Origin of the sequence: Mammaliicoccus sp. B-M6 (assembly GCF_022386965.1) — a bacterium.
GTDB lineage: Bacteria > Bacillota > Bacilli > Staphylococcales > Staphylococcaceae > Mammaliicoccus > Mammaliicoccus sciuri_A.
Genome location: NZ_JAJNHJ010000012.1, coordinates 1 through 57,671, shown reverse-complemented (window position 1 = coordinate 57,671; position 57,671 = coordinate 1). Strand labels below are relative to the sequence as shown.

The window sequence follows — 57,671 nt, the reverse complement described above, 5'->3', positions numbered from 1 at the left end:
CCTGTGAATGCATATTTATAAAAATGATTTTCTATTGTTTGATGAACATGAACATTTGATATTTTAGTAGCAAAGAATAAAGAACTAAATATGACGCCGACAATAACGCCTATAGCTAAGTTATGTGTAAACAACACGATGACCACTGTCAAAATCATAACGACAGCATCTGTTCTTGGCGCTTGCTTAACGTACTTAAATGATTTCCAATCAAATGTACTAATAGATACCATAACCATAATACCCGCTAAAATCGGCATAGGAATTTGTACAACTACATCTCCTAATAATAGGATGAGAATGATTAAGAAAACACCCGCTGTAAATGTTGATAATCTACTTGTTGCACCTGATTTTACATTGATGACAGATTGACCAATCATAGCACAGCCTCCCATTCCTCCAAATAGACCTGTGATGATATTGGCAATACCTTGACCTCTGGATTCTTTATTTTTATTACTATGAGAATCTGTTGCTTCATCGACAATTTTAGCAGTTAATAAACTTTCTACTAATCCTACAATTGCCATTGATAAAGAATACGGCAAAATGATGGCTAATGTTTCTAAGTTAAAAGGAACTTGTGGTATTAAGAAATTCGGAAATGCTCTTGTTATCGTACCTAAATCGCCAACTGTTCTTACATTAGAACCTGTTACCATATATAGCGTTGTTAATAAAATAATTGCGATGAGCGGTGCAGGAATGGCTTTGAAATATTTTGGTACAATATAAACAATGAGTAATGTAATAGCTATATAAATATATGTACTTATTGAAATACCGAATATATGCTCAAGTTGAGACATAAAAATCATAATCGCTAAAGCATTTACAAATCCAATCATGACTGACCTTGGTATAAACTTCATGAGTCTACCAATTTTGAGAATTCCTAATAATAACTGTATAATACCCATGAGTATCGTTGCTGCAAATAAATAATCGACACCGTGTTCTCTTACTAAAGGTGTTACAATAAGCGCAACAGCTCCTGCAGCTCCAGATATCATAGCAGGTCTACCGCCTACTATTGAAGTTGTCGTAGCAATAATAAAAGCAGCGTACAATCCTACCATTGGATCTACTCCTGCAATTATAGAAAATGCAATGGCTTCAGGAATAAGTGTTAGCGTTACAACAATACCAGCTAGTAAATTTTTCCCTGGATTAGAAAGCCATTCTTCTATATAAGTTTTAAACATTATACATACTCCTATTTTATATATTTTCAATAGTGCTATTATAAACAAAAGAGTTTCATATGTATACATTTATGAAACTATTGAGGTGAAATTTATGAATTATGGCTATATTAGACCAATCGAATTATATGATACAGTCGCTGAACAACATTCAAAGTTAAGCAAATTTTCGTTAACAATTATTGAAGAATCTCATGTACAAACTGAAATTAGAAAAGAATTAAATACATTATTTTATAGTAAATTACAAAGCGGGGATAAATTATACATAACTGATTTATGTATTCTTGCAGATACTTCATACCAATTAGAAGAACTCATTACAATTGCCCAGGAAATCAATGTGGACATTCATATTGTTAATGCTCAAATAACAATTAGTCAGCATGAGCAAATGAATTTTAACAAATTTTTAAGTCTACTTAATCAGTTTCAAAGCGATATGATTAAATTCAGAACTAAGTCAGGTATCGCAAAAGCCAAAACAGCAGGTAAGACTATCGGAAGACCAAAACGAAACGATCTTAATTTAAAAAATGCCATCGAAATGTACCATTCTAAGAAATATACTTTAGAAGAAATTAAAGAAGCGACCAACATTAGCAGAGCAACATTATATAGACACTTAAATAAATAACAATTAGAGACAGAATTCTGGGAAATGTCCCTTAGACATGCTGTTAGAGACACAATTCAGAATAATGTCCCTTAGAAAACCCCTCTCTTATTACCATTATTCAGAATTATGGTAGTTACAGCGTTCTTATTACCACTTTTCAGAATTATGGTAGTTAGCGCGTACCCATATAACAACTAAAGGCTGAGACAATTTCTGTCTCAGCCTTCTTACTTCTCCTATTATTTCACAACGCCTGCGTCTTTAGGGTGGACGCCGTGTTTATAGTAATCTATTTCTTCTGGTTCTAATGGTTTTTTACCACGAATGATGTCTGCTGCTTTTTCCGCTAACATCAACACCGGTGCGTGGATATTACCATTTGTTGTGCGTGGCATTGCTGATGCATCGACTACTCTCAAGTTCTCCATACCGTGTACTTTCATTGTTAATGGGTCAACTACAGCCATAGGATCTGATGCTGGTCCCATTTTTGCACTACATGATGGGTGAAGTGCTGTTTCTGCATCTTTTTTAACCCACTCTAAAATTTCTTCATCTGTTTGTACTGAAGGTCCTGGAGATATTTCTCCATCGTTATATGGTGCTAAAGCTGGTTGTTTCAAGATGTTTCTTGCAACTCTAATTGCTTCTATCCATTCTTGTTCGTCTTCTTTTGTAGATAAGTAATTAAAGACAAATTTAGGTTTTTCAAATGGATCTTTAGATTTAATCTTCAAGCTACCTCTAGAGTTAGAATACATTGGTCCGATATGTACTTGGAAACCATGTTTTGTATCTGCTTTTTGTCCATCATAACGTACTGCTAATGGTAAGAAGTGGAACATTAAGTTTGGATAATCAACTTTATCATTAGATCTTACAAATCCGCCACCTTCAAAGTGGTTACTTGCTGCTGGTCCTTTTCTACCGAAGATCCATTGTAATCCGATAAAAGGCATTTTAAATTTATTTAAACTTGGTTGCTCAGATACTGGTTTAGAAGATGCATGTTGTACATATACTTCTAAGTGGTCTTCAAAGTTTTCACCTACACCTGGCAAGTGTACACGTGTCTCTATACCTAATGAATTTAAATGTTCAGAGTCACCAATTCCAGAAAGTTGAAGTAATTGTGGAGTATTGAACGCACCACCTGATAGAATAACTTCTCCTGCAGCAACTGTATGTGTCTTACCATTTTTCTTGAATGTTACACCCGTTGCTCGTCTACCTTCATAATTGATTTCTGTAACAAAAGCTCTTGTTTGAACAGTTAAATTCTTACGTTTCATAGCTGGTCTTAAATAAGCAATTGATGCTGAAACACGTCGACCATTATGAATTTGGCTATCAAATGGTCCAAACCCTTCTTGTCTAAATCCATTTACATCAGGTGTCTTATTGTATCCAGCTTGAACGCCCGCTTCAAAGAAAGCTTGGAATAATGGATTTGTTGCTGGTCCTCTTCTTAATTTAATCGGACCATTATGACCACGATATTGATCTGATTTATCTGCTCCAAAAGTTTTTTCTAATCGTTTAAAGTATGGTAAACAATTCGCAAACTTCCATGTTTCCATGCCTTCAGGTTCTCCCCAACCTTCATAGTCCATTGGGTTTCCTCGTTGATAAATCATACCATTGATTGAACTTGAACCACCAAGTACTTTACCTCTTGTATGTGCTACTTTTCTACCGCCCATATGAGGTTCGCCATCTGTTTCATATTTCCAGTCATAGAAACGATTACCCGATGGATACATTAGTGCTGCTGGCATTTGAATTAATAAATCCCATGGATAGTCACTTCTACCCGCTTCTAATACTAATACGGTCTTATCTTTATCTTCACTTAAACGATTACCTAATACAGATCCGGCACTTCCGCCTCCAATAATTATATAATCATAAGATTGCTTCATCTCAAAATCCTCCTATATACTCGTTCTTCTTTGTTGTATTTATTTACTAAACCAATTCACTGGCTCAGGTTGAATATTTGTATAAATATGTTTAGAAATTAAATATTCTTCTAATCCTTCTTTACCTAACTCTCTACCAATACCAGATTGTTTATATCCACCCCATGGTGCTTGTGCAAAATATGGATGGAAGTCATTAATCCAAACTGTACCCATTTTCAATTTATTAGCCACACGATTAGCTTTAGCGATATCTTGTGTAAATACGCCGCCTGCGAGTCCATAAATAGAATCATTCGCTAATTCAATCGCTTCTTGTTCATTAGAGAATCCTTCAATTGTTACGACAGGTCCAAATACTTCTTCTTGTACAATTCTCATAGATGTATCACAGTTTGTAATGACAGTTGGTTCAAAGAAGAAACCATCTTGTAAGTCTGCTCTGTCTGGTCGTTTACCACCAGCAGCAATTGTCGTACCTTCTTCTTTCGCAACTTCTATATATTTTTCAACTTTATCGCGATGTTCTCCAGAAATTAATGGTCCCATCTCAGTAGTTTCATCAAAACCATTACCGATTTTAATTTTATTAACACGTTCAACTAAAGCTTTTTCAAATTTATCTTTAATATCGTTATGGACGATAATTCGTGATCCAGCTGAACAAACTTGACCGGCATGGAAATAGCCACCATTTAATGCTTGATCAATCGCTAAATCAAAATCTGCGTCATCGAAAATAATATTCGGATTCTTGCCACCTAGTTCTAATGCAATATTCGTTACATTGTCTGCTGCACGTTTCATAATATGCTTACCTGTTTGAATACCACCTGTAAATGAAACGAGATCGACTTCTTTATGAGATGCTAATACTTCACCAACTTCAGAACCTTTACCTAGTACGAGGTTGATGACACCTTTAGGAAATCCAACTTGTTCCATTAATTCAAATACACGAATTGTTGTTAATGGCGTAATTTCACTTGGTTTCATAACTAACGAACAACCTGTTACAAGAGCAGGCGCTATTTTCCATGAAGCTTGAAGTAGCGGATAATTCCACGGCGTAATTTGAGTCACAACGCCTACAGGTTCTTTTACTAATTTACTTTCTGAATGAGGTATTGGGGAATCAATAATTTCACCACCATCATGTCCTGCTAAACCTGCAAAATACATAAATACATTATGAATATCATCCATATCTGCATATGATTCTTCTAATGTCTTACCAGTATCTAATGTTTCAAGTTCCGCTAGTTCTTCTTTATGTTCTTTAATTAAATCTGCAATGGCTCTAACTTTACGACTTCTATTCTCAGTCGTTTCACCTGACCATTCACCAGCTTCAAATGACTGTCTAGCTGCTAAAATTGCTTTTTCAGCATCTTCTTCTGTACCTTCAGCTACTGAAATCACAACTTCTTGATTATATGGATTCACAATGTCGCGAGTCGCTTTATTAGAAGCTTCTACCCACTCACCATTTATAAATTGACGTCTAGATAAATGCTCTATATATCCCATTCAAAATACCTCCGTTAACTTTGTTAAATTTTTATTTAACGAACTTTACAAATTTTATGTTAGCATAGAATTATGAAAGGCGTCAAATTTCCAAAGTTCATTTATGATTTGTTTTTAATAGGTATTTCAAATAGACAAGTAATGGAAAAGCAACTACAATGTAAAAGGATTCATGGTACAATTAAGGTAACTATTGGAGGTGTATGTAGTGGTACGTTCAGATAACTACAAAAAACAACTAGACCAAGCTAAAGACATCGTGATTAACGGTATTGGAGAAACGATGGATTTATATGGTATTAATAGAAGTGTCGGAAATTTATACGGGACGATGGTATTTGAAGGTAGTATGACACTAGATGAAATGCGTGAACAACTTCAAATGAGCAAACCAAGCATGAGTGCTGGTGTTAAGAAACTACAAGAATTTGATATCGTCAAACAACAATTTACAAGAGGAAGTAGAAAACAACATTTCATCGCTGAAAAAGACTTCTTTATCTTCTTTAATAACTTTTTCTCAAGAAAATGGGATCGAGAAATTTCTATTAATATGGATTCTGTTAAAGACGCAGAAATCTTGCTACAAAAAATCATAGATGCAGATGATGTCGATGAAGAAACTAAAGAAGAAGCAATCACCATTCATACACAATTAGAAGAATCAAAAGTATATTATGAATGGTTAGCAAATATCAGTAACGCTATTAAAACTGGAGAGATATATAAATATTTCCCAATACCAAGTCAAGAAGACAAATAAGTAAAAGCGCGAGGTAGCAATGCATACCCCGCGCTTTTGTTATTTTTAGTTGGTACCAGTATTTGCACTTTTGACCAGAACTGCTAATAACGGGAGTCATATTTACAAAACTCGTAAAAATTGTAAATACTGACGCTCTTATGAACACTTCTCATCAAACTTGTTCGTAACGACATCCTTAAGAACACTTCTCACCAAACTTGTTCATAACCACAATACCACAATACAAAAAGCTCACAACACTAGCTAGCGTTGTGAGCTTATTCATTATAAATATTGATTTTCTTTTAAGTATGCAACGATTTTCTCTACAGATTCTTCTACACTTTCGTTTTCTGTATCGATGACTATTTCAGGGTTTGATGGTTCTTCATATGGTGCATTAATGCCAGTGAATTCTTTGATTTCACCGCTTCTTGCTTTCTTATACAGTCCTTTTGGATCTCTTGATTCACACTCGTCTAAACTACATTTAGTGAAAACTTCGATGAATTCACCGTCTTCAAGTATATCTCTAACCGTATTACGGTCTTCTTCATATGGTGAGATGAATGCTGTCATTGTGACTACACCAGCATCTACCATTAATTTACCGACTTCACCGATACGACGGATATTTTCTTTTCGGTCTTCTGGACTGAATCCAAGGTTTTGGTTTAATCCATGACGAATGTTATCTCCATCTAAACGATATGAAGTGATATTTTGTTCAAATAATGCTTTTTCTAATGCTACAGATATTGTTGATTTACCTGATCCTGATAAACCAGTAAACCAAATCACAACACTTTTATGACCGTTACGTTCTTGTCTTTGTGCTTTTGTTACTTCAGAATCATGCCATGTAATATTTGTTGACGCGCTCATTATTCCACTCCTAAAGAAATTAATTTTGTCTTAAACCTTTAATTAATACATCTGCTACTTCTGGTCTTGAGAATTCTTTTGGTAATTGTTCACCGTTACGAAGTTTCTCTCTCACCTTTGTTCCACTTAAATGAACATGATTTGATTTGTCATGGGGACATGTCTTAGCTGTTGTCATGTTGTCACAAACTGTACAGAAGAATGCATGTTCAAATTTAAAGATTTGAATGCCAATTTCATCTTCATATTGTGAAATTAATTCTTGTGCGTCATATGTACCATAGTAGTCACCTACACCTGCATGGTCACGACCGACGATAAAGTGTGTACAGCCATAATTTTTACGTACTAATGCATGTAAAATGGCTTCACGTGGGCCAGCATATCTCATTGCTGCTGGATAAATCACAAGACGTGTTCTTTCTTCAGGGTAATAATGTTTCAATATAACTTGATAACTTTCCATTCTTATTTCAGCTGAAATATCATCAGACTTCGTTTCACCAACTAAAGGATTTAATAATAATCCATCCACTGATTCAAGTGCTATTTTTTGAATATATTCATGCGCACGATGAACTGGGTTTCTCGTTTGGAAACCTACAACTGTTTTCCATCCTAATTCTTTAAATAATTCACGTGTTTCACTTGGATCTAAATGGAAATCACTAAATTCATCATGTTTTGGTCGATCAACTAATTGAATTGGACCAGCTAAATAAACGTTGCCTTTTTCATATACACGTTTCACACCTGGGTGATCCACATCTGTTGTTCCGTACACATTTTGAGCTTCTTTAGCTTTATCATACGTATATTTCTCTTCAAGTTTTAACACACCATATAAATGATTATCTTCTCCATATAAAGCGATGTCTGAACCTATTTCATAGTTGTTTGCTTCTTCTTCAGTAACCGGTAATGTAATTGGAATACTCCATACAAGTCCGTTTTCTAGACGTAGATTTTCAACGACACTGATATAATCTTTCTCACCTAAAAATCCTGTCAGTGGACTGAAACCACCAATTGCGATTAATTCTAAATCTGATAGACTCCAAGGATTTAATGTTAATTTAGGATATGATTGTGCCGCTTCAATAAGTTCTGCTCTTTCTTGACCTGTTACTTGGCGATTAATTAATTCTCCACCATGAGCTTCGATTGTTTCTTTAGTCTTTTGAGTTGCTGATACCATCAATATTCACTCCTATTAATTAATTTGATCTACTTCTTTTGATTTTTGATTTTGAATATTAAAAGGAAATTTATTATGTTGGTAAAGTGTGAATAGTACTAAACCTAACCAAGCAAGGATAATAACACCTTTTATAATATTGACTGTTGCTTCACTGCTAATTAAAGTACCTAATAACACGCTACTATTTGTAAATATGATCAGACCGCCGACAAGTACCGCTAAAACATACACTGGTAAAGTCTTCACTAACCATGCTGAGAACGGTGCTGCTACGACGCCACCAAATGCTAACGCAACGACAAGTAAAATGTTTATTTGACTCCAACCTAAGAAGATAATAAATCCTAATGAAGTTGAAATTGTCACAAAGAACTCACTCGCTGAAACTGTTCCGATAACATATCTTGGTTCAATTTTATTTCTTGATAGTAATAATGGCGTGTTAACTGGACCCCAGCCACCACCACCAATTGCATCTAAGAATCCTGCAATTGCACCTTGTGGAACAAGTAATAAAGCTGAAAATCTTCCATCTTTCACTTGTTGGTTTTGCTGTTTTTTAAATACAAATTGATAAATAATATATATCCCCATCGACAATAAGAATAATGCGATGAATGGTTTAATAAAATCACTGTGCAAGTTACTCAATACACCTGCACCGATAAATCCAGTTATCGCGCCTGGTAAAGCAAGCTTTAGAATGATGGACTTATCAACATTTTTAAACTTTAAATGTGAAAGTCCTGATGCTGCTGTTGTTGCCACTTCTGAAAAATGAATGGTTGCAGATGCGATTGCTGGTGCCACTCCAAAAGTTAATAGTAATGATGAAGAGGTTGCACCAAATCCCATCCCAAGAGAACCGTCTATAAGTTGTGCTAAAAAACCTACTAATGCAAATATCGTTAACTTTCGCATACGCTACTCCTCTCTGGCTTTCTATTTAAGTTGTCGTTTCAACCAATTGATGAATTTATTTTGCTCAATCGTATCGAAATATTGATGAGACAAAATATTCTCTAATAATTGGTTTTTTTCTGTTTGATCTATTTCTAGTGATTTAATGATTGTGCGACATTCATATAAAAAATCTACATATTCTGTATAATCTACTGAATATTGTTGATCTAAATCTTTCAAAATATTACGCACTAACTTTGGGCTTGCACCATTTGATGTGACGCTTATCTGCAACTTACCTCTATTTAATGTCCCAGGAAATATCACATTGCCATCTTGTGCATCACCGACCATGTTGATTAGACAATGTTTAGGGGCATTATCTTTAATGACATCGGTTATTTCTGGTGAGTTCGTGGCATTTATAATAAAATCAACATGTTCTATATCAGATATTTCAAAGTCCTTTTTGTGCCATTTCAATTTCCTTTCAATTTCATACTGCTTTAAATTGTCTGTAAGTTCTGGTGAAATAACATGAATTAACGCTTCACTATTTATCAGTGCGTTCACTCTACGTTCAGCAATTTTACCGCCACCAATAACTTTGACGATTTTATCTTGTAAATCTAAATTGATTGGAATGTATGCCACAATAAATCATCCTTTAATCTGATATTTAAACTGTTTGAGTCGTTAGTGTTTCTAACACGCGATCTTTCAATGCTTCTTGTATGGATGGATGATGACCTAAATGTTCGCATACGATGATGTCGCTTTTCGTATTATGCTCCGCTGCTGTTTGCTCTATATGACGCTCCAAGACACCTGTAAACCAAAGATATGGCGCAATGAATACTTGTGAATATTCTTCATGTAATGCATCTTGTAAAGCTTCTTCAAATGATGGCTCACAGGCAGCTAAGTAACACACTTCTACATTTTTAAATGCTGTCGTTTCGTATAAGGAATGACCTATAGCTGTTATATCTATCTTCGTTTGCGGATTGTAACTGCCTCTTCCAACAACAAGTAATTTAGCATCTTCTTGAATCGCAACTTTCGTTTCTTCAATACGTTCTTTAAGAATGGCTGTTAATCTTGGTTGAACACCTAAAGGCTCTCCATAAGTAAATGTTATTTCTGGATATTGTGTCTTAATTTCATCTATCTCTTTCGGTATATCTTTAAAATAGTGACCTGCACTTAGTAACAATACGGGTATAACGGATATCTCGGTTGCACCTTTTGCTATAAGCTTTTCGACGCCTTGCTGAATATCTGGTTGTGCTAATTCTAAGAAACAAATTTCTTGTAACGGTATATCAATAGACTGTTTCACTGATTCTATAAAAGAAATTGCCTCATCTGTCGCTTCTTTAATTCTGCTACCGTGACTGACATATAACACGGCTATCATTGTATCCCTCCAGTATTATTAAATAAGTTGTGGAACGTTCTGTTCTGATGCCACTTCTTCAAACCAGCTCATGCGTTCTCTTAGTTTGACGACTTCTCCAATAACAATCATTGCAGGGTTTGTAATTTGATGTGATTTCTCTACGATGTCTTCTAAAGTCCCTGTCACTGTGACTTGTTTCTGTGAAGTTCCACAATGAATTAATGCTACTGGTGTTTGAATATCTTTACCGTGTTTCACTAATAATTTTTGAATGTCAGGCAACTTCTTTACACCCATATAAATACAAAGTGTTTCTGGTCCTAGTGCTAAGTGTTTCCAATATTCATCTTCATCAACACTGTCTTTCATAACACCTGTTATAAAGGCAACAGATGAACTATAATCTCTATGTGTCACTGGAATACCAGCATAAGCTGGTGCTGCAACACCAGCTGTAATACCTGGAACTACTTCGAACGGAATATCATAGTTCTTTAATGTTTCTGCTTCCTCGCCACCACGACCAAAGATAAATGGATCGCCACCTTTAAGTCTTGTTACGGTGTAACCTTCTAGAGAAAGTTTTACGAGCAATTCATTAATTTCATCTTGAGTCAAAGAATGTTTATTCGGACTTTTACCGCAATAAATCATTCTCGTGTCTTCAGTTGCATAATCTAATAATGCTTTATTGACGAGTCGATCATATAATATGACATTAGACTGTTTAATGGCTTTAATACCTTTAACCGTTATTAAATCTGGATCGCCCGGTCCAGCACCAACCAAGAATACTTTCCCCATTCTTACACCCCATTTTCTGATTAACTATGGAAGTCTTGCCCTGATTGCACTTCTTTAATTATGCCTTTACGGATAACAAAGTCTCCAAAGTGTTCTCCATCATTTTTTTCTTTACCGTATTGAATCAGAATTGGTTTTAAGCTTTCTAAAATCTCATCTTCACCAATATTTTCTTTAAATAATTTATTTAAACGATTTCCAGTGAATCCGCCACCAAGGTACATATTATATTTACCTGGCGCTTTACCGATAAATGCAATTTCAGCTAATGCTGGTCTTGCACATCCATTTGGACAACCTGTCATTCGAATCGTAATTTCTTCTTCATTTAAACCTGCTTCATCTAAAAGTCCTTCAATTTTATTGATCAGTGTTGGAAGGTAACGTTCTGATTCAGCCATCGCTAAACCACACGTTGGAAATGCAACACATGCCATTGAATTTCTTCTAAGTCCTGTATAATGTTCACCGTCTGTTATGCCATATTGATCTATAATTTTTTGAATTTGTTGTTTTTTACTTTTGGCAACATTGGCAATAATTAAGTTCTGGTTAGGTGTTAGACGGAAGTCACCTGTATGAATTTCAGCTATTTCTCTCAGTGCTGTCTTCAATTTGTAATCAGAAGTATCTTTGACACGTCCATTTTGAATAAATAATGTGAAGTGCCATTTTCCGCTTCCTTCAGTCCAACCGTATCGGTCACCATTATGTTTAAATTCAAATGGTTTCGCCTCTTCAATTTCCCAACCTAAACGTTTATTCAATTCTTCACGAATAAAATCAACACCAACACGATCAACAGTATATTTAAATCGTGCATTCTTTCTGTTTTCTCTATTACCATAATCACGTTGGATAGTTAAAATCTTCTCACAAACATCTACCGCTTCTTCTTTAGGGAAGTAGCCTAATAGACGTCCTACTTGAGGGTATGTCTTCGTATCACCATGTGTCATACCCATACCGCCACCGACCGTTACATTAAATCCGACTAATTGATCATCTTCAATAACTGCAATCAATCCGATATCTTGTGAATAAACATCAATATCATTTGATGGTGGTACAGCGATACCGATTTTGAATTTTCTTGGTAAGTATGTCTTACCGTACATTGGTTCTACTTCTTCTTTCGTATCGACTATTTTTTCATCGTCTAACCAAATCTCGTGATATGCACCTGTTTGAGGTGATAAGTGATCACTTATTTTTGTAGCAAGTGTATCTACTTCTTTGTGCACGCCTGATTGATATGGATTTGGATTACACATGACGTTTCTGTTAACGTCACCACATGCTGCTAATGAATCCATGACAGCATGGTTGATACTTTGCATTGAACTTTTTAAGTTTCTTTTTAAGATGCCATGGAATTGAAACGCTTGTCTTGTTGTCAGTTTGATTGTGTTGTTAGCGTATTCTGTTGAAATATCATCCATCGCAATCCATTGATCAGCAGTAGCCGTACCACCTGGAACTCTTACTCTAATCATGAAACTATATGCTGGTTCTAACTTTTGTTTACGACGCTCATCACGAATATCCCTATCATCTTGCATATAGCTACCGTGGAATTTAAGTAATTTTGTATCGTCTTCAGCTATTGCACCAGTTATTTCATCTGCTAAACCTTCTTTAATTGTTCCTCTTAAATAATTACTTCTATTCTTAATGTGTTCCATTTCATCTAATTTGTCGGATAAATTAGTTTGAGTGCTCACAATATTGCCCCCTCTTAATAAATATCTCTTTGATATCTTCTCTCTTTTTTCAATTCAGTTAAAAATGCTTCTGCTTCTTCTTCGTTATAATGTCCTTCTTTTTGAATGACATTTAAAATGGATTGATGCACATCTTTAGCCATATGTTTTTCATCTCCACATACATAGATAGCTGCACCTTCTTGAATCCATTGATAAAATTCTTTACTGTTTTCTTCAATTCTGTGTTGTACATATACTTTTTCTTCTGAATCTCTCGAGAACGCGACACTTAATTTATCAAGCACGCCATCTTTCAACCAACCTTGCCATTCTGTTTGGTATAAAAAGTCTGTCGTAAAGTGTTGTTCGCCGAAGAATAACCAAGCTTTATTAGTAAGCTCTAATTCTTCTTTTTCTTGAATATATGATCTAAATGGTGCAACACCTGTACCTGGACCAATCATAATGACTGGCGTTTCACTTGTTTTAGGGAACTTAAAGTTCGGATTCTTCTTCAAGTAAATTGGTACTGTATCACCAGGTTGTAGTCGTTCTGCAAATTGTACTGAGCAAACACCTTTTCTATCTCTATCATGAGAATGGTAACGAACTGCTCCAATCGTTAAATGTACTTCATCAGGTGCTGCTTGATGACTACTTGCGATTGAATATTCACGAGCTGGCAATTTTCTCAATATTTGATGCAAAGCATCTGGTTGTAAATCTTCAGGTGGAAAATCGTTTAATAAATCTATAAAATCACGACCTTCAACGTATCCATAAATCCATCTATCTTTTTTAACTTTTTCAGATAACACGCCATTACCAAAGATATTCGCAGCTTTTGTGACGATTGGTTTAGTTAATTTTGTAATTTCGAAATGATTAGTTAATGCATCGCGTAAAGTTAATGTATCGCCTGAATCATTAATTGGTACGATTTCTTCTGGGTCCCAAACAAGTGTTTCAATTAACTCTGATACAATTTCAGGATCATTTTTCGGGAATATGCCGATACAATCACCTGGTTCAAATGAATCATTGAAACCTTCTAAAGAAAGTTCGATATGTCTAACTTCTTTATTTGAACCTCTACCGTTCAAGTTAATGTTTTCTAAAATTTCTGCTTCGTATGGATTAGAGCGTGAATACGTTTGAGTAGCTGATAAATCTTCAGCATCTAATTTAACGGGTTCTTCTGCTGTTTGACCTGATACTTGGCCGATTGAATTTAAAATGTCTTCCATCCATTTTTCAGCAGGTTCATCAAAGTCTAAATCACAATCTACTCTTGGATGTATTCTCTCTGCACCTAACTCTTCTAATCTCTTATCAAAATCTTTACCAGTCTGACAGAAGAATTCATACGATTCGTCTCCTAGTGCTAACACTGAGAATCTCACATCATTCAACTTAGGTGCCTTACGACTATGTAAAAACTCATGGAACGTAATTGCGTTATCTGGTGGATCTCCTTCTCCATGAGTCGCTGTGATAATAAATAAATCTTCTACTTTCTTTAAATCTTTAGTCTTAAAATCTTCCATACATGCAAGATTGACATTGAATGATTTTTCTTTTAATTTACTTTCTAACGTTTCAGCTAAACCTTGAGCATTACCTGTTTCAGAACCAAACAATACTGTAATATCTCTCTTCTTAAACTTAGGTTCACCGCTCACTGCTGTAGATTGCTCAACTACAGGTGCACTTGCTTGATCACCTTGTACGACTGACGCCGATAAGTAACCACTCAACCAAATCTTTTGTTCATTTGTAAGTGTTGCAAATACTTGATTTAACTTTTCTGACTGCTCTTGATTAAAAGGGCTATTTGTTACTGATAATTCCAAAGATGTCACCTCATCCTGTCCAATTATTTAAGTTTTAAATACTATTCTTATGGGAATAGTCTGATTTATGCTAAAAAAGATTAATAAATCTCTTAATTAGATTACTTAGGTTTATTATTTACTGTATGCAAACCACATTCAGTTTTGTTGAAATTCGTCCATCTTCCTTCACGTGAATCACCTGACGAAGATACTTGAGCTGTACAAGGAATACATCCAATACTTGGATAATTAAAGTCATGAAGTTCATTGTAGGTTAAATCGTGGCGTTCGATATATGCCCATACATCGTCCCAAGTCCAATAAATTAAAGGACAAACTTTTATAGATTTAAATCTTTCATCTTTATTAATAAAATCGGTATTTTGTCTACTTGGAGATTGTTCTCTTCTTAATCCTGAGACCCAAGCAGTAGCGCCCGATAATACTTCTTCTAACGGTTTAATCTTTCTGATATAACAACATTGATTCGGGTCACTTGTCCATAGTGCCGGTTCATATTGATCTGCTTGTTGCTCTAGCGTTAAATCTGGCTTTTTAAGTTCAATATTTAATGTTGGATATCTTTCTTTCACACGGTCAATCAAATCGTAAGTTTCTTGAAAATGTAAGTCAGTATCTAAGAATACAATTTTGGCATCTGGTTTAACTTTTGATATTAAATCTATCAAAATCATACCCTCTGCCCCAAAACTACATGAATATACGATAGAATCTCCATAATGTTCATACGCCCATTTAATTATTTGATATGCACCTTTAGTTTCATCGTCAATATCAATATCTTTAAAAGGATCAGTGTCAAAACGTTCATATGTTAACACTTCGGTCATGATATATAACGTCCTCCTTATGCTTATTTCTACAAGCTTTTTAAGTTTAAAATCAATGTTTTTATTAGAAATTATTTTAAACAGATAAGTTTACTAAGAAATAATAAATTATGTTGATTAGCATACCCGATACAGCATATGATGTCAACTGTTCTTTTTAAATTTTCAGTCAATTTAATGAAGAAATTATTCATTCAAAATGATAGTTGTTGCGAACACTTCAGTGTTAGATTGTTTTAAAAAATTAAGATATAAAAATTTCCAACAAAATCATGAGATTTTGTTGGAATTTTCTTTATAAGTTATCGTCTTCTTTTTCTGCTCGTACTTGAACGATTCTTAATGATCGTCGTTCAACTGCTTTTAATTTTTCAGCTCGTTCTTCTAATTTAATTCGATCTCCGCCTAGTGTCCGGATAAATGAAACCATCATCATCACAAATATAACAGTTAGAGGCACACTCGCTAATATGGATGCCGTCTTCAAGACGTCTAAGGCTCGTTCTCCACCTACTAACATTAATGAAAATGGTAATAAGCATAATGCAAACGCCCAGAATAAACGATTTGCTTTTAATGGTTCGTCTATGACTTCTTGTTGAGTTGCTGCTGCTAATATATATGATCCTGAATCAAATGTTGTTGCTAAGTATAAGAATGCTGAGATTAAGAATAGGACAATCATTACTTTTGGAAATGGTAATTGATGCATCACTTCTATTATAGTGGCTTCAGCGCTATGTTGATTCAAGTATTGAATGACATCAAATTGTCCTGAAATTTGTAAGAACACTGCATAGTTACCAAAGATACCAAAGAATAATACACATCCTAAAGTTCCATAAATAATTGTACCTAATACGACTTCTTTTAACGTACGACCTTTGGAAATTCTGGCAATAAATAAGCCAATAAATGGTGCATATACTAACCACCAAGACCAATAGAATATCGTCCAATCTTGTGGGAAGTTTGTTTCTTTTCTATCACCAATACCTCCAAATGGTTCTAACCATGTTGCCATTCTAAAGAAATTCTTCAACATATTTCCTAATCCTGATACAGTCGTTTCCATAATAAATATCGTTGGTCCAACAATCAGTACGATTCCTAAAATTAAGAATGTTAGCCAAACGTTAATATCGCTTAATTTTTGTATACCTTTTTTCAAGCCTGTATAAGAACTAAATGCAAAGATGACCGTAATGATGAGTAAGATAATACTTCTCATAACCATATTTTCACCGTCAAGTCCTGTGAGTCGCTCTATCCCTGCAGAAATCATTGGCACACCTAGTGCTAATGATGTCGCCGCACCTCCTAACAATCCAAAAATAAATAAAATATCTACAATTTTACCGAGTAATTTATCTGTTTGACCTTTTAAAATTGGTCTACATGCTTGGCTGATTTTATAGATTGGTTTCTTCTTAACAAATACTAAATAACCAATTGGCAAAGCAGGTAACACATAAATCGCCCAAGCTATTGGCCCCCAATGAAACATGCCATACATCGTTGCATATTCGAGTGCCTCATCCGTCATACTACCTGCACCATAAGGCGGCACTTGATAATAGTATGCCCATTCGATGACACCCCAGTATAAAATGTCTGAACCGATCCCCGCACAAAACAGCATCGAAATCCAACTAAAATTATTAAATTCAGGTTTATCACTTGCTTTACCTAAAGTGACATTCCCGTATTTCCCAAACGCTATGTATAATACAAATGCAAAAACAATCAATCCAAGTAATAGATACCATGCACCTAATGAATCCGAAATAATATCATTGATACTTGTGATGACTTCTTGACTAGCTTTAGGGAATACCATCATCGGTATAACAGCGATAAGTAATACTGCAACCGTCCCATAAAATGTCCACCAGTCCATTACTTTATGTTTCTTCACTTCTGAACACTCCTCGTTGTCGATTAATGTACATCGTTAAATAATCATTTTTAATGAACACGATGATTTAAATCACAATGAAGACGATATAGAAGTTTTAATAAAAATGCAAATTACATACAATGAAAAGCATCATTACTTATGAATAAATATATATAAACCTCATTTTATAATCATTATAAATATTGCTATAACGGTTGTGTTAAGTTAAAATTTAACGAACGTAACGAATCTAACGTTCTTTTATTATGTATTTTTATACATGTTTTACGAATATAAATTTATATAAAAAAGAAGGAAATATGACATGAATTTTGCCATATCTCCTTCTATATCTCATTAAATATAAGTGGTCATTAAATAAAGTACTGGTAACATAATCGCACTGAGTACAGCTGTTAAAATCATACCAATTGTGCTAAACGCACCTGCTTCAATATTAGATTCCAAAGCTTTTGCTGTACCAAACGCATGTGAAGCATTACCATACGTTAAACCTTTTGCTAAATCACTTGTAAACTTCGCTTTACTAATATAAAAATTACCTAAAATACTACCAATTAAACCTGTCGCTATAATAAACATAACTGTTATCGTATCTGTTCCACCCATTTGGTGAGACACTTCAATACCTACTGCTGCTGTCATCGATCTAGGTAAAATTGTGACAATCGTTGAACTTGGATATCCCATTAAAAAGAGAACTCCATAAATAAGAACAAAGTTAACCATGATACCAGCTAATACACTTGAAATAATAATTTTGAAGTTCGCGACAATCAACTTTCTATATTTATATAACGGATACGCTAAACTCACAACTGAACAGTCTAAAAATTGATGAATCCATGAACCGCCTACCATGTAGTCTTTGTAATTCATACCTAATACTAATAAAATAGTGACAATCATAATTGAAGCAATCAGTGCAGGGTTGAGTATAGGATGTTTGTATTTAATTTGTAGTTTCTTAGCGATGATAAAACAAGCTAATGTTAAAAGTACCATCAATAAAGATTGTATAATCATGATGCATTCTCCTTATCCGTTTTATTAATATTTAAAAACTTCTCACAAACATAACCAGATGACAGTGCTACCAAACTTGTACTCACTATGAGTAACACGACCATAATGATATAACCTGGTCCAATCTGATCTGCAATATCCATAATGCCTACGATGGAAGGCACGAAAAATAAAATCATAACATTAATTAATTTATTAGCACCGACTTCTATCCATCGTTCAGGTAAAATACCTGTTAGAAGTAATAAAAATAATAATGCTAGTCCAACAATACTACCTGCAATTGGTATATGTAATATTTCTTGAAGCCATTTACCAATTTGAGTAATCATATATATGAGAGATACTTGAAATAGTATCTTTATAAACAATTTAATCATATGCGCTCATCCTTTTAATAAGACGTTATAGACAATATTATAGGACGGTTCAAAGTATTAATAAAATACATATTATCGATTTAACATATTCCACTTCGGAATAGTTTGATTATATTTTATTGTTCAAAGCAAAAAACAGGCTAGAACATTATGTTCCAGCCTGTTTCTTGATTAGTGATTCTTTTAGAAATAATATCCATTCTTTCGTAACTCTGTTAACATAGGCACCCTTTTTCCAAATTAATCCGAGATGCCAATATATCTTTTCACCTTCAAGTTCAATCATTGTCACATCATCACTCATTTGTTCAGCAATACTTTGTGGCACAATAGACAGACCAAGTCCTCTTTCTATCATATTGCTGATAAAGGTAAGCTGTGATATTTTAGCAACTGTCTTTGGATAGAAACCCTCTTTCCTGCAGTTCTCAATAATCATATCTCTTAAATAATAGTCATCGTGAAACAAGACAAATTCTTCATCTTTCAATTCTCTGATTGAAACTTGATGTCTCTTGGCAAGTTTATGTGACTTATTCACTACTAAAAACAATTCCTCTTTATAAAGTGACACGCTGTTATATTTAGATGAGTCTACTGGTAATGTCGTCACACCAATATCTACTTCATCTTTATTAATATAATGTTCTACCGCTTTACCGCCACCTTCAGTAACTTCGTATGTGACGTTAGAATATTTACCATGAAAATTCTCGAGACTATCTGTTATAAGATCCACTTTAATCATAGGCGACAAACCTAATCTAATATGTCCACGTTGCACTTCAAAGATATCATTCAGTTCGAGCGTCAAATGATCAAACAGCGTTAAGAATTCTACCGCTTTATCGTAAAATACTTCGCCAGTATCTGTTAGTTTAATGTGTTTTTGTGAACGATCAAAAAGCGTGACATCAAATTCGTTTTCAAGGTTTTTTACAGCTTTACTAATTGTAGATTGCGCTACAAATAAATGTTCTGCAGCTTGGGTCATACCACCATTTCTAACAATTTCCACAAAATATTTTAACTGTTTAAATTCCATTTGCTATACCTCATTTCATGGATTTCATGACAGACTTAAAGCGAACAAATAAATACGATAAGTATAATAATCGGAATGATATATCTCATTAAGAATTTCCATAATTTAAACCATTTTAAAGACAGTTGATTACCCATTTGGAATTCTCGTTTTACGATAGCTTGATCCATTCTAAACGAAATAAATATTGCGATTAGTAAACAGCCAATTGGTAATAATATGTTGCTCACTAAATAATCTGTTGCATCAAATATAGACTTTCCAAAAATCGAAACATCTGCAAGAACACCATATGATAGTGATGACGGAATACAAGCGATAAATGTCAATAAGCCTAATATCCATACTATTTTTGAACGCGATCTTTTGCCTTCTTTTTCGAAAGCTGAAATGATAATTTCAAATTGACTAAATGAAGAAGTCAATGTCGCAAATAAGAATAACAGTAAAAATAACGTTAAGAATACTGAACCAAATGCCATTTGACCAAATACATTAGGTAATACGATAAATAATAATCCAGGACCTTCAGTAGGTTCTAATGAGAATGCAAATACAACTGGGAATATCGCCATTCCTGCTAATATAGACACGATAATATTCATAATCGATACTGACATAGCTGACGTTGGTAAGCTTTCTTTTTTACTTAAATATGAACTATAAGTAACCATACATGAGAATCCAACAGCTAAAGCGAAGAATGACTGACCTAACGCATATAATACGCCTTCAGCTGAGAAATCTTTAAAGTTGAAACTAAAGAAGAAAGATAAACCTTCAGACGCACCTTCTAAAGTTACTGCTCTCACAACAAGAATAATAAAGAATATAAATAATAAAGGCATTAATACATTATTGGCACGTTCAATACCTTTTTTAATACCAAAGTTTAACACAACAACATTCATCAATATAAAGACAAACACACCGATTAATACAGTAAATGGTTCTCCTATAATTTGTTCAAAGACTTTACCGTAGTTTGTACCATCAGATATAAGATTGCCTGTTAATCCCAATGCTGTATAGATTGTAATCCAACCACCTACAACACTGTAAAAGGATAATAATAAGAAACATCCAATAACACCAAGTCTGCCCGTTATTCTCCATGGTGATTTAGGTGCTAGCGTATCATAGGCCGCAACAGCTTCTTTGTTTGTTGCACGTCCAATGATAAACTCCGAAATCAACATCGGTAATCCGATAAATAATGTAAATATAATAAATAACAATAAGAAGGCGCCACCACCGAATTGACCTGCAACATAAGGAAATTTCCATATTGCGCCAATACCGATTGCAGCACCTGCTGATGCCATAATAAATCCTATCTTAGATGACCATTGATCTCTTTGATTGACCATGTTATCACTCCATTCAGTTCTTCCTTAATTGAAGTATAACGTAAATTAATCATCTACACAGTAAGAATTTTTATGACATTTGTTCTACATCTGTAAATATACTGCCCATTTTTATAGCAGCATTATCCGAAAACATTAAATCTAAATTATCTTGAGATTCTTGCGCGTGTTCTTCAGAAGCTTTGTACATTTCATCTTCGTAAGCTGCTATCACATCTTCTAAATTGTCATGATTTTTAAATGCACGTGCTAATAAATACGCATCATATAATGCTGTATTAACACCTTCGCCAGCGAATGGGCTCATAACGTGAGCGGCATCACCTAACAATGTCACATTCGATTGTCGTTCCCATTTGAAACCAATTGGTAATTTATAAATTCTTCTAAATAAAGGTTGATCATCAGCGTATGAAATGTATTTTAAAAGCTCTTTATCCCAATCTTTAAAATCTTGTAATAAACGTGATTTTAGTTGGTCAGGTGACAAAGCTTTATACGTATCTAAATCTTTATAAGGCATGCGATAAGTGACATAAACTTTAATTGATCCATCACCGTTCAATTGCCCGAGTATAGCTTGATCACCGCCAAGCGCCATGATTTTACCATTCTTATTAAAAGTGACTTTAACTTTATGATTATCTAACGTTTCTATTGCTTTAAATTCATAATGGTAACGGATGTTTTCTGGATTAATTTCGTTAAGAATCATATCGCAAAGTTCACCACGATCAATCTCTGGTCTTCCGCCTTCACCTTCTGCATCATCTTCAAAATACAATGTGCCATCTGGTCCTAGAATTTTTGTATCTTCGCCTTCAAATCTTGCCATACTTTTAAATGTTTCAATAAGACCAGCTTCTTTAATCGGCAATTGTCCGGATTCTTCGTGAATGTCTAACGAACCACCTCTATTGCCATTAATATTGCGCTCACCTTTTTCAAATATCGTAAATGGAATCCCTTGTTTCTGTAATAACAAACCGAGCATTAAGCCACTAGGACCTCCACCTATAATTGCGACTTTATTATTTTTATTGCTTTTCAACATGTTTACCTTCTTTTTAGTTTTTATATAAGTTTTTTGCTTTTTCTTTTGTTTCATTTATAAATGATTCGAATTTCGCTTTTTTCTCATCATCTTCCATTGCTTCTCTTCCCGCTAACATAATTTCTTTAAATAAATCTCTAAGTTGATTTCGTGCATCTTCCATTGCTTTAATATCAACATTTTGGAATCCTTCTAATCGTTTCGTAAATTCATCTTGATCGATGTTTTCATTTAAAAATGTTTCGCCTTCATCTGTAATTGTATAAACTTTTTTATTACCATCTTTAGAAATTGATACAAAGTCTCTATCTTCTAACATTTGTAAAATTGGATAAACTGAACCTGGACTTGGTGCATAGAATCCTTTAAACCTTTCTTCTAAATCTTTAATGACTTGATAACCATGTTTCGGTTCTTCTTTTAACATTTTTAAAATAATCAATTGTAAGTTCCCTTTCTTAAAGAAACGATCTCTTCCCGGATGACCGCCAAAACCTTTACCAAAATCAAAGCCATCACGATTCATCATATGACCTCTGTGATTGTTAAATCTTCCCTCAAAATTTCTTCTAAACATATAATCACCTTTCTTCTTTTCGATATATCGGAATAAATTTTATCGACATCTTTTCACACCATATTTTTTACAATTTTATGTAATTTTCATGGAATTCCCTAATACTGAGAATGTTTCTCATATAATATAATTGAGATATATAGAAGGTAAATATTTTAAAGGAGGTCATTACATGATTACTAAAGAGCGTCATGTTGCTGATGTCGTAACAGATATTCCAAAGTCTGCTGATATTTTTCGTAAATACGGTATCGACTTTTGTTGTGGAGGTGATGTATCCATTGATGAAGCCGTGTCTAATAATAAAAAGGTCGATTTAGAAACATTGTTAAATCAACTCAATAGCATACCTGTCGATCAACAAAATGGTGGAATTGATATTAAATATTTAGATGCTTCATCACTTATTCAGTACATTCAATCTCGATATCACAAAGCTTTGAGAACTGAATTTCAAAACTTAACACCTTATGTTACAAAGTTGGCTAAAGTTCACGGTCCAAGTCATCCATATTTATTAGAACTAAAGGACTTATATACTAAATTGAAGTCTGCATTATTAGAACATATTGACGAAGAAGATCATCAGTCGTTCCCTAAACTTTTAGATGTATCAGCAGGTAAACAAGTTGATCAATTAAACGAAACGATTACATCTTTAGTTGATGAACATGATGAAGCTGGACAATTATTACGAGAAATACGTGCCATCACAAACGATTACCAACCACCTCTAGAAGCATGTGGTACTTGGAGACTTGTCTATCAACGTTTAGAACAATTAGAACGCGACACACATGAACATGTTCATTTAGAAAACCACGTATTATTTAAGAAATACAAACATCTACTTTAAAAACTTTTTAAAGGAATGATTCATTATAAAGAAAGAAGTAGGACATACATTTTTAGCAAAGTTAGGTAAGAAAAGATTAAGACCTTGTGGAAAAATTGCGACAGATTGGCTCATTAAAAAAGGGCATTTCACGAAAGATAAATATGTATTAGAAGTTGGATGCAATATGTGTACAAAAGCTATGCAAATTGCAAAAACTTACGGATGTAGAATTGAAGGTGTCGACTTAAATGCTAAAGCTCTAGAAAAAGGTATTAAAAATGTATCATCTGCAAACTTATCTCATTTAATTAATGTTCAAAAAGCTAATGCGATGAACTTACCATTTGAAGATGAACAATTTGATATAGTATTAAATGAAGCGATGCTTACAATGTTGCCAATTAAAGCGAAAGAACAAGCATTAAAAGAATATTATCGCGTCTTGAAACCAGGTGGCATCGTATTAACACATGATATCGCCATTATTAACGTTAAATCTAAAGATGAAATTATCCATCATTTAAGCGATGCCATTAACGTTAAAGTAACCCCACTACCAACAGCAGAATGGTATAAACTTTATCAAGATGCTGGTTTCAAACAAATAGAATCGCACATTGGTGCGTTAACACTTATGACACCAGCTGGTATGATACGAGACGAAGGTGTATTTGGTACACTTAAAATTAAAAAAAATGCCTTAAAAAAAGAAAATCGCTCTATGTTCTTTAATATGTTTAAGACAATGAAACGATATAAAAAAGATATGAATTATATTGTTCATGCTGTTAGGAAATAACCGTCTCAACAGATATAATAGTTATAATATAACTATTAACTGAATTGGAGATGTAAACATGAAATTAAATAAAATGGACCATGTAGGTATAATCATTGAAGATTTGGAATCTGTTAAAGAATTTTTTAGTACGTTAGGATTGGAACTAATTGGAGAACAAAATATTAACGGTGAATGGATTGGCAATATTTATGGTGTAGATGCTTTAGAAGCAAGCATTGCTATGATGAAAGTTCCTCACGATGAAACAGCTATAGAACTCATACAATTTCGTGACCAATCATCAACGACTAACAAATCTATACATTTCCCAAGAAATATAGGTGCTAGTCATTTTGCATTTTCAGTTCAAAATATTGAACAAGTTGTAGAACAATTGGCCACAACATCTTCTCATGTGATTGGAGAAATTACGCAATTCGAAGACATCTACAAATTGTGTTATATCAAAGGTCCAGAAGGCATTTATATCGAATTAGCAGAAAAACTCAAATAAGTTATGATAAAAACATTTTGGAAATCAAGATAAATGGTTTCTAAAATGTTTTTATTTGTATTTTAGTGGAATATTATATATAATAAATGTAAAAAAATAGGAGGTTGATAGATGGAACTCACACTATATAACAAGGCAATCTTTGGTCGAATAGATGCCAATCAAGACACCCAAGAAATTTATCGACAAATCCAAGGAGAAGAAGGTGAACAAATTGTACAACAAATGTTAGATAAAGAACTTAAGTTAAATTATGTACATAACATTGAATTAAATATAAAGAACCAAATTCAACTCGATTTCCTCATTGTAGATGATGATAAGATGATTAATTTAGAAGTTAAACACTATAAAGGCGACTATTATATCATCGATAATCAAATGAAAAATAGTTACGGAAATATATTCCAAACCCCTTTTTCACAAATGAAAAGAGCTGAATATGAACTCGAACTGATTAAATCACATCTCAATATTAAACGAGATATTATATCTTATCTCGTATTTACAAACCCCACATTTACACTTCACTCTGACATACCTAATCGTAAACAGGTACTGTTACCAACAGAGTTACACAAAATTCCAAGGCTATTTAATAATTTTAAAGTAGACGAAAATAGAGCCATCCTCAATAAAATCAAAACACTTAAGCAAGACTTTTCCAAGACCTATCCTAGACATATGATTCCATTCGAGCAAATCAAACCAGGCTTAAGATGTCCACATTGCCGTAAAATCAACCAAATACAATTAGATAAACGAATGAGATTCGGTCATTGTATGTATTGCTCAAGACAGATACAGAGACAGTTACTTTACTTAGAAAATTTAAAAGAATTATACGTATTAAAAAATGAGCCATTTACATTGAAAGAAGCAGAATTGTGGTTGGGATGCGCATGCTATCAGAAGAGTATGTAAAAGTCATTTTAAAAAGAAAGGAAAACATAAAAGTTATTTTTATTTATAGAATATTACCTTCTTAAGTATGAAATTTGGGCTCTTCTTGGCTTTACTCCTTCTTTAAGCCAAGACTTAGGCAATCTCTTGGCTTTACTACCTCTTTAAGCCAAGATTTGAGCCCAAATTTATAAAATGACTGTATGTTTTTGTATATTTCTAATTTTTAAAAGTGAATCTACAGACCCCATCTCCCTAGATTCACCCCCCTCAAAAATTAAAACCATGGTATCAGCACTCAAGCTGAAACCATGGTTTTATTCATGCCCACCATATATTTCCTAATGATTCGTTTATATTCACTGTTTGTAAATTATGTGCTGCTTTTTGGAATCCTTCTTCTACTGACATGATTGGGTCTTCATGTTCTATACTCACTACATAATCATATCCATTGATTCTCAATGCACTTATAATATCTCCCCATACTTGTGGGCTATGTCCATAACCGACTGTTCTGAATGTCCAAGCTCGTGTTTGAACTGAACTATACGGCTGCATATCTGTTAATCCGTACATATTGACATTTTCTTGGTCGATATAAGTATCTTTTGCATGAAAATGATGAATCGCACCAGCTTTACCTAAAATTTTAATAGCTGCTATCGGATCAATGCCTTGCCACCATAAATGACTCGGATCTAAGTTCGCACCAATCGCATCGTTTGTCGCTTCTCTAAGTTTTAAAAGTGTATGTGGTGTATGTACTGAGAATCCAGCATGTAGTTCAATACCTATTTTAACGTTGTGTTCTTTAGCAAACTGCGCCGCTTCTTTCCAATAAGGTATCAACTTCTTCTCCCATTGCCACTCTAATATTTCTGAGTAAGCTGTTGGCCACGGTGTTACTGGCCAGTTTGGATGTTTAGCGTCTTCATCTGACCCCGGTATACCTGAAAATGTATTAACAACTGGGACACCTAGAATTGAAGCTAATTTTACCGATTTAATAAATGTCTCATGTGCTTGTTTAGCATGTTCTTTATCTGGTGAAACAGGATTGTCATGACAACTAAATGCACTGATTTCTAATCCGCGTTTCTTGATAGCATCCATAAATGCTTGTCTTTTACTTTCATCTTCTAACAATTCATCTACATTACAAAAATGGTTACCCGGATTCCCACCTGTACCGATTTCGACCATTTTCAATCCTGAATCTGCAACATGATCTAACATTTCTTCAAACGTTTTATCTTGAAAAAGTACTGTAAATACACCAATTTTCATATGTAACACCCCTTATTTTAATTTAACACTCGTACCTTGTTCACTACTTTCATAAATTGCATCTATTAATGCACTCACGCGTCTAGCTTCTTCAGGTTTCACGACTAGCGACTCTAGTCCTAAACAACTGTTCACAAAGTTTAAAGTCTGACGTTCTGCAGCAATATTTTCATTATGTTCAGCATATGCTTGTTCGTTGAAAAATGTACCAAATCGAGGTTGATAAATTTCAAATGGATAAAGGTTAATGCCACCATCTACACCAGACATACTTAAGTGAATTTTATCTTCTTTAATATTCGCAGACCATGAGCATTCAAACTGCATCGTTGAACCGTCTTCAAATGTTATAAATGAAGATACATGATCATCTACTTCAAACGTTTCATGATCAAACGTTCCCCAATCATTGATTTGATTAGGTGTCTGACTTAAACGGTTGTACGTCTTGCCTAATACTTCGACTGGTTCCGCATCAGTTTGTAACCATAAAGCAAGGTCTAATAAATGGCATCCGTAATCAATTAGACTGCCGCCACCTTGAAGTTGTTTATTTGTAAACACACCCCAACCTGGCACTTTTCTTCGACGCAATGCTTGTACTCTCGTTACAAGCGAATCACCTACAACACCTTCATCAATTGCACGACGAGCTGTTATTGCAGCATCTGTAAAGCGATAATGATAGCCTATTGCGAGCACTTTACCGGATTGATTTGCCGCTTCAATCATTGCATCACATTCTTCTCGATTCATAGCCATTGGTTTCTCACAAAATACATGTACACCTGCATTTAACGCTGCAACTGTTATTTCTGCATGAAATTTATTTGGTGTACATATGACGACTGCATCTACACTTTTAAACATCTCCTCATATTCTGAAAAGACATTTGGAATTTGAAATTGTGATGATACTTTTTTAGCGAGTTCTTGATTAACATCTTGTACACCAACAATTTCAACTAAGTGATTTAATTTTTGTAAAGCTGGTATATGTCTGTTTTGTGCGATACCGCCGACACCTATAACACCTAGTTTAAGTTTATCCATAAATATAATCTCCTATTTTATTTCTTACTAATTTCTTCTAAAGGTTGTGCGTTACCATATTGATGTTTAGGTGTGCGGTCATTTTTCGCCCACTTAACAGCATTTTTAATAACTTGTTGAATTTCTTCATTATAATAAGTAGGGTAACTTTCGTGTCCCGGTCTAAAATAAAAAATCTTTCCGTTTCCGCGCTTAAATGTCGCACCACTTCTAAATACTTCTCCACCTTCAAACCAACTAATAAATACTGTTTCATCTGGTGCCGGTATATCAAAGTGTTCGCCGTACATTTCTTCTTTTTCCAATTCAATATATTGCCCTAATCCATCTGTAATTGGATGTGTTGGATCAACTACCCAAAGTCGCTCTCTATCATCTGCTTCGCGCCATTTTAAATCACATGTCGTTCCCATCAAACTTTTGAATATTTTAGAGAAATGTCCAGAATGTAACACGATAAGACCCATACCATCTAGTACACGTGCTTTTACTTTTTCGACGATTTCATCTTTCACTTCATCATGTGCTTTATGACCCCACCATAACAAGACATCAGTCTCAGCTAAGACTTCATCCGTTAATCCATGTTCCGCTTCATCTAATGTTGCTGTTTTAACGTCATGTTCTTCGCCTAAAAATTCAGCAATAACATTGTGAATACCATTAGGATAAACTGCTTTAATTTCTTCACTTTCTACTTCGTGTCTATATTCATTCCATACTGTTATGTTCATTAATAAAACCCCTTCTTAGTCAAAATATACTGCTTTACCTGTCTTAGCTGATTCATAAAGTGCTTCTAATATTTGTGTAATCACAATTGCTTGTTCTGGTTTCACAACAGGCTCTGTATCATTAAGAATACTGTCAATCCAACTACGTGCCTCTACTTCAGCTTCGTCTACTTTTTCACCTTCATAAAAGTCAACGCCTTTATTTTCAAGTTCTACTTGCGTTGTATATAAAGAACCAAAGTCTTCTCCGTGGATTCTTAAGCCATCTTTCATATCGGCACCGCCTTCAGTACCAGATAATGAACATTTTGCTTCATCTACTTCTAAAGAGTTTAACGCCCAACTTGATTCAAGCATGATTGTTGCACCATTTTTCATCTTAATAAAACCGAAAGCTGAGTCCTCTACTTTGAACTTTTCAGGATCCCATGGTCCCCATGCATTAGCTGCATTTTCTTTCTTACCTAATTTATGGAAAGTTGAACCCATTACTGATTCTGGTTCGTAATTATCCATCATCCATAATGTTAAATCGAGTGCATGTGTCCCAATATCAATTAAAGGACCGCCACCTTGTTGTTCTTCATCTAAGAAGACACCCCAAGTCGGCACTGCTCTACGACGAATAGCATGTGCTTTTCCGAAATAAATATCTCCTAAGTCACCACGCTCTGTCGCTTTATGTAAATATTGACTGTCAGGTCTAAATCTATTTTGATAACCAATCGTAAGTTTCTTGCCATTACGTTTAGCCGCTTCAATCATTTCTTGTGCTTCTTCTGTCGTCTTGGCCATAGGTTTTTCACACATAACATGTTTACCTGCATCTAATGAAGCAACCGTTAATTCCTTATGAGAACTGTTCGGTGTACATACATGAATGACATCAATAGCATCATCCTTTAAGAGTGATTGGTAATCTTCGTAAACTTTCGCATTCTCCGTACCATATTCCTTAGCTGCTGCTTGTGCTTTATCAATATCAATATCACAAAAAGCAACAATGTTCACTTCAGTTATTTTTTGCAAACTCGGTAAATGCTTACCATTCGCAATACCACCACAACCAATAATTCCTACATTCAAACTCATATGTACAACCCCTTTTATGTATTTATGCGACAGTTAATAATATTAAGCAATCGCTTACATTTTGTTTATATAACTATGTTAAAATAAAAAACAATAAACACCAACGAATAACACTTGTAAAGACACTTATATTTTACATCTGAATATATTTTCATAAGTTAAAAATATTTTCAGTATGATAAATAGAAAAACAACTGAATTATGTGAAGTAAAAGACCACAAACAAAATCGCATATTATAAAAATACCACCTCATTTCTACCTGATTTAATCAGCAAAATGAGGTGGTACTTATTTATATTTTCACTTCAGTTGTTTGTGTGTATGAATGTTCTCCGAGGTTAATCATGGATTCTGATATATTTCGTGAATGGTAACCGATTCTTTCGAGGATGGATATCATGTCGATATATACAAGGCTACCTTCTGGTGAACATTCTCCAGAGCTTAATCTCTTGATATGTTTTTTACGTAAGTCATGCTCTAGTACATATGAGTCTTGGCTTCGTTTCACAACTTCGTCTTTTTTCAGATTGTCATAAACATCAAATACTTCAAACGTTTTTTCATATGAAATTTTTACGTGATCATATAATCGTTCGATACTTTCTTCTGCTTTTGATGAAATTTGAATATCAGCTGATTGTTTCTTCTGCAATTCTTCTAAGTATGATTCTGTTAACGTTGATACTTTCAATATTGTTCTATTAACATCATATAAAACAGATAGCCTTTCAGCATCTTTAGCTGATAGTTTCTTCTCAGATAATTTATTTAAATATTGACGTACATTATCATACATATTATCTACTGCAAGGTGTTTATCTTTATGCTTTTTAATTGCTTTTTCATCAATATTTTCAACATTATTCAACATTGAAACAGTCATTTTACCGATATTTTGAATTTCATCTTGAGCCTCTTGAAGTGCGATACTAGGCGCTCGATTAATTAAATTATTATCAAGATATTTCGGTTTATACTTCTCATTTACATCTTCACCTGGAATGATTTTCGTTACAATCCAAGTTAATGCAAAGATGAATGGTAGTTGTATAAGTGTATTTGTTACATTGAATGTTCCGTGTGCAAATGCTATAACCATTTTTGGATTTAAATTCATAGCGTGTTGAATCCATTCCATCGCCATTTCATAAAATGGTAAAATTAATAAGAATATTGTCGCACCGATAACATTAAACATAACATGCGCCATTGCAACACGCTTAGCAGCGATAGAGCCTGCTAAACTTGCTAATACAGCTGTAATCGTCGTTCCAATATTATCACCTAATAAGATAGGTAATGCACCATGCAATGAAACTAAATCATTTGTATAGAAACCTTGTAAAATACCAATCGTTGCACTTGAACTTTGCACGATTAACGTCACAAATGTACCTGCAAGTACACCTAATATCGGCGTAGAAGACATATCTAACATAATTTGTTTAAAGCCTTCTAAATTAGCAAGTGGTTTCACCGCACCACTCATTAATTCTAGACCATAGAATAGTGATCCAAATCCGAAGAAAATCATACCGATATTTTTAACTTTTCTTTTTTGAATGAAGAAAATTAAAAACGCTCCTAATGCTAGTATTGGTAAAGCATATTCACCAATGTTAATCCCAATAATAAACGCTGTGACCGTCGTACCGATATTGGCACCCATGACAACACCTATTGCTTGTCGCATCGTCATAAATCCAGCACTTACGAGTCCGATTGTGATAACCGTTGTTCCCGAACTACTTTGTATTAAAATTGTCACGATCATACCTGCAAGTACACCCATAATAGGATTACTTGTAAATCTATTTAATATACCTCTTAATCTATCTCCTGCTGCTGCTTGTAAGCCATCGCCCATTTGTTTAATGCCGTATAGGAAGATACCTAAACCACCGATGAATGTAAAAATCATTTGTAATGCCGAGAGTTCCATAACACACCTCTTTAAAGTTATTGTAACCATTGTGAATAATAAACTATAATTGTTAAGCTAATGTAAATTTTTAATTAAATTTTATTAAAATTATGATTATCTTTCTATTTTTTATTTTTAAAGGGTTTTCATTATCGATTTCTGGCAATTATTAATTAAAAAGTTCTTCTATATTATGATGCATTTTAAAAATCATCATACGTTCACCTGTACGTGAACTTAAATCTGTATGGAAACTTTTGACGTCTTGTTGGGTAATATCAAATATCATTTGGTATAAATGTTCCATATCTGATTCTACTAATTTTGAACGTGTACGTTTTATACTCAATAAACCTTCTTGTGTTTCACATACGCTATATTCTGCAGGTGTAAGGACACCTTGTAAATCAACAATAATCATATCTCTTAAAATATCTGTCTTAACAGATAGAGAGCCTCTACCTAGATATTCTTTTTCCCATTGTGTAATGGCTTTACTAATTTTTGATTCACATGCTCCTTTAGTCATTTCCATATTTGTCTCTCCTTAATGCTAATTTTGCTTTATGTTAAATGTTCAGCAATTGTTTCAATATTATTTTGATTGATGGTCATACCGTTTATTGTAATACCAGATGGTATTAGTGGATGATTAGACACTTGATGAATGCTTTGTTTAATACTTTGATGAATATCACTTTCACCATTTAACCATTCATGAATATTGTCACTACTAAACTCAGGCTTACAATTTTCAAATAAGTAATCAAGTGTTTTAATTTTTTCTGTATGACTTTTGACACTTTCAGGTAATGCGATCACTTGTTTATCGTCTGACTTTCTAATGATATAAACATTCTCTATATCATATTCGTAAATCGCGATAATAATAGACCGCATCACATCACCATATGCATGCGCAATTTCTGCCTGAAAGCTTTGTATCGACATCACATGATTTGGGTTGAAATTTAAAGATTCTACAAGTTGGCTTTCTAGATGTGTATTTAAATCAGATAGTATGAGTATATTTTTTTCATCATTCATATTATACATCCTCTCGAGTCCTGGACATAAATTGTTTTCCTGCTCATTTATTTACCATTTATGCCATTCACCATTTTCATCTATACTTGATAGCATTAACCAATCATTTTTAACTTTCGTGTTAAGCGCAGTATTTTCTTTGAGTAGTTTACGAATGTAATCATTCGGCGCTTGTATCACAACTAATAATCGAATCGGTGCATGATAATATTCCCCATCAGCTTTCATAACTGATTGCCAAGGTAAACCTGTCAGTAAATCACTACCGTTTCCTTGCATAACACCAATGCCACTCGTCACCGTCTGGGTGATTTTATTGCCGCTTCCGTAATAGTAAGGTGCAACTGTTGAAGCATAATATTGTAAGTTAATCCATTGAGCAACTGTCGCCGGCCCACTTAAAATTGTATTTAAAATTTCACCATCATGATCTTTCGTCCAGTCATAATTATGCAAGAACGCGCGACCATTTAATTGTGATTGCTCTGTTAATGTTCTCTTACCAATTACAAATGTTGCATTTCTAGCTAATCCCCATTCTGGTCGAATTTCACTCCAGTCACTTGCCAACTGTTCTGCTTTAGTTGTCGATTGTTCGTTTGAATGTTCCATACCTGGAATATCTTTAAGTCTTAAACGATTTGCTTGATGCCCAGCTTTAGGCAAAGCTAGTTTTAATTTTTCTAATGCGCGCTCAGCTTGATTTGAAAGTTGTGGCACATATAGCCATTCTAATTGATCAGTTGTCGTGCTATGTTCAGCAGCAACAAAGATTGTATCTTCCGGAATTATAATGTGATAGCTTTTGAGACTTTCTCTAACTTCAGGCAAATTACACAAAGTAGCTAATACTTTCGCATTGAAACCACTCGCTGAACCACCACATGCACCACAATCTAATGAAGCTGCATAAGGATTGTTTGCACTATGACTACCGTGTCCGCATATGACCACTAACGGCGCAAAATCTTCCGTTAAATCCATTAATTCCAATGCTTCTCGTGCGTAAGTAAGCTGTTCTTGTTTCGTAAACCCAATAGGTAAATCACCAAACCGATTGGGTGCATGATCTATAGAAAGTTTCGTTTCCGGTTTATTCATAAGATTTTTATTAAATCGATTGACCAAATATCCCGTACGTTTAGGCATAAAGCTTCTCGCAATCGTTTGTACACTTAGCCATGAACCTGTTAGTTCTGGAAGCAACAGACTTGGTAATACATTTTGTTTCATTTTTTTAAATGTATAAAATATTGACGAAATACTTTTTTTCTTTTCAACGTAATGATTGGATTGATGTGCATCTTCGTATTCATAAATCTTATGTTGCGGTTTATTCATTACTGGTAAAGCATTATGTGTATGTTGATGTCCGAGTTCACACTTTTCAATTGGTAATCCAAAGAATCCTGCAATGCCAATCGTTTCGAAAGGACCTTCCATTTCTAATTGTCTTCTAAAAGGTTCCGAACGCGTATCAATACAAAAAGCGAGCTGTGCCTCTACAGGTGCTTTATCATCTTCATGATGGATATGAGATTGAATTTCACTTTGTAATTGTGACGCATATGTATCTTCCCAAGCTTCAAGCAATAATTTATGTTGTGTAATACGATCAAATTGATGTGCAAATGCTATATAGTCTTCTCGTTCACCTTGAGATAATGCGAACCAATTTTCCAACGTTAAAATGCCAGTTTTAAACCAAGATAGCACTAGAGAAATGTCATGGTCAGTATGTTGTTGTTCTTGAGCATGCTCACTCATCAATGTCCATTCCAAAGCCAATCTTATAGCTAAAAAATCCGTCAGCAAGTTTAAACGTTCGTCTTTCCAAAGCATCATACCTGCCCATCCTGGTAAAGCCAACAAGTGTATTTCAAGATATGATTGTACTTGTGCTTCTGATATACCAAGTTTGTCTAAACAACTTTCTATTGTTTCAATAGATGTTGATGGTAGCATTTTTATTTTATGCCTTTCTGCCTTCGATAAAGCAGGATCCAAATGAGCTAACCTCTTCCAGTTTTTATAGAAACCTTTACCATCTTTATGGATTGCCCATCCTGATTGATTATCATCAAGATATAATTTACTCCACTTAATCACTTGTGCATTCAACTTATCTAAATACGTCTGTCCAGAATATTGTTCAATACGCGTACTTAAAATAATGTCATCATCTTGTTGTTTATTTAGTGCAACATTTTCTAATGAGGTTCTTAATTGTTGTTGATCTTGTTCAGTAAGATTTACTTTGTGAGTTCTATTAAACAATATGCTTTCAGCGTATTCTCTTAACATCACTTTGTTTAATGGCGTATTATCGTTCGATAGCCATGCCGATAATCGTTCTTCTATATATTCCTGTTTAATTTCTCCATTTTCAATTGCAGCAAATAATAAACTTTCGTTCGGATACAAATCGACATCCTGTACCTTTTGAAACCATCTCGCAACATCTTCAAAAGTACGATCTTCTAAACCTGCCCAAGGATGTCTCGCTGCAAATATATTAATAGGAGAAAGTGGTGTTATGACACGACTCGCCTCTTTAATTGAATATGTGATGTCATTTTGTAATTCAATTGTTTGCGTCATGTTGATAACCTCCTTTAAACGTATGATTTTTCAAATAGCGTGGATGTGTTTCAATATTTTGCACTTTCGATTCACCTAAATGTACAATCCATAAATATATAATCGTGACGATTTTTGATGAATGATTTCTTGCAACCCACAAGTTCAGTGCACTTCCTATTAAAAGCAATACAATCATGATAATGACTGCAAATATAGGTGTATGGTTCACATTTGTTGCGTATTGATGTAACAAATCATGGAATAAATGATGTACACCAAAGTAGGATAAACCAACAATTAATAGTGCTAATAATCCAATGATTCTACCTAACTTACCCTCACCATATGCGACCAGTTGCGTCCATGAAACAGACAATGACCAAGCTAAAATAAGCGCACTGATGATTTGGTAACTACTTGTCGGATCCATAAGCCAAAAGATAATACCAATCATAATTGATAATAATCGACCAACTAGAACCCATATATATGACACACTTTCATTCATTCTTGAAGGCATATCAAAAGTTCTTACAGCAGAACCAGAACGTAAAAATAATGTCGCTTTAAATAATCCATGTAACATAAGATGAACGATAGCTGCTGAATAAACACCTAAAGCACATTGGATAAGCATAAAGCCCATTTGTCCAATCGTTGAACCTACTAACTGCCTTTTGTAATCCACATGTACTAAACTAATGCCCGCTCCCATCAATACTGAAATCGTTGCGATAATGATAAGTAACCCAATTATCCATTCATTTGTAAAAATCGGTGCAAATCTCGTTAAAATGACGCCACCTACATTTACAATACCGGCATGCATAATCGCTGAAACTGGTGTTGGCGCCGCTACAGATTCTATTAACCATCTATGAAATGGCCACTGAGCTGCTGGAATGATGACCGATATCACTAACATCAACTGAATAACCACACCTTGCCATGAATCAAATTGGTCAAGATGACCATTACTAAAAATAGTAGACTGTTGCCATTCACCCGTTATATTGTATGTCAGCAAAATCGCGATTACTAAAGCAATCCAACTAACGATAAAGATCACGCTAGTACTTTTCGCTAAACGTTTTGTAATATGCCATTGTTTGTTTAAACCGATTAAACGCGTTAAACAAAATAACGTTAACCCCCATAATATCGCCATTAATCTTAAATCATTACTTAACCAAGCAACTGAAGCAAACACCGTCAGAAAAGTAAATAATGAAAAATATTTACGATACTGAGCATCTCCATCTAAATAGCGTACGGAAAACCTTTGAATAATAAGACCAATGCTCAAAATAAAGAGTGCGAGCAACCATGACAATTTATCTAAATGCCAAAATCCTATATATGTATTTCCGCTTGTCATACACAAGCCAATTAATGCGATAAGCACTGGTATAAATGCGATTACTAAGTGAACATTAATATATGTCTTTGCCACTTTTGGTACTAAATATATGATGCTACTTATAAGCGCTAATCCAATTGAAATAAAAAATAATACTAATAAACCTGTCATGTCGGTTGCTCCTTTTCTGTTAAAAGCAATAAAAAAAGCCGACAATTTAAAACAAACCTCTCGTGCAGATTTGCTTTAATTGTCGGCTTCAATCAAACTAACGCTTACCGTTATTTTAATTGCTTCCTTATTATTTATATGTAATCTTTTTGAAATTTTTAATCGTGAGTCATTGCACCGTTTTTACTTTTTCAATTAGCCAATATCGATTAGCCACTTGCTAAAGTTTAGATGCTATGAATTTTTTATATACTTTAATAACATATATTTATTTTTAGCAAATGTCAATAGTTTGACTATTTAAAATATTCTATAGTTTCATTTATTCGTATTAATGATTATTCACTGTTAAAATAAAACAATATATTAAACAAAATGAGGAGGTTAACATGAATAGATCAGACTTAATAGCACCAGAAACATACAATATTGTTAATGAAATCGAAAGACATGCAGCAGATGAAACGAAAGAAGCCATAATATTCGAAGATGTCGATGGCAACGTACAAACAATTACGTATGCTAAACTCATCCAAAATTCAAATAAAGTGGGCAACATCTTTAAAGCACAAGGCCTTCAAAAAGGCGACAAAGTACTTATAATGATGCCACGCTCAATAAAAACATATGAAGTATACATTGCTGCACTCAAACTTGGCCTTATTATCATTCCAAGTTCAGAAATGTTAAGAACTAAAGACTTACAACATCGCATTACACACGGTGAAGTCAATGCAGTCGTAGTCATTGATCAATGTACAGGCGAATTTGATAATATTCAAGAATATGATCAACTCACTAAATTTATTGTAGGCTCTAAACAACAAGATTGGATTTCTATCGATGAAGAAATACAAACTGCAAGCTCAGAACTTACAGTTGATGAAACAAAACGTGATGATATCGCAATATTATCATATACATCTGGTACAACTGGATTACCAAAAGCTGTTATACATACACATGGATGGGGATTTGCGCACATCCAAACAGCGCCAAAACATTGGTTAAGTATTACAGACCAAGATACTGTATGGGCAACTGCAGCACCAGGATGGCAAAAATGGATTTGGAGTCCATTCCTATCTATATTAGGATCTGGCGCCATCGCATTTGTCTATAACGGCAAATTTAATGCTGCTAAATATTTGGACTTACTCGAAAAACATCAAATTAACGCATTATGTTGTACACCTACTGAATACCGATTAATGGCTAAACTACCTAATCTTTCAGACTATACATTAAAAGATTTACACAGTGCGGTATCAGCTGGTGAACCATTAAATAAAGAAGTCATCGAACAATTCAATCATAACTTTAACATTAAAGTAAGAGATGGATATGGCCAAACTGAGAATACATTACTCATCGCATTTTTAAAAGATACAGAAAGTAGACCAGGCGCCATGGGTAAAGCAATACCAGGTAGTCATGTTACTGTAATAGACGAAGATGGCGACCCAATAACTAACGGTGCGACAGGAGACATTGCCGTATCATTAGATTCACCATCATTATTCCAAGGCTACTTTAAAGACGAAGAACGTACCGAAAAATCAAAACGCGGAAACTATTATGTAACTGGAGACCGCGCAAGTTTAGACGAAGATGGCTACTTCTGGTTTAAAGGTAGAGAAGATGACATTATCATTAGTTCAGGATATACAATCGGACCGTTTGAAGTAGAAGATTCACTCACAAAACATCCGAAAGTACAAGAATGCGCAGTTGTCGCAAGCCCAGATGAAATCAGAGGTAATATTGTCAAAGCATTTGTCATCTTACAAAATGATATCGTAGGCGACGACGCACTCGTCAAAGAATTACAAACTTACGTAAAAAGTGACGTCGCACCATATAAATATCCAAGAGCAATCGAATTTGTATCCGAGCTACCTAAAACAAACTCAGGCAAAATACGCCGCGTTGAATTAAGAGAAGCTGAAAAAGAAAAATATCATCAACAATCATAGGAAAAGCAGTGATTGGAGGACGAGACAAAATGTATGTCTCGTCTTTTTTGTTTGAGGTGAGATATGAAGAGATGTGAGTTTACTACGCCTTTAACTCACATCTTCAGCGATCTCGTGTGTTTATTACAACTTTAACTAACATCTTCGCCGATTTCACATATTTTACTCACCCCTCACACCAACAAAAAAGCATTCGACCGTATGATCGAATGCTTTACATATATTATCTTACGTATTCAAATATGCCTGCTGCTCCCATTCCTACGCCGATACACATTGTTACCATACCGTATTTGGAGTCTGGGCGTTTACTCATTTCTGACAACAGTTTACCTGTTAACATAGCACCTGTTGCACCGAGTGGGTGTCCGAGTGCTATTGCACCACCGTTAACGTTTGTCTTATTAATATCTAATCCTGCTTCGTTAATAGATGCTACTGTTTGTGATGCGAATGCTTCATTGAGTTCTACTAAATCGATATCATCTACTGATAAATTCGTTAATTCTAATACTTCTGGTATTGCATAAGCTGGTCCTATGCCCATTAATTTAGGATCTACACCTACTGCTTTAAATCCTACAAATTTAGCAATTGGTTTAACGCCTAATTCTTTTACTTTGTCACCTGACATCAATACAACAAATCCTGCTCCGTCTGTAAGTGGAGCCGATGTACCTGCTGTAACTGTACCGTCAGCCTTAAATACTGTTCTTAATTTAGATAAAGTCTCTAAATCTGTTTCTGGACGAATGAGTTCATCTTGTTTAAATGTTTCTTTCGTTACATTTGGACCGTTCTCATCGTATTTAACTTTATGCACTTCGATCGGTATAATTTCATCTTCAAACTTACCTGATTTTTGTGCTTCTGATGCTCTTTTATGACTTTCAACTGCATAAGCATCTTGTTCTTCTCTTGAAACTTTATATTCTTCAGCAACCATTTCTGCAGTTAGTCCCATAGGGTAAGAAACACCTGTATCCGCTTCTTGTAACTCTGGATTATTTGTTGGCTCATTACCACCCATTGGTACGGCACTCATTAATTCAACGCCACCTGCTACAAGCACATCTGCCTGCTCAGACATAATTTCATTCGCTGCTATCGCAATGGTTTGCAAGCCTGAAGAACAATAACGATTAACAGTTTGTCCAGGCACTTCATTTGGTAATCCAGCAAGTAATGCTATTGAACGCGCGATATTTTGACCTTGTAATCCTTCAGGAAAAGAGTTCCCCACGATAACATCTTGAACCATACTACCATCAAATGTACCACCTACACGATTGAGTACACCTTTTAATACTTGAGCTGCAACTTCATCAGGTCTTTCATGAAATAATGCACCACCTGGTTTAGCTTTACCTGCTGCAGAACGTCCGTATGCTACTATATATGCCTCTTGCATTGATATCCATCCTCTCTTATTCAACACTTCATTAGTTACGTAATGGTTTACCTTTTTCTAACATATGCGTAATACGATCATATGTTTTTTCATTTTTGAGTAGAGATAAAAAGCCTTCTCGTTCAAGCTTTTGAATATATCGCTGATTAATATACGTATTACGAGGTAAATCTCCACCTGCAAGTATATGTGCAACTTTTAAAGTAATTTCGTAGTCATAATCACTAATGAAGTGACCAATTCTTTGCGCATCTAGTTCAGATTGTGCTAAAGCTTTAAAATCTCTGCCTAGCGCTGGATATTGAGCTTTAGGTTTAGGAATATAGTTCGCTTCAGATTCATATCTCGCTTTATTTAAAGCAACTTCAACACGTCTTTCTTTGTTGAAAATGATTGTATCGATATCTCTTAAATAACCATATCTCTTAGCTTCGTATGCATTTGTAGATACTTTAGCTAAACCTACATTCATTAATACTTTCGTAATCGATGCTTGTTTATCATCATTTTTATGATTTGTTCTAAGTACTCTATCTGCAAACTCTGCTAATCCACCACCTGAAGGTAATAGACCTACACCAGTTTCAACTAATCCAATGTATGTTTCACTCGCAGCAACGATAAATGGTGAATGTAAGACAACTTCACAACCGCCACCTAAAGCTCTACCATGAACTGCAGTTACGATAGGTTTAAGTGAATATTTCATTCTGCCGAAACTTTCATGTAATTTATCAATTGCCGGACCTACTAATTCATCTACTTTCTGACTTTCATGTGCTTGTTTCATTAAGAACAAGTTTGCACCGACACTAAAATTATTACCATCTGCATATATAACCATGCTTGTATAGTCTTCTTGTTCTAATAAATCAATCGATTCTATTAAGTCGTTCGCAAAGCCATCAGATATAATATTATTTTTACTTTGAATTTTGAGTAATAATTGATCTTTGTTTGCTACTGATAAATTAGAATCTTCTCTATTCCAAACTTCACGGTCAATAAAAGCTGATGTCGGTGTAACACGGTCTATTGATTCACCTTCTTTATAGAAGCCACCGCTTTGTTGTTCGATCCATTCAGGTAATTCACCGAGTTCTTGTTTCATTCTATCTTTAACACGGTCAAAGCCCATTAAGTCCCAAAGTAGGAACGGTCCTTTTTTCCAGTTAAATCCCCATACAAGCGCACGGTCTACATCTTTAAAGTCAGATGCAGCTTTAGGCACATTAATCGCTGAATAGTAGAAATTATTTCTTAATGTTTCCCATAAGAATTTACCTGCATCATCTTCAGCATTAAAAATAACATCTAAATTAGATTTTAAGTCTTTACTAAATTTAGTAAGAATTTCGAATTTAGGCGGTTCAGGTTGTACGTACGTATCGCTTTCTATATCGTAAACGAGTCTTGTCTTTTTATCTTTTTTATAGAAACCTTGTTTCGTTTTTCTACCTAACGAGCCATTTTTAACAAGTGTATCGGCAACTTTAGTATCTTTGAAATAAGGTTGCTCTTCAGGCACTTGTTGGAGTCCTCTCGTAACGGTAACGGCTATATCTAAACCAACTAAGTCAGATAAACCATATGTTCCGGTACTCGGTCTACCAATTGCTCTACCTGTTAAAGCATCTACTTCAATAATTGAAAACCCTTGTTCTTCGCCACGATACATAATGTCATTCATCGTTTGTGTACCAACTCTGTTCGCTACAAATCCAGGCACGTCATTCGCAACGACAACCCCTTTACCAAGTACTTCTTCAGCGAATATTTGTGTTCTTTCAACGATCGCATCTGACGTATTACGATTCGGAATGACCTCTACAAGTTTCATAATGCGAGGTGGATTAAAGAAATGTAATCCTAAAAATCTTTCTTTATCTTGATCGTTAAATGCTTTAGATATTGCTTCAATTGGAATACCTGAAGTATTCGTCGCGAATATCGCATTATCTTTCGCAACTTGAGTAACTTGCTTCCAAACTTGATGTTTAATATCTAATTCTTCTTTAACCGCTTCAATATAAATATCTGCATCATCTTCACCTGTTAAATCATCTTGGAAATTACCGTAAGATAAATTAGATGCAAATTCTAAATCGAATAATAAAGGTCTTTTAGCATCTGTAATCACATCATATGCTTTTTTAGAAATTTTATTCGGGTCTTTTTCATCGATTACTATATCTAATAATTTTACTTTTAAACCTGCATTCACTAATAGTGCAGCAATTTGGCTACCCATTGTACCTGCACCTAGAACGGTCGCTTTACTTATCGTCATAAAAAGTCCTCCAAATTCATATATTCTGAGTGTGTTTCATCTTGCTCAGTTAGCTTAAATAAATGCTGAATCTCCAGTTAATGCACGTCCAATTAACAGTGCATTGATTTCGTGTGTACCTTCGTATGTGTATACTGCTTCTGCATCTGAGAAGAATCTCGCAATATCATATTCAGCTAAAATACCGTTACCACCTGTGATACCTCGACCCATTGCGACAGATTCTCTTAATCTAAGCGAGTTCATCATCTTAGCAGTTGAAGTGGCAACTTCGTCATATTCACCATTTTCTTGCATTCTAGCAAGTTGAGCACATATAGACATTGAGTGTGCTAAATTCCCTTGCATCATTGCTAATTTCTCTTGGATTAGTTGATATTTACTAATTTCTTTACCGAACTGTTTACGTTCTGTTACATAATCAAGTGTTGCGCGTAAAGCACCTGCTAAAGCACCCGTTGCCATATAAGCAACACCTGCACGTGTAGAATAAAGTACTTTCGCAATATCTTTAAAACCATTTATATTTTGAAGTCTTTGATCTTCTTCAACTTCTACATTGTCTAATTTAATAATTGTATTTGGGATGATTCTTAAAGCAATTTTATTTTCAATCACTTCAATATCTACACCTGCTTGTTCTGGTCTAACAATAAAGCCTTTAGGTTTACCTGTTTCAACATCAACAGCATATACTGGAATAACATCCGCTAAATTTGCGCCGCCTATCCATTTCTTTTCACCATTTAAAATCCATTTATCTCCTTCACGTTTTGCAGTTGTTTCAAGACCACCTGCAACATCTGATCCATGTTCTGGTTCAGTTAACGCAAAGCATGTTCTTAGTTCATGTGATTGTAATTTAGGGATATAGTATGCAACTTGTTCTTTACTACCACCGAATAAGAATGAATTATGTCCTAATCCTTGATGGACACCTAATAATGTCACTAAAGATACATCGAATCGTGCTACGACATAAGACATGAAAAATTGGAATAATTGACTAGGTGTCTTAGCACCTTCACGCCCTTCAAATAATAATGGATTTTGGAAATAGTTGAGTTTACCCATATCATCGAAGAAGTCTTCTGGCACTGTCGCATTCACCCAATGTTCGTTGATCGTTGGACGATATTTTTCTTCTAATAAATCATCAAGTTGCTTTAAGAACTTGACTTCACCATCTGTTAATTGTTTCGAAATATTCAATACATCCTCTGGGAATAATGCTTTTAACGTTTCTAATTTTGTTGACATATAAATGACCTCCAAATATTATTAAAGCGCTTACATATTTCTCTAAAAAAATTTAGTATTCATGTTAGCGTCATCTTTGTTTATTGTTGAAACTTTCTCTTCATCATTTCTTTCACTTCTAACTTGTCTGGTTTAGCAGTTGAAGTTAATGGCATTTTCGTCACGGATAGATAATTTTTAGGTACTTTATAACTCGCTAAGTTCTCACGCATATAAGCATCTAATTTCTCTACGAAATCTGGGTCTTGTTCATTCAGTAACACAGCAGCCGCTACAGTTTCTCCAAATTTTTCATTTTCATAACCTACGACGACACATTGTGCGACGAGTGGATGACCAGCTAGAACGATTTCAACTTCAGATGGCAAGACGTTCTCTCCACCTGTAATAATCAGTTCTTTTTTTCTATCTACGATAAATATATCGCCATCTTCATCTATACGTGCTAAATCACCTGTTAAGAAATAGCCATCATGGAAAGATTTATCCGTTTCTTCTTGTTTTTGCCAATAACCTGGTGTAACTTGTTTACCTTTAATCGCTAATTCACCAATTTCACCTACAGGTACGTCATTGAAATCTTCATCAAATAATCTTGATTCTACGTACATGACAGGCTTCCCTATACTCATTGGCTTTTTAAGTGAATTAGTAGGTGTATTTATCATCGCTAATGGTGCTTCTGTTAAGCCATAACCATTAATAATATTTAACCCCATGCTTGCAAATTTTTTCTGAACACCAGGTAACGGTGCTGAACCACCTTGAATAAGAAAATCAATATTGTCAAAGTTCTTCACATCAAAGTTAGGTGCTACTAACATGGCGTAATACATTGTTGGAATAAGCGATAAGTAATTCGGTTTGTATTTAGCCATTAGATCATTGAGTTGTTCACCTTCGAAGTAACGATGTAATACGAGTGAACCACCTGCCATCAATAACGGAATGACTAAATCATTAAACCCAAATACATGGAACATCGGTAACGAAATAATAGATGAAAATCCTGAATTCACTTTATAAGTGAGTATCGTATTAATCGCATTCGATGTGAATGAATCATAAGTGAACATGACACCCTTTGGTAATCCTGTTGTACCACTTGTGTACATTAATGCCGCTAAATCATCACGACCTACATCTACTGTCTTGAATGGTTTATGATTTTTAGGATTTACAAGTTCATCATATTCAGGTGAATCGATATCCATGTGTAAATAGTCATCTGCAATCCCTTGTAAACTACTTAAATGACGATTTGCATAGAATATAAACTTCACACCTGAATCTTCAATAACACTTTCAATTTCGTTCGGTTTGAGTCTCCAGTTCATTGGGAAGTATACTGCGCCAATCTTAAATGAAGCGAATAGTAAGTCAATCACCGCTACATCATTAGGTGCAAATATCCCAACGACATCTCCCTTTTTTATGCCTTGTTCTTCAAGATGGTTGGCCAAGTTCTCAGCACGAATATTTAAATCTTGATAAGTCCATTCTGTTCCTTTTAGTGGATCGGTAACTGCTGCCTTTTCTTCGTCATATTGCGCTCTCGTTTTAATCCAATCGTAATTCATATTAAACTACCCCCTTAATAGTTTGAACCATTGTCTTTAATACGTTGTTGCAATCCTCCCCAATTTTCTTGATAAATTTGCTGATCCGTTACTTTAAGTTCTTCAGCAATTATCGGTTGAAATGCTATATTGGATAGAATATCTTTCTCTAAATCTAATCCAGCTGCAATTTCAATTAATTTGACACCTTCATCGGTTAATTGGAATACAGCGCGTTCCGTTACATAATAGACTTCTTGATTTAACGTTTTAGCATATGATGCATTGAAGTCCATATTATGTACTTGTTCAACAAATTTCTGAGCAAGACCTTCTTTTTCAATTACTAAACCTTTATCATTCCAAGTAGCCTTACTTCCTACTACCATTGTTCCTGAGAAAATAATTTTTTGGACCGTTTGACTAATATCTATGAATCCTCCACAACCATTCATTCTATCGCCATATTTTGAAACATTGACATTACCAAACTGATCCACTTCAGCAAAGCTTAAATAAGCTACATCTATGCCTCCGCTATAAATAAAGTCCCATGTCATTTCATGTCGCATCTTCGCATCTAAATTGTAATTTAATCCGAAGTTTTGACCACTTCCTATCATTCCACCAAATACACCCGTATCTATATTCAGCTGAACTAAATCTTCAGCTTTTTCCTCAACCAATAAATTCGATAATTCATTGTTAATGCCAAACCCTATACTCACAACATTACCTACATTTAAAAATTGGGCAGCACGTCGTAAAATCACTTTACGTGTACTCAATTCATTAATTGGTTCAGGCATACTAAGTACTTTATATTCACCCGAAATAGCTGGGTCATAATAATTTTGAATGGTTTGTCTATGATGTTTTGGGTCATCATTTACACATACATAATCCACAAGCTCTCCAGGAATAAAGACTTCTGTTGGCTTAAAGCTACCATGTTGTACAATTTCTTTAACTTGTACAATAACTTTTCCACCATTTTGATGCGCCGCTAAAGCAGCACCATAGCCTTCTCCCAAATGTGCTTCATGATGCATATAAATGTTCCCCTCGCTATCAGCGTATGTACCACGAAGCAATGCAATATCAACTTTAGGAAATTTATATTGTAAATATTCCTCATTATTAATTTCTAATAAAGAAACGATATCTTCCTTAGTCACATCATTGACTTTTCCGCCTTCAAATCTAGGATCCACGGAAGTGTGTAAACCTATTTTAGAAATCATATCTGGAAATTTGGCTAACGAATTACGATAATGTGTAGCTAACAATCCTTGCGGTACAAAATATGCTTCTACATCATTATTCTTTATCGCTTCTATCGTTTTAGGTGAACCAATGATAATACTCATAATGAGCCTTTTAACCATACCTCTACTCACAAATGAATCTAAATCATAACCATCACCACGATAATCACTAATATCATTCGCAACCATAAAAGTTAAATCATTAAGATTTCCATATTCATCATGAGCTTTAACCAAATGTTTTAAGACACTCACTGGTAAATTACTCACTGATAATGCTGCCAGTGAAATAACATCTCCACTTTTGACAATGTCTTTCAAATCTTCGAACGAAATAATTTGCATACGATTATCCCCTATCATTCATAATTACAATCATTCCATAAAAGACCTCCCCAATAAAATGTAAGCCCTTACATTAGTAAATATAACATAGTGTAAATATGAAAGAAAAGTAAAAAGGTATACGACAATATCTTTTTAATTACAAATTCGAAATAATTACAACTAACACTTAGTACCTCCTCACATACTGTAGTTGTAATATTTTTTAAAATAATTATCGCTCGTTCAGAACATACGTATACCCTGAAAATCATTACGTATACAAAAAACTTCATTATATCAATAAAATATTATGGTCATTAAATTACTCATGCATCGTATATACAACAACATTGAAATACCAATCACCAAGGGAAAATATCACATCTCACACTAAAATAATTTGAAATATTATTGTTTGATAAATGAAACAATAATACACAAGCAATTAATTAGAAGGAAGATGATGAATGAATCACACTACAAAAAGAAAACATAAAAAAAGCCATTCCGACTTAACGGAATGGCTTCTGTGGTTCAACACTATTTATTTAATTCTAAAGCTTCTGCTGTTTGTTTACGAGTTTTCTTCAATAAAGCAGTATCTTCGATTAAAGATTCACCATATGAAGGGATGATTTCTTTAATTTTAGATTCCCATTTATCCATATATTGAGGGAAGTTCTTCTCGATTACTTCTAAAGCTACAGATACTGATGTTGATGCTCCTGGTGATTCACCTAATAAAGCAATTACAGTATGGTCTTCTGAATTTACAACTTCTGTACCGAATTGAATAAATCCACGGCCATGTTCTTCTGTATCTTTAATAACTTGTACACGTTTACCAGCGATATGAATATCCCAATCTTCGTCTTTTGCATCTGGTACAAATCGACGCAATTCTTTCATACGATCTTCTTTACGTTGTAATACTTGTTGAATTGAATATTTTACAAGTGATAAGTTTTTAACACCTGAAGATAACATTGTCACAACATTACTTGTATTAATAGATTTAAATAAATCTAAGTTAGATCCGTTTTTCAAGAATTTCGGACCGATTGCTGCGAATGGACCAAATAGTAAACTTTCTTTTCCTTGAATATAACGTCTGTCTAAGTGAGGTACAGTCATTGGTGGTGTGCCAGGTGGCTCTTTACCATAAACTTTGGCATTATGTTCACTTACAACTTTAGGGTTGTTACATACTAAGAATGCACCACTAATTGGGAATCCTCCAAGATGTCTACTTTCAGGAATTTTTGTTTTTTGTAGTAATGGAATGGCATGTCCGCCTGCACCGATAAAGATATAATCAGCAACATGCGTTTCTACTTTACCAGTTTCTAAATTACGAACTTTAACTTCCCATTTACTATTAGAAAGTTGTTTAAAGTCTACTACTTCATGACGGAAATGAACTTGTGCATTTTCGTGTTTTTCGATATTTTTAACTAATTTACGTGTTAATTCACCGAAGTTAACATCTGTACCTTCGTCAATTTTACTTGCTGCAAGTGGTTCGTTTGAATTACGACCTTTCATCATTAAAGGCATCCACTCAGCTAATACTTTATGATCTTCTGTATAAGTTAAGCCTTCAAACATTGGTAGAGATTTTAATGCATCATAACGACGTTTTAAGAAATCTACATTTCGAATACCCATTACGAAACTGATGTGTGGTAATGGTCTAATGAATTCTTGAGGATTCTCGATAGCTTTACTCTTAACTAAGTATGACCAAAATTGCTTAGAAATTTCGAATTGCTCGTTAATTTCTTTCGCTCTTTCAACATCAATTGAACCGTCCTCTTGCTCAACTGTGTAGTTTAATTCGCATAGCGCAGCATGACCTGTACCAGCATTATTTTTTTCATTTGAACTTTCAATTGCTGGTTGTTCTAATCTTTCGAATAACTTAATATTCCAATCTGGTTCAATATTTTTCAAAAAAGAACCAAATGTCGTACTTAAAATACCAGCACCAATGAGAATAACGTCTTTTGGTTGGTTATTATCCATTTTGATCACCTTTCTAAAATTTAAGATGTATTATATTCATGAATTGGGTATACATAAATATAAAGGTCTGAAAGAATTGCAACTTTCTTTAAGAGATATCTTAATTCTTTATATACCAATTCTAAATTAATATTGTGTAAAAGTAAATCATAAGGTGTTCTGGTCATACTATGTGTTGTAATAATACATTAAAAATTTTTATTTGAGCTTTCTAGTTGTAATTTCTATTGTGTAATAATACACTAATGTTAAATAGGTATTTGTCTCTTGCTTTGAATTTTGGATATTCATTATGAGTAATCAAGGAGGTTTTTCAAATGACTGTTGAAGGTAAAAATCTTATAAAAGTGAACCGACAGAATGAACAAAGATCTTCAGAGATTTCAGTTATGATTGAAGAAGGTGGATTAGGCGCTGATAATTACTATCAAATTATTAAGCCAAACGCGAGCCATAGGGAAACAGAGGAAAACATTTTCCAATTCGAAGATGAAGTTAGTCAAAAAAGTGATTCTGAATTAATCGACTTACTTATTGTCAATGCACAGGAACATACTGCAGAGAATTACAAAGAAGCACAAAATATTATTAAAACTGAGTTATTGAAACGAATGTGTTAAGTGGATTTATAATATAAGACTGGACCATGATTGATATGGTCCAGTTTTTTATTTATTTTGCCGGCTAACGATCTTGTTTTCGACTCTTGATCGTTAGCCTCCTTCTATCTACTATCCTTTTTTGTATATCTTTGGTAAATTATGGTACAATATTTCTTATTGGAAATTTTTACAATTTATTGAGGAGTCAATGTGAAATGAATGGTCAAATGAAAGAGATAAAGTCACACTCAATTCGTTATTTATATGGTTTAGATGGCTTACGTGCAATTGCGGTTATAGCTATCATCATTTATCACCTTAATCCTAAGTGGTTATCGGGTGGTTTTTTAGGTGTGGATACTTTTTTTATCATTTCTGGCTATTTAATCACGAGCTTATTAATCCATGAATATCAACATACAGGCACGATTGACCTCTTACATTTTTGGAAGAAACGTATTAAAAGGTTACTGCCGGCAGTCTTATTTTTATTAAGTATTGTACTCATATATACGCTATTATTTGAACCGAGTATTATTAAAAATGTGAAACAAGATACGTTTGCTGCTTTATTTTATGTATCCAATTGGTGGTATATTTTTCATCATGTTAGTTACTTTGATAGCTTTAAAGTGATGCCACTTAAACATTTATGGAGTTTAGCAATTGAGGAACAATTTTACGTATTTTGGCCAATTTTATTAATGATTTTACTTCGCATTAAAAAGTTGAAAAGACATTTCGTTTTAGTTGTATTTATATCTTCTCTTATTTCATTATTGTTAATGATTTTAATTGCTGAACCGAATGTTGATAATTCAAGAGTGTATTTTGGAACAGACACTAGATTACAAACTTTGTTATTAGGTGTATTACTAGCATACATATGGCCGCCTTTTAGATTGAAACAGCAAATTATAACGCCGTTAAAGATTGGAATCGAAACGATAGGTTGTATTTCAATTGCGCTATTAATTTATTTTATGTTGACTGTTTCATCCAATGACAATTGGTTATACTTTGGTGGTATTCATCTTATATCTTTAAGTTCTTTACCTGCCATTGCGAGTGCCGTTCATCCTAGTACGTTATTATCTAAAGCATTAGGTAATCGATTATTGTTATGGATTGGACAGAGATCCTATAGTTTATATTTATGGCATTATCCTGTCATAACATTTACCAATAAGCATTTCGTTCAAGGGCAAATCCCCTTTTACATGATATTGATTGAAATCATATTAACGTTACTGTTAGCTGAATGTTCATATCGCTATGTTGAAGTACCCATTAGAGTACGAGGGTTAGCCTATTTTAAACCTGGAAAAGCTCAATTAAAATCACTCATTGCTAAAAGTAGCATTACTTTAGTATTAGTTGGTCTTACGTTAACAATACTTTCAGGACATTTTGATTATTTACAACAAACGCAACATCATCATGCCAAGACGACGTTTAAAGTTTCAAATCACGATGATAGGAATAGTTTGATATTACCTATTCCTAAAATTAATGTTAATAGCGAACAAACCATTAATCATAAAGGGAAACATCAAGAAAAGATGTTATTTATCGGTGATTCCGTCATGGTTGATATCGGCGAAGAAATACATAAAGCATATCCAGATGCAATAATAGATTGTAAAGTCGGCCGTAATTTAAATGATGCTATTCCACTCGTTCAAGAGAAATACAGTACATTTAACAAAGCTAATCAACAAGTAGTACTTGAACTTGGAACGAATGGCGATTTTTCATATGATGATTTGACGAAGCTCATTAAAATGTTCGGTAATGCCCATGTTTACGTCGTTAACACACACGTACCAAGAGATTGGGAACAAAGTGTCAACGAAAAACTTTCGAAAGCAGCAGATTCACATAAGAATGTTCAATTAGTCAATTGGTATCAAAAAGCAAAAGACCATTCAGAATACTTCGCATATGACGGCGTGCATTTAGAATATAAAGGCGTACAAGCACTCGTATCCGAAATAAATAAACATGTGAAATCATGATATTTGCAATTAACAAAAAACAGTCTAGAACCCTATTTCGTTCTAGACTGTTTTTTTCGTTTAGCTCTTATTGTTTCTTCTATAATTGAACCGACTATGAGACCGACTGAGATGATGATTTTTCCTATTAATAAAATCATACGAAATCACCCTTTAATAACATATTTGAGTTCTGAAACAAGTAATTATATTTGTGCTAATAATCCATAAGATTGCATTCTATCCTCATGCGTTATTGTATTTGTACTAACCATGATTTCATCACATTGATATTCTGCTTGAATCGCTTGAAGTCTTGATTGAACGGTTTCGACATCACCTATGATCATATTGTCTTTCATATCATAAAGCATTTCTTTTTCTCGGTCACTTAACGCATCAAATGTTTGTACTTTTTCCTTTTTATCTTCACCTTGCGCTTTAGGTATTAAACTTTCTATCGCAAGTGTTTCAGCTTCTTGATTAGTCTCTGCACATATAACAGATACCGTAACAATCACTTTAGGCGTTTCTTGATTTCTTTGTTCAAAGTGTTCACGGTAACGATCAACAATTGCACGACCATCTTGATCACTCATAAAAGCACCGAACACATATGGCATGCCATTTTTAGCAGCAAGTAAAGCACTTTTCTCACTTGTTCCTAATAACCAAGGTATTGGTGGTACATCAGGTTGAGGTAACACGTTTACTTTATGATATTCGTGATTTAAAGGAAATTGCCCTTCCAAGAACATCAATAATTCTTCTAACAGTTCTGGTAAAGCCCACACTTGCTTTAAAAACTGCGTCGATAATGCATTAGTTGCTTCCGCTGAGCCACCGGGTGCTCTACCTATACCTAAATCTACTCTATTTGGAAATAACGTAGCCAGAGTATTAAACTGTTCTGCAACTTTATAAGGTCTATAGTGTGGTAATAATATGGCACCTGCGCCAATTCTTATATGGTTTGTATGCGCACCAATATAAGAAAGTAATACTTCTGGTGCTGAGCTTGCAAGGTTAGACAAACCGTGATGTTCAGTTAGCCAATACCTTTCATAACCTAAAGCCTCTCCTAATTGTGCTAATGCCAACGAATCTTTAAAAGCATCATGTGCTGTTTGACCAGGTGCAATCGGTGATTGATCAAGTATACTTAACTTCATATTGTTCATCCTTTTTGTTCCTCAGGTATTTCTATAAGGACAAGACGGTACACCGCAACTTGATTTTCCTCATATAAATTTGTTAAAGACGTTGAATAATTGTAGATTTCACCTTTAAATTGCTTATTTTTAGCCGGAACTTCAACATCAAAATGCCCTCTATATAACAAAACAGCAATATCGTGATACGCTTCGCTCGTTACATTAAATTCAATCGTTACTTTATATAACCCATCTACAGTTTCGTCTTCAAAATGTGTTAATGGAATATCCGTTTCATCTAAATATATATGTTCAACCATTTATGTCACCTTCAAAATTTATATTTAATATCTAAGTTCAGTATAATATGTCGAAAGATATAATACATGCATTCTGTTTATAGCGCATGAATACTTGAGTGAGTATCTAATCATTTATTTGTCACGCATTCATTAAACGCTTACAATATAATATGAATCTAAATGTGGACTTGAAATGTGGTGGGATTATTGTTAGAAAGACATGTGAAATTAATGAAACTATTACTTTTAAATCGTGATAGTTATTTAAACGGGACTGAAATAGCTGACTATTTGAATGTTTCAAATAGAACTGTAAGAAGCGATATTAAATATATTAATAGTGAAATTAAAGATGTCATTATCAGTATTAAAGGGCGTGGTTATCAATTAAATCACGAGTTGTATCAAACTGAAGAGATAGAAACCATTCTGAATCAATATACGGAAAAGAACGGTCAAACGCTCATCAAGATGGCTTATCAATTATTAATGTATAAACAATCTGTTACGCTTGAGCAATTATCTGATGACTATGCTTTAACGAAGAATGAACTCATCGATCATTTAAATCAAATTCAAGCTTGGTGTGAGTCTTATGACGTTGCAATTAACCTTGTTAAAAGAAAAGGCGTAACGGTAAGTGGCAATGAAATGGATATTCGCAATGCTATTCTTCATTTAAACCAGCTCTCTACAAACAATGTTAAAGTAGAGGACTTTATTTTTAATGAAATTCCAAAAGCGCATAGCGAATTAATGATGCATATTATGGAACAACACTTAGAGCATCACCATATTCAAACTTCAAAAGTGCATATTAAACAGTTGCTCGTACACCTGATCATTATTTTCAAAAGAATCCACGATACAACTGAACAATGGGATATTAATCAAGAGGCATTGGCCATTTCTCGGGCAATTATAGAAGATATTAATAGACAGCTTAAATACACTTTAAGCGATGAAACAGCGAAGCTATTTTCATTTTTTATTAGCTATTATTTTGACAAATATGACCTAGGCTTCAAACAAATATTTATTCAAAGTTATATTGAACGTTTAATTTATCAAATGAATGCCAAAGTCGGTATAGATTTTATGCAAGATGCTGTACTTCGTGAAAATGTTTATTCACATTTCAGCAGAACATATTTGCGCATTGTTAAGAACGTTTATATTAACAATCCGCTTACAGAGGATATTAAACAGCAATACCCGTTTGTGTTCAACGCTTTATATGAAACGGTTCATTTACTTGAAGAAGATGCACAACTCAATTTAAGTGAAGATGAGATAGCATTTTTAGCATTGCATTTTCAATCATCAATAGATCGTAATGTACAAGATCAATTTAATGTTGTCATTACTTGTTATTACGGACTTGGGATTTCAAGCTTATTAGAAGCAAAAATTCAAAAATTAAACCATAAAATTAATATTACGGATACGATTAAACTTGAAGATGTTTCAACATACCCATTCACTAACACAGATATACTTGTTACAACACACGACATTGACTTGACACATCTACCTAGTAATGTACAAGTTGTTCAAGTATCGCCGTTATTTTCAGAAGAAGATGCACATAAATTTCAAACCATTTTAAATCAGAAGCAAAACCCTGTTTTAAACAACGATGCATTATTGCCTATCGACTTTCTATCAGTACCGATCGAAACAGACATACATTCTACTGTTGATATATTCCAACATGCAGAATATTTGCTTAATCAACAACATGCAATATCAAGTGGGTATATTGAAAGTGCGTTAGAAAGGGAGAAGTTCTCATCAACTTATATTGGAAATGGCATTGCTATTCCACATGGCGACCCTACTAAAGTATTTAAGTCACATGTATTAATGTTTAGACTCCGACAAGATATATCATGGAAACAGCATAAAGTTCATTTAGTATTTTTCTTATCTATTGCAGACAAAGATAAACAAGTAATGAAGAAAATCATACACAGTGTTGCTACATTAACAGAACAAAATGTTACGCATTTACTAAAACTAGAAGATGAACCATTCAAACAATATATCATTGAACGTTTTAAAGAATAATTGCCACTACTAACGGCAATTATTCTTTTTTATGCTTTAGTGAATGCGTTTACAATTGAATTAAGAAGGAGCTGACGTTATGAAAATATTAGCAATTACATCTTGTCCAAACGGGATTGCACATACTTATATGGCTCAAGAAAAATTAGAACAAGCCGCAAAAGAAATGGGCATAGATATTAAAGTAGAAACACAAGGTGGTGTCGGTGCAGAAAATGTTCTGACATCAAAAGAAATTAGAGAAGCAGACGGTATTATTATCGCTGCTGACAGACAAGTTGATTTATCAAGATTTGACGGGAAACGATTAATTAACGAAAGTGTTAGAGAAGGTATTCACAACCCTAAATTATTAATTCAACGCATCATCGATCAAGATGCGCATATCCATCATGAAAAAGGTGGCAATAAACAAACAGATGATGACGAAGATCAAAAAAGCGGTCTACAAATGGTCTACCAACATTTAATGAATGGTGTTTCATTCATGGTGCCATTTATCGTAGTCGGTGGTTTATTAATGGCCATTGCTTTAACTTTAGGTGGGCATACAACACCTGAAGGCCTTAAAATTCCTGATGATTCATTCTGGAAATCTATTGAAAATATCGGTAGTTTAGCATTTAGCTTTATGGTCCCAATTCTAGCTGGTTACATTGCAGTTAGTATTGCTGATAAACCAGGTTTAGTACCAGGTATGATTGGTGGCGCAATTGCTGCTGATGGTAGCTTTTACGGAAGTGAAGCTGGTGCAGGATTCTTAGGTGGTATTGTCGCTGGTTTCTTAGCAGGTTATATTGCAAAATGGATTAAAAACATTAAAATTCCTAAAGCAATGGCACCGATTATGCCAATTATCATTATTCCTATTATTTCTTCAATTATTGTAGGACTTATTTTCATATTTGTTATTGGTGCACCGATTGCGAGTATTTTTGAAGGCTTAACAACATGGTTAAAAGGTATGCAAGGTACAAATAGTATTATCTTAGCGCTTATTATCGGAGCTATGATTGCATTCGATATGGGTGGTCCAGTAAACAAAGTTGCTTTCTTATTCGGATCAGCTTTAATTGCTGAAGGAAACTATGCCGTTATGGGTATGGTTGCAGTAGCTGTATGTACACCACCAATTGGTTTAGGTCTTGCTACTTTTATCAATAGACGTAAATTTAATAAAGGTGAAATTGAAATGGGTAAAGCATCATTTACGATGGGCTTATTTGGTATTACTGAAGGTGCTATTCCATTCGCCGCACAAGACCCATTACGTATTATTCCTGCAAATATGATTGGTGCAATGGTTGCAGCAGCGATCGCAGCTATAGGTGGCGTTGGCGATAGAGTTGCACATGGTGGTCCGATTGTAGCTGTACTTGGTGGTATCGATAAAATACTATGGTTCTTTATTGCTGTCATCATCGGAAGTAGTGTTACAATGCTTGTTACACTTTTATTAAAGAAAAAAGAAGCAACAGTTGCAACACCTGAAATGGAATCATCTAATAGCGGTATCACAACATCATTTATGGGATTAGATGAAGATGATAACGATCAAAAAGAAACATCAAGTTCAAATGATGAAACTCAGACAGAATCAGAACAAGTCTTTCATGAAAAAGTCATTACGATAGAAGACGCTGAGATGTCTCGAGATGACGCAATAGATAAACTGATTCACAATTTAAAACATCACAACTTTATAGACGATGAAGAAATGTTAAAAGAAGCTGTATTGAAACGCGAATCAGAATCAACAACAGCAATCGGTATGAATGTAGCCATCCCGCATGCTAAATCAAATGTTGTCAAACAGCCTGTCGTAGCTGTTCTGAAAAACAAACATGGTGTTGAATGGGAAAGCTTAGATGAAACACAACCTAAAATCATCTTCTTAATTGCTGTACCAAATGATAGTAGTGATACACACTTGAAGCTATTACAAAGACTGTCACGTACACTTATGGATGATGAAACAAGAGAAAAATTAATCAACGCTGAAAGCACAGAAGCTATTTATAACATTTTGAAAGAAATTTAATTTAAAAAGCCTGGAACGAAGGGAGTGTAAAATAAACTGTGTAAGTAGAGAACGTACGACTCTACTTCACAGTTTATTTTTTATATAATCTAGCGCGCTATCGCTTACTA

General features: G+C 34.2%; 47 protein-coding genes (1 of these 47 running past the window's edge). 11 read left to right on the top strand and 36 right to left on the bottom strand.

Annotated elements, in window-relative coordinates; genetic code table 11:
- Positions 1-1,208: the 5' portion of a SulP family inorganic anion transporter gene (locus LQ693_RS06355; protein WP_239703114.1), read on the bottom strand. The gene continues 244 nt to the left of window position 1, outside the view; only the first 1,208 of its 1,452 coding nucleotides appear in the window; it begins with the start codon at positions 1,206-1,208; the stop codon falls past the left edge of the window.
- Positions 1,209-1,302: 94 nt separating this feature from the next.
- Between LQ693_RS06355 and LQ693_RS06350 the strand changes: the two genes are divergently transcribed.
- The gene (locus tag LQ693_RS06350; RefSeq protein WP_025907287.1) at positions 1,303-1,845 is read left to right on the top strand and encodes a recombinase family protein; all 543 of its coding nucleotides are present in this window, start codon (positions 1,303-1,305) and stop codon (positions 1,843-1,845) included.
- Between the two features lie 221 nt (positions 1,846-2,066).
- Here the strand turns inward: LQ693_RS06350 and betA are convergent, their stop codons facing one another.
- Together betA and betB are read right to left on the bottom strand one after the other, a co-directional pair.
- Positions 2,067-3,749: a choline dehydrogenase gene (gene betA / locus LQ693_RS06345; protein WP_025907285.1), complete on the bottom strand. Its 1,683-nt coding sequence runs from the start codon at positions 3,747-3,749 to the stop codon at positions 2,067-2,069.
- 39 nt (positions 3,750-3,788) lie between these two features.
- Positions 3,789-5,279: a betaine-aldehyde dehydrogenase gene (gene betB, locus LQ693_RS06340; RefSeq protein WP_107565382.1), complete on the bottom strand. Its 1,491-nt coding sequence runs from the start codon at positions 5,277-5,279 to the stop codon at positions 3,789-3,791.
- Positions 5,280-5,487: 208 nt separating this feature from the next.
- On the opposite strand from betB, the gene cudC reads away from it, so the two are divergent.
- On the top strand, positions 5,488-6,042 hold the full coding sequence (gene cudC, locus LQ693_RS06335) for a choline uptake/conversion transcriptional regulator CudC (RefSeq protein ID WP_107565381.1): 555 nt from the start codon (positions 5,488-5,490) through the stop codon (positions 6,040-6,042).
- Positions 6,043-6,309: 267 nt separating this feature from the next.
- Here cudC and cysC read toward each other — a convergent pair whose 3' ends face one another.
- From cysC to LQ693_RS06255, 16 genes are all read right to left on the bottom strand, one after another.
- The gene (gene cysC, locus LQ693_RS06330; protein WP_048540525.1) at positions 6,310-6,909 is read right to left on the bottom strand and encodes an adenylyl-sulfate kinase; all 600 of its coding nucleotides are present in this window, start codon (positions 6,907-6,909) and stop codon (positions 6,310-6,312) included.
- 19 nt (positions 6,910-6,928) lie between these two features.
- Positions 6,929-8,107, bottom strand: a complete 1,179-nt coding sequence (sat, locus tag LQ693_RS06325) for a sulfate adenylyltransferase (RefSeq protein ID WP_107577344.1) — start codon at positions 8,105-8,107, stop codon at positions 6,929-6,931.
- Positions 8,108-8,122: 15 nt separating this feature from the next.
- Positions 8,123-9,031, bottom strand: a complete 909-nt coding sequence (locus tag LQ693_RS06320) for a sulfite exporter TauE/SafE family protein (protein ID WP_025907279.1) — start codon at positions 9,029-9,031, stop codon at positions 8,123-8,125.
- A 21-nt stretch (positions 9,032-9,052) separates the two neighbouring features.
- Positions 9,053-9,667: an NAD(P)-binding protein gene (locus LQ693_RS06315; protein ID WP_107565379.1), complete on the bottom strand. Its 615-nt coding sequence runs from the start codon at positions 9,665-9,667 to the stop codon at positions 9,053-9,055.
- A 25-nt stretch (positions 9,668-9,692) separates the two neighbouring features.
- Complete coding sequence (locus tag LQ693_RS06310; RefSeq protein WP_107633860.1) at positions 9,693-10,433, bottom strand: sirohydrochlorin chelatase; 741 nt, start codon at positions 10,431-10,433, stop codon at positions 9,693-9,695.
- An 18-nt stretch (positions 10,434-10,451) separates the two neighbouring features.
- A complete protein-coding gene (gene cobA, locus LQ693_RS06305) occupies positions 10,452-11,219 on the bottom strand; it encodes a uroporphyrinogen-III C-methyltransferase (protein ID WP_107633859.1) in 768 nt (255 codons plus the stop codon).
- A 20-nt stretch (positions 11,220-11,239) separates the two neighbouring features.
- On the bottom strand, positions 11,240-12,943 hold the full coding sequence (gene cysI, locus LQ693_RS06300; protein ID WP_374229791.1) for an assimilatory sulfite reductase (NADPH) hemoprotein subunit: 1,704 nt from the start codon (positions 12,941-12,943) through the stop codon (positions 11,240-11,242).
- 14 nt (positions 12,944-12,957) lie between these two features.
- Complete coding sequence (locus LQ693_RS06295; protein WP_119475091.1) at positions 12,958-14,778, bottom strand: assimilatory sulfite reductase (NADPH) flavoprotein subunit; 1,821 nt, start codon at positions 14,776-14,778, stop codon at positions 12,958-12,960.
- A gap of 101 nt (positions 14,779-14,879) precedes the next feature.
- On the bottom strand, positions 14,880-15,611 hold the full coding sequence (locus LQ693_RS06290; RefSeq protein ID WP_037590199.1) for a phosphoadenylyl-sulfate reductase: 732 nt from the start codon (positions 15,609-15,611) through the stop codon (positions 14,880-14,882).
- A 295-nt stretch (positions 15,612-15,906) separates the two neighbouring features.
- Positions 15,907-17,529 carry a BCCT family transporter gene (locus LQ693_RS06285; RefSeq protein ID WP_107590457.1) on the bottom strand — a complete coding sequence of 541 codons (1,623 nt, stop codon included), beginning with the start codon at positions 17,527-17,529 and terminating at the stop codon, positions 15,907-15,909.
- Positions 17,530-17,868: 339 nt separating this feature from the next.
- Positions 17,869-18,558 (bottom strand): LrgB family protein, encoded by a 690-nt coding sequence (locus LQ693_RS06280; RefSeq protein ID WP_037560312.1) that lies wholly within the window; start codon positions 18,556-18,558, stop codon positions 17,869-17,871.
- Complete coding sequence (locus LQ693_RS06275; RefSeq protein WP_048540515.1) at positions 18,555-18,938, bottom strand: CidA/LrgA family protein; 384 nt, start codon at positions 18,936-18,938, stop codon at positions 18,555-18,557. The genes LQ693_RS06280 and LQ693_RS06275 overlap by 4 nt, the downstream gene beginning before the upstream one ends.
- Before the next feature lie 148 nt (positions 18,939-19,086).
- A complete protein-coding gene (cidR, locus tag LQ693_RS06270) occupies positions 19,087-19,983 on the bottom strand; it encodes a cidABC operon transcriptional activator CidR (RefSeq protein WP_107565373.1) in 897 nt (298 codons plus the stop codon).
- 35 nt (positions 19,984-20,018) lie between these two features.
- Positions 20,019-21,353 carry a sodium-dependent transporter gene (locus LQ693_RS06265; protein ID WP_025907258.1) on the bottom strand — a complete coding sequence of 445 codons (1,335 nt, stop codon included), beginning with the start codon at positions 21,351-21,353 and terminating at the stop codon, positions 20,019-20,021.
- 70 nt (positions 21,354-21,423) lie between these two features.
- Complete coding sequence (locus LQ693_RS06260; RefSeq protein WP_275066760.1) at positions 21,424-22,404, bottom strand: FAD-dependent oxidoreductase; 981 nt, start codon at positions 22,402-22,404, stop codon at positions 21,424-21,426.
- Between the two features lie 16 nt (positions 22,405-22,420).
- A complete protein-coding gene (locus tag LQ693_RS06255) occupies positions 22,421-22,984 on the bottom strand; it encodes a PadR family transcriptional regulator (RefSeq protein WP_107565371.1) in 564 nt (187 codons plus the stop codon).
- A 172-nt stretch (positions 22,985-23,156) separates the two neighbouring features.
- Between LQ693_RS06255 and scdA the strand changes: the two genes are divergently transcribed.
- The 4 genes from scdA (at position 23,157) to LQ693_RS06235 (ending at position 26,041) form a co-directional block, all read left to right on the top strand.
- Positions 23,157-23,840, top strand: a complete 684-nt coding sequence (scdA, locus tag LQ693_RS06250; RefSeq protein WP_025907252.1) for an iron-sulfur cluster repair di-iron protein ScdA — start codon at positions 23,157-23,159, stop codon at positions 23,838-23,840.
- A 25-nt stretch (positions 23,841-23,865) separates the two neighbouring features.
- Positions 23,866-24,621 (top strand): class I SAM-dependent methyltransferase, encoded by a 756-nt coding sequence (locus tag LQ693_RS06245; RefSeq protein ID WP_239703120.1) that lies wholly within the window; start codon positions 23,866-23,868, stop codon positions 24,619-24,621.
- A gap of 58 nt (positions 24,622-24,679) precedes the next feature.
- The gene (locus LQ693_RS06240; protein ID WP_107565369.1) at positions 24,680-25,117 is read left to right on the top strand and encodes a VOC family protein; all 438 of its coding nucleotides are present in this window, start codon (positions 24,680-24,682) and stop codon (positions 25,115-25,117) included.
- Between the two features lie 111 nt (positions 25,118-25,228).
- On the top strand, positions 25,229-26,041 hold the full coding sequence (locus LQ693_RS06235) for a nuclease-related domain-containing protein (protein WP_239703111.1): 813 nt from the start codon (positions 25,229-25,231) through the stop codon (positions 26,039-26,041).
- Between the two features lie 300 nt (positions 26,042-26,341).
- On the opposite strand, the gene LQ693_RS06230 is transcribed toward LQ693_RS06235, so the two are convergent.
- The 9 genes from LQ693_RS06230 to LQ693_RS06190 form a co-directional block, all read right to left on the bottom strand.
- Complete coding sequence (locus tag LQ693_RS06230; protein WP_025907246.1) at positions 26,342-27,310, bottom strand: sugar phosphate isomerase/epimerase family protein; 969 nt, start codon at positions 27,308-27,310, stop codon at positions 26,342-26,344.
- A 12-nt stretch (positions 27,311-27,322) separates the two neighbouring features.
- On the bottom strand, positions 27,323-28,363 hold the full coding sequence (locus LQ693_RS06225) for a Gfo/Idh/MocA family protein (RefSeq protein ID WP_182670652.1): 1,041 nt from the start codon (positions 28,361-28,363) through the stop codon (positions 27,323-27,325).
- Positions 28,364-28,380: 17 nt separating this feature from the next.
- Positions 28,381-29,097 (bottom strand): ThuA domain-containing protein, encoded by a 717-nt coding sequence (locus tag LQ693_RS06220; protein WP_025907242.1) that lies wholly within the window; start codon positions 29,095-29,097, stop codon positions 28,381-28,383.
- Positions 29,098-29,112: 15 nt separating this feature from the next.
- Complete coding sequence (locus LQ693_RS06215; protein ID WP_107565367.1) at positions 29,113-30,189, bottom strand: Gfo/Idh/MocA family protein; 1,077 nt, start codon at positions 30,187-30,189, stop codon at positions 29,113-29,115.
- 294 nt (positions 30,190-30,483) lie between these two features.
- A complete protein-coding gene (locus LQ693_RS06210; RefSeq protein WP_107565366.1) occupies positions 30,484-32,136 on the bottom strand; it encodes a Na/Pi cotransporter family protein in 1,653 nt (550 codons plus the stop codon).
- Positions 32,137-32,287: 151 nt separating this feature from the next.
- Positions 32,288-32,653, bottom strand: coding sequence for a Na-translocating system protein MpsC family protein (locus LQ693_RS06205; protein WP_025907236.1), 366 nt, complete (start codon positions 32,651-32,653; stop codon positions 32,288-32,290).
- Between the two features lie 29 nt (positions 32,654-32,682).
- Complete coding sequence (locus LQ693_RS06200; protein ID WP_025907235.1) at positions 32,683-33,165, bottom strand: carbonic anhydrase; 483 nt, start codon at positions 33,163-33,165, stop codon at positions 32,683-32,685.
- 51 nt (positions 33,166-33,216) lie between these two features.
- Positions 33,217-35,766, bottom strand: coding sequence for a DUF2309 domain-containing protein (locus LQ693_RS06195; RefSeq protein WP_107572885.1), 2,550 nt, complete (start codon positions 35,764-35,766; stop codon positions 33,217-33,219).
- On the bottom strand, positions 35,750-37,279 hold the full coding sequence (locus LQ693_RS06190) for an NADH dehydrogenase subunit 5 (protein WP_025907231.1): 1,530 nt from the start codon (positions 37,277-37,279) through the stop codon (positions 35,750-35,752). The genes LQ693_RS06195 and LQ693_RS06190 overlap by 17 nt, the downstream gene beginning before the upstream one ends.
- A 389-nt stretch (positions 37,280-37,668) precedes the next feature.
- Between LQ693_RS06190 and mbcS the strand changes: the two genes are divergently transcribed.
- The gene (gene mbcS / locus LQ693_RS06185; protein WP_107572884.1) at positions 37,669-39,255 is read left to right on the top strand and encodes an acyl-CoA synthetase MbcS; all 1,587 of its coding nucleotides are present in this window, start codon (positions 37,669-37,671) and stop codon (positions 39,253-39,255) included.
- Positions 39,256-39,478: 223 nt separating this feature from the next.
- On the opposite strand, the gene LQ693_RS06180 is transcribed toward mbcS, so the two are convergent.
- The 6 genes from LQ693_RS06180 to mqo all read right to left on the bottom strand — a co-directional run bounded on the left by LQ693_RS06180 (position 39,479) and on the right by mqo (position 49,395).
- On the bottom strand, positions 39,479-40,666 hold the full coding sequence (locus LQ693_RS06180; protein ID WP_049320473.1) for a thiolase family protein: 1,188 nt from the start codon (positions 40,664-40,666) through the stop codon (positions 39,479-39,481).
- Between the two features lie 31 nt (positions 40,667-40,697).
- The gene (gene fadB, locus LQ693_RS06175) at positions 40,698-42,956 is read right to left on the bottom strand and encodes a 3-hydroxyacyl-CoA dehydrogenase/crotonase FadB (RefSeq protein WP_239703110.1); all 2,259 of its coding nucleotides are present in this window, start codon (positions 42,954-42,956) and stop codon (positions 40,698-40,700) included.
- A gap of 54 nt (positions 42,957-43,010) precedes the next feature.
- A complete protein-coding gene (fadE, locus tag LQ693_RS06170) occupies positions 43,011-44,216 on the bottom strand; it encodes an acyl-CoA dehydrogenase FadE (RefSeq protein WP_025907634.1) in 1,206 nt (401 codons plus the stop codon).
- A gap of 80 nt (positions 44,217-44,296) precedes the next feature.
- The gene (fadD, locus tag LQ693_RS06165) at positions 44,297-45,796 is read right to left on the bottom strand and encodes a long-chain-fatty-acid--CoA ligase FadD (protein WP_107509281.1); all 1,500 of its coding nucleotides are present in this window, start codon (positions 45,794-45,796) and stop codon (positions 44,297-44,299) included.
- A gap of 14 nt (positions 45,797-45,810) precedes the next feature.
- Positions 45,811-47,388 carry a fatty acid degradation protein FadX gene (gene fadX / locus LQ693_RS06160; protein WP_204166967.1) on the bottom strand — a complete coding sequence of 526 codons (1,578 nt, stop codon included), beginning with the start codon at positions 47,386-47,388 and terminating at the stop codon, positions 45,811-45,813.
- A 522-nt stretch (positions 47,389-47,910) separates the two neighbouring features.
- Positions 47,911-49,395 (bottom strand): malate dehydrogenase (quinone), encoded by a 1,485-nt coding sequence (gene mqo, locus LQ693_RS06155; protein WP_025907630.1) that lies wholly within the window; start codon positions 49,393-49,395, stop codon positions 47,911-47,913.
- Between the two features lie 317 nt (positions 49,396-49,712).
- Here mqo and LQ693_RS06150 point away from each other — a divergent pair, with 317 nt between their 5' ends.
- Together LQ693_RS06150 and LQ693_RS06145 are read left to right on the top strand one after the other, a co-directional pair.
- Positions 49,713-50,015 (top strand): hypothetical protein, encoded by a 303-nt coding sequence (locus tag LQ693_RS06150; protein ID WP_025907628.1) that lies wholly within the window; start codon positions 49,713-49,715, stop codon positions 50,013-50,015.
- A gap of 197 nt (positions 50,016-50,212) precedes the next feature.
- A complete protein-coding gene (locus tag LQ693_RS06145; RefSeq protein ID WP_107617791.1) occupies positions 50,213-52,015 on the top strand; it encodes an acyltransferase family protein in 1,803 nt (600 codons plus the stop codon).
- A gap of 185 nt (positions 52,016-52,200) precedes the next feature.
- Here LQ693_RS06145 and LQ693_RS06140 read toward each other — a convergent pair whose 3' ends face one another.
- Together LQ693_RS06140 and LQ693_RS06135 are read right to left on the bottom strand one after the other, a co-directional pair.
- Entirely contained in the window at positions 52,201-53,166 is a 966-nt protein-coding gene (locus LQ693_RS06140; protein ID WP_103361684.1) for an LLM class flavin-dependent oxidoreductase, read from the bottom strand.
- Between the two features lie 5 nt (positions 53,167-53,171).
- On the bottom strand, positions 53,172-53,468 hold the full coding sequence (locus tag LQ693_RS06135) for a DUF3219 family protein (protein ID WP_025907599.1): 297 nt from the start codon (positions 53,466-53,468) through the stop codon (positions 53,172-53,174).
- Between the two features lie 189 nt (positions 53,469-53,657).
- On the opposite strand from LQ693_RS06135, the gene LQ693_RS06130 reads away from it, so the two are divergent.
- Both LQ693_RS06130 and LQ693_RS06125 read left to right on the top strand, forming a co-directional pair.
- Entirely contained in the window at positions 53,658-55,520 is a 1,863-nt protein-coding gene (locus LQ693_RS06130) for a BglG family transcription antiterminator (protein ID WP_239703109.1), read from the top strand.
- A gap of 79 nt (positions 55,521-55,599) precedes the next feature.
- Positions 55,600-57,561, top strand: coding sequence for a fructose-specific PTS transporter subunit EIIC (locus LQ693_RS06125; protein ID WP_070369348.1), 1,962 nt, complete (start codon positions 55,600-55,602; stop codon positions 57,559-57,561).
- The last annotated feature ends 110 nt before the right edge of the window (positions 57,562-57,671 follow it).

Bases quoted from the DNA above. Each gene is read 5' to 3' on its own strand.
- betB (WP_107565382.1), bottom strand. From the start codon at position 5,279: ATGGGATATATAGAGCATTTATCTAGACGTCAATTTATAAATGGTGAG.
- LQ693_RS06205 (WP_025907236.1), bottom strand. From the start codon at position 32,653: ATGGAAATGACTAAAGGAGCATGTGAATCAAAAATTAGTAAAGCCATT.
- LQ693_RS06320 (WP_025907279.1), bottom strand. From the start codon at position 9,031: ATGCGAAAGTTAACGATATTTGCATTAGTAGGTTTTTTAGCACAACTT.
- cysC (WP_048540525.1), bottom strand. From the start codon at position 6,909: ATGAGCGCGTCAACAAATATTACATGGCATGATTCTGAAGTAACAAAA.
- cidR (WP_107565373.1), bottom strand. From the start codon at position 19,983: ATGGAATTTAAACAGTTAAAATATTTTGTGGAAATTGTTAGAAATGGT.
- LQ693_RS06195 (WP_107572885.1), bottom strand. From the start codon at position 35,766: ATGACGCAAACAATTGAATTACAAAATGACATCACATATTCAATTAAA.
- LQ693_RS06180 (WP_049320473.1), bottom strand. From the start codon at position 40,666: ATGCAAGAGGCATATATAGTAGCATACGGACGTTCTGCAGCAGGTAAA.
- LQ693_RS06290 (WP_037590199.1), bottom strand. From the start codon at position 15,611: ATGACCGAAGTGTTAACATATGAACGTTTTGACACTGATCCTTTTAAA.
- LQ693_RS06145 (WP_107617791.1), top strand. From the start codon at position 50,213: ATGAATGGTCAAATGAAAGAGATAAAGTCACACTCAATTCGTTATTTA.
- fadB (WP_239703110.1), bottom strand. From the start codon at position 42,956: ATGACGATAAGTAAAGCGACCGTTCTAGGTGCAGGTACAATGGGTAGC.
- LQ693_RS06215 (WP_107565367.1), bottom strand. From the start codon at position 30,189: ATGAGTTTGAATGTAGGAATTATTGGTTGTGGTGGTATTGCGAATGGT.
- mqo (WP_025907630.1), bottom strand. From the start codon at position 49,395: ATGGATAATAACCAACCAAAAGACGTTATTCTCATTGGTGCTGGTATT.
- LQ693_RS06135 (WP_025907599.1), bottom strand. From the start codon at position 53,468: ATGGTTGAACATATATATTTAGATGAAACGGATATTCCATTAACACAT.
- sat (WP_107577344.1), bottom strand. From the start codon at position 8,107: ATGGTATCAGCAACTCAAAAGACTAAAGAAACAATCGAAGCTCATGGT.
- LQ693_RS06150 (WP_025907628.1), top strand. From the start codon at position 49,713: ATGACTGTTGAAGGTAAAAATCTTATAAAAGTGAACCGACAGAATGAA.
- betA (WP_025907285.1), bottom strand. From the start codon at position 3,749: ATGAAGCAATCTTATGATTATATAATTATTGGAGGCGGAAGTGCCGGA.
- LQ693_RS06190 (WP_025907231.1), bottom strand. From the start codon at position 37,279: ATGACAGGTTTATTAGTATTATTTTTTATTTCAATTGGATTAGCGCTT.
- LQ693_RS06310 (WP_107633860.1), bottom strand. From the start codon at position 10,433: ATGATAGCCGTGTTATATGTCAGTCACGGTAGCAGAATTAAAGAAGCG.
- LQ693_RS06235 (WP_239703111.1), top strand. From the start codon at position 25,229: ATGGAACTCACACTATATAACAAGGCAATCTTTGGTCGAATAGATGCC.
- fadE (WP_025907634.1), bottom strand. From the start codon at position 44,216: ATGTCAACAAAATTAGAAACGTTAAAAGCATTATTCCCAGAGGATGTA.
- LQ693_RS06280 (WP_037560312.1), bottom strand. From the start codon at position 18,558: ATGATTATACAATCTTTATTGATGGTACTTTTAACATTAGCTTGTTTT.
- LQ693_RS06220 (WP_025907242.1), bottom strand. From the start codon at position 29,097: ATGAACATAACAGTATGGAATGAATATAGACACGAAGTAGAAAGTGAA.
- LQ693_RS06350 (WP_025907287.1), top strand. From the start codon at position 1,303: ATGAATTATGGCTATATTAGACCAATCGAATTATATGATACAGTCGCT.
- LQ693_RS06210 (WP_107565366.1), bottom strand. From the start codon at position 32,136: ATGGAACTCTCGGCATTACAAATGATTTTTACATTCATCGGTGGTTTA.
- LQ693_RS06230 (WP_025907246.1), bottom strand. From the start codon at position 27,310: ATGAAAATTGGTGTATTTACAGTACTTTTTCAAGATAAAACGTTTGAA.
- LQ693_RS06125 (WP_070369348.1), top strand. From the start codon at position 55,600: ATGAAAATATTAGCAATTACATCTTGTCCAAACGGGATTGCACATACT.
- LQ693_RS06200 (WP_025907235.1), bottom strand. From the start codon at position 33,165: ATGAATGATGAAAAAAATATACTCATACTATCTGATTTAAATACACAT.
- LQ693_RS06240 (WP_107565369.1), top strand. From the start codon at position 24,680: ATGAAATTAAATAAAATGGACCATGTAGGTATAATCATTGAAGATTTG.
- LQ693_RS06225 (WP_182670652.1), bottom strand. From the start codon at position 28,363: ATGGATAAACTTAAACTAGGTGTTATAGGTGTCGGCGGTATCGCACAA.
- cobA (WP_107633859.1), bottom strand. From the start codon at position 11,219: ATGGGGAAAGTATTCTTGGTTGGTGCTGGACCGGGCGATCCAGATTTA.
- scdA (WP_025907252.1), top strand. From the start codon at position 23,157: ATGATTACTAAAGAGCGTCATGTTGCTGATGTCGTAACAGATATTCCA.
- LQ693_RS06275 (WP_048540515.1), bottom strand. From the start codon at position 18,938: ATGATTAAATTGTTTATAAAGATACTATTTCAAGTATCTCTCATATAT.
- fadX (WP_204166967.1), bottom strand. From the start codon at position 47,388: ATGCAAATTATTTCGTTCGAAGATTTGAAAGACATTGTCAAAAGTGGA.
- fadD (WP_107509281.1), bottom strand. From the start codon at position 45,796: ATGAATTACGATTGGATTAAAACGAGAGCGCAATATGACGAAGAAAAG.
- mbcS (WP_107572884.1), top strand. From the start codon at position 37,669: ATGAATAGATCAGACTTAATAGCACCAGAAACATACAATATTGTTAAT.
- LQ693_RS06255 (WP_107565371.1), bottom strand. From the start codon at position 22,984: ATGTTTAGAAGAAATTTTGAGGGAAGATTTAACAATCACAGAGGTCAT.
- LQ693_RS06265 (WP_025907258.1), bottom strand. From the start codon at position 21,353: ATGGTCAATCAAAGAGATCAATGGTCATCTAAGATAGGATTTATTATG.
- LQ693_RS06140 (WP_103361684.1), bottom strand. From the start codon at position 53,166: ATGAAGTTAAGTATACTTGATCAATCACCGATTGCACCTGGTCAAACA.